The following is a 57,671-nucleotide window of genomic DNA, read 5'->3' as shown; positions in this document are numbered from 1 at the left end:
CAAAATTCTTAAATAATCAAGGAATATCGGCGTTGGACAATAAAACGTATAGTGGTTCACAAACATCGTTTGATAAGGTTGGTGTCTATGACATTACTTTATCTGCTAAGGATGATCCGAATCCCGCATTCCTTTATCCAAGTATGTTGTTTGACTTGTATCGTAAATTGTCAAACGTATTCCATTCTTCTATAGTGGTGCATCGTAGACCAGTTATACCGAATTTTACAAACACTATACAAGGTGATGGGACGGTTACTTTTACAGACGATGCTTATGATCCTGATCGCTATAATCCTTCGCCACTAGCTTGTTCAGCGCCTGATGTTACAGGGATCGATTATTGCAGTAATCATGGAATTATCGATAGGGACTACTATTTTATAGATCCTAACGGGAACTATACTTTAGGAAAACCAACTCGTCCATCTATACCGGGTTCGTACACGGTCTATCTGCAAGTGACGGATGAATACGGAGCATTAAGTGTTCCTGCGTCAACAACATTTACCACAGCGGTTGCCATAGCTGCTAGACCACCTATTGCTACATTAGCGGTGCCAAGCGGATCTTTTGCTAGTCCGACCATGGTAGGTGTTAACCCGACTATTACTTGGAATCAAGTAGATCCTGATGGGTATGCGTTACTTAATTATCAAGTGCAGATCTTTGATAGCGCGGGAACACTAGTTATTGATAGTGGTGTAGTGAATCAAAACCAAATAGACGGATCGCAGTCTTGGAATGTTCCTATCAACCTGACTTTAGGAGCCAAATATCAAGTAATTGTAAGAGTCAAAGATGTCTACAATTGGTCGGCTTGGTCTAACTTGCAATGGATGCAGGTCAATAGCGAACCAGTTGCAACGATGACGGTTCCGAATGGGACACAGGCTGCTCCTACCTTATTTAATACGTTAAGACCTACTTTGAGTTGGAGTCAAACGGATATTGACCCTGGAACGACATTTCAGTATTTCCAAATCCAAATCACAAATGAAGCTAACAACACCATGATTTTGGATTCTGGCCAATATTACCAAGGGACAACATCAAATACAGGGACATGGACAGTAAACGGTGATCTTCCTACTGGTCAGAAGCTTCGTGTAAGAGTTAGAGTATTTGATGGCTATACATGGTCTAATTACTCCGCCCAGACGTGGCTATTTATCAACAGAGCACCAACTGGGAATATTACTTATGTAACTCCGATCTACCAAAATGATACACCTACATTTACGGTCAGCGTCACTGATGCAGATGGAGATCCATTACTTGTAAATGTAGCATCCAGTTTTAATGGCGGAGCATATACCGATATCATGTCTTGGAGTAATGTGGCGTCCGGTTCAACAAGGTCGTTCACTTATGGACCACTAAATGCGGGAACGTATTCGCTACGATTATCACTAGATGACAGCCGTGGTGGTACCTACACACAGACGTACACGTTTACCGTGCTGCCGCTCAGCATAACAGGACAAGTTCTGCATACGCCTGAATGGGAGAGTTATCGTCAAAAGTGGAATGTGATGTTCCCTTCAAAACTTCGTGCTGCAAATGTCTTCTGGGCAGGTGAAGAACTTGTATTATCCGCGGTCGTAACAAATACAGGAACTTCCACAACAAAGCCAACAAGTGTGAGCGCAACTTTAGTGCAAACAGGGGACGTAGCAAACCTAAGTTCAGGAGATTTCGTGAATTATAGTGGAGCTATGTTGAATACAAATTTCGTTCATTCACTTTCTAACGGGACGTATACAATGCGTTTTACTGTGCAATGGAATAACGGGTTGATTCAGACAAATGATGTCCCGTTTATTATTGATAGCAATATATTCGCTGTACTCGTAAATCAGCTTAGGAATTAGAGGAGCCTGTAGAAAAACATCTCACCTATCTCATCCATCCATTTCTCGGGTGACAATTAAGTTTTGAAGTGACAATATAAAGTTCTGAAGTACAAACCAACAACAATGAGGCGTTCACTCTTTTGGGTGAGCGCCTTTTTTTAGCAGCCTGGAGGTGTTGAATATGTTAAGTTTACAATCTCCCATAATGCCTCGACGTGAAGAACTCTCTTTTATCCGCTTCTTTTATCTTAGTACGTACCACTCGTTCGTCGAGGTTGGGCTTGTCCAAGAAATAAAAAATATTAGATATACCATTGATATATACAACAAACATACTTCAAACACATAGGATCACACATTCTTGATTTACTATAGGGGCAGTATGATAAGATACAATTAAATGCTTTGGGAGGGTCAAAGATGATATCATTCGATGAGATTTGGGGACGGATCGTGGAATTAGAAGATGCTGAATTCCGGTTGGTAGAATATTTTTACATACAAAGTATCAGGAAATACGGTTATTCCATGTACTACCAATTTTCCCGTGCAGAAAAACCAATTCGAAAAAGCTTGGGGCGCGATGCCAGTAAAAGGACCTGGAGCTATTAATAATCTAATGGCACCTTCTTATCTTTTCGCTATCTTGTCGGATGACAGGATTAAGCTGTAGGTACTCAAAAAGTACTGACGCGCATTCATTAAATAACTACATCTATAATCCTCTGATCTATCCTGAATTGTCATGATTTCTCAGGATATCAGTTTTCGCTTTACGAATTAGAAAGAGACCTACATGTTATATAATGTGGGTCTTTTATGCATACCTTTGAATAAATTTAATATTACAGGCAAGAATTCTAATAATAATTAATATAATATAAAGAGGTGACTAGATTGGGTGAAAAAAAACGTGAAGACTCATGGAACGATGAGCATGATCAGTTATTAGCTGAAGTAGTATTGTCTCATATTAGGTCTGGCAGCACACAATTGGCTGCTTTTGAGGAAGCCGCATCTAAAATAAATCGTACAGCAGCAGCGTGTGGATTTAGGTTCAATAAAGATCTAAGAAAAAAGTATGAAAATGACATACAAGTTGCAAAACAAAATCGTTTGCGTAAACAGAAGCCTGCACAAAAAGAAGTAAAACAAGTAGCTTCTATATCTAGTATGAGCGTATCCGCGGATATTCCAATTGAACACTCAATTTCTTATAATGAAGCTTTGCATAAGATCATTAAATTAGCCAATGAACAAATGCAAAAGTATGATGTTTTGCTTAAAGAAAACATTTTGCTTAGGGAAGAAAACAATGAATTGAAATCACGAAAAAAACAAACGTCCCCGGAGGTATTAGCCCAAGAGGATCTTGATGCTTTCCTTCAAATAATGAAAAGAGCAAAAAGCTTAACGCATGTATAATCTTCCTTAAACTCCACAATATAATAATACACCAAGAAAAGGAGTGAATTACAATGGCTAACAACACATTGGCAGTWCCACAAGCMAAAGCAGCAATGGATCAACTTAAGTTYGAGGTYGCRYMAGARTTAGGKATTCARCTTCAAGCRTACAATGGAAACCTCGCTTCACGCGATGCTGGYTCYATTGGTGGCAACATMACWAAGCGGYTAGTGCAAATCGCWGAACAACAACTTTCAGGCTCTACAGGAAGCTTCAGACGCTAATYTGAWGWKATTTGCAAGCAGGCCAAAAAGACTACAAGCACCYATTCCTCCTTGGGTGAATGCAGTCTTTTTTATTTTTTATCAAGCATCCAGTAATTGAAAAATATAGTTTTAGACTGGCAATTAGTAACTCAACTTTCAGGCAGGATAATGGAAATGATTGGAGAAGTAGTAAAAAACAAATAAGGCTGGTTGACTTGTGGGGGTATTTGAAATGTTTAATAGAAGTGAATCACAATCGAGAATTAACGAGCGAATATTCGATATAGAACACACTATCAAAAGCGAACTTTTTTCAATGTCGGTTAACATCGATAAGAAAGAGGTGTGCGCTAAAATAATAAATGCTTGTGAAGGTATAGAAGATCCAATGGGGTACTATTATCAAGCAGTCGCCTATAAGTGGTTGGGTGCCAAATTCAGACCGGAAGTCATACTAAATAATAATAAATTCTTAGAAAATCCTAAATTTACATTTAACCCAAAGAACAAAACTTTTAATAGTAGTGGCGCGGTTGTCACTCAAGTAGATATATTATTTGAGATATATAAAGATTTAGGAGAAGCATATGAAGGTGAATATCTCTTTGAGGAGTCTTTAACTGCTTACAAAAAGGCTATTGAATTAAAAGATAGCATACMATCAATTTATTGCAATTTGGCACAAGTCTACTCAAAGATGAATAAACTCGAAGAGTCGATTAATGTTTTAGAACAAGGAAAAAGAAGCAAGCACTACGGAATTAAGCACATCAAAACTGCTTTTGGTGATGATATTAAAGATGATACTTTTGTTATTGTAATTGACAATCACTTAAGAGAATACAGGGATAAACTTGCAAAAGGGTATATTTATAAGCCTCGAAGAAGAAAAGTATAATATGGCAGATAGATACTGGTTGCGGCAGTCTAGGACTTTTCTCGGTCCATGGTTGCCGCTTTTGTTTTTTAGGGGTAAGTCTATTTTTTTCGAGTCTGTCGGTTTGTTTATTCGAATACATCATAATCAACTGTTGGTTGACAAATTAGGTTTGAAGTAAGACGAGGCGTTCACTCTACTGGGTGAGCGCCTTTTTAGCAGCGTGGAGGATGTGAATATGCAAGACAGAACTTTACGGGGGATTATTTTTGTATTTGTACTTGCATAGCGAATATGTGTTTGGTATATAATAAACAATACGAACACACGTTTGATTATAATGGTGGTGGTGAGAATTATGAGTACTATTTCAAGAATTGAGAACGAAGAGGATGTTCTAATTATTAAAGAATATACGTTATTACCCATATTGCTGGATATGTTAACCAGGGACATGGAGGAGTTGAAGATATATAAAGATAAAATCGTTTATAACCATGTTCTCTTTTATTTGAAAGAGGTGGAGGCAGGAATATACCCCCAAATACAAAGTATTAAGAATAGTATGAAGAAGAAAGATATCAAAGTTCTCAATACAACCACGAATGCTCTAGGTATTAATGTTGAATATAAAGTACGAGGGTATATTTATTATTTCACTATGCTTCGAAGTTTGATCAAAGCAGAACTCATGACGACATTGATGAACATGCGGAGGCGCGTGTAGATGAGTAAGAAAAGTGAGAGGACTATTTATTTAGCGGATTGCCAAAGTTTTTATGCCAGCGTAGAAAAGGCCACTCACCCTGGTCTCGAAAACCTCCCTGTTGTTGTGGCTGGAGATCCAGCTAGAAGGTCTGGAATTATTTTGGCGGCATGTCCAATCGCTAAAAGATTTGGCATTACCACAGCCCAGCGCCTTGGCGAGGCGTTGCAACTGTGTCCAAATGCTATAGTAATGCGCCCACACATGCAGCGCTATATAGATGTCTCGCTTGCAATAACAGATATATATGGAAAATATACTGATTTAGTGGAGGTTTTTTCCATAGACGAACAGTTTTTGGACGTGACAGGTTCGCTTAACCATTTCGGTTGTACACCAGATGAACTGGCAGTTATGATTCAACAAAAAGTTGCAGCGTCGCTGAACATTCGAATTCGAATTGGCATAGGACCGACTAAAATACTTGCAAAGCACGCAACAGATAATTTTGCGAAAAAGAATGATAGTGGGATATTTACACTTGGTAAAGATGATGTAGAACGATTCTTGTGGCCGTTATCCATCGATAAAATGTTCGGAGTTGGATCGCGAATGACTCGTCACTTTGTCGCACTTGGAATGACTACAATAGGTCACGTTGCTAAAACCCCGCTAGCTGCACTTAAGCAGAAATTTCGTGCCCGTTTCGGGAAGCAATCCGATATTCAAGCTGAAATTATGTGGAGAACAGCAAACGGGCTAGATGATAGTTTGGTTACGCCAGGAACATTTAATGTCGCACCTAAATCCATCGGCCATGCTATGACGCTTCCTCGTGATTATATGACGATTGAGGAGGTTGAAGTTGTACTCTTGGAGTTAACAGAAGAAGTGTGCCGCGATGCTAGGTCGAAGGGATTCACAAGCGGGACAGTCCACGTATTTTGCATGTGTTCGCCTTACGACGCTCCAACTGGTTTCAGTCAACAGCGTAAGATGCCAATGAGTACGAATCATACTTTGAAAGTTTTTGAATCAGTCCGAGAAATATTTCGTCGCAATTGGAACGGAATGCCCGTTCGAAAGGTAGGCGTTACATTAGGAACGCTTGCAGAGGAAGAAGTTACGCAACTGGATTTGTTCGAAGACGTGACAAAGTTACGTGAACTTGACCGTGTGGTTGATGGTATTAAAGATCGTTTTGGAAATACAGCAATCATTCGAGCCTCGAGTCTTATGAAAGCAGGAATGGCAGCGGACAGGGCAGGGAGAATTGGGGGGCATTTTAAATGAGCAAAAAACTAGAAATGAATGGTCTATGGGAATCAAGCAGGATGATGCTTCCTGTGCATAAAGAGTCCGCAATCAGGGGTCAGAAGGAAAAGCAATATATTCAGCGACAAGCACTTGATGAGCAAGAAATACTTTTCATTTCTGCTACACTTAGTCAATCCCAAATATACAAAAGAGATGTACAACTCACGATATATGATAAATACCAGTTACGGGTGATTTCGGGTGTAGTGACACGCAGTAAGCATGGAGAATTCCGCTTAGACACCGTTGATCCGTTCAGCGGGGTAGCGGATTGGGATTGGATTAGATTTCAAGATGTACTGAAGGCGGATTTAAGTAAAGAATGGACAGAAGATGAGATGATTGATCCGTAGAATATCTGATCAATAATACTGAACTCAAACCATTGGRAGGGGATCACTTATACGTTGACGGTAAATATTTCCTGACGTATAATAATAGAAAGATATTTCGGCACAAAGCCAGTTACCGCAAGCACGAGCTCCCTATGGGTCGCTATTACCCCTTTTTATCGGGAAAAGTGCGTGCGTAACTGGCTTTTTTTGCATTTACGCTGAAATATTATGTTTGGAAGAAGCGCTTGTTAAGCAGAAATACTGCTTACAGGCGTTTTTTTATACAATACGCCTCCCACCAGGGCGAATAAATGAAGGTGGCACGAGACAACAAACAATCGTGCCATCGGCGCTTGTTTGCTCGTGAAAAAAAGGAGGTTCATATGGACTTGAATGTACTTAATGAGAAAGTGGGAAATTGGTACGACACCATTCCAGGAGGTAGGTTGACTTTATTTTTGGTATCGGTTGTCCTTTTGGTATGCTTGATGGTTGCTATTAAATTTGTTGAGAGACGCATTGAGAAGGTCAAGGCAGTGCGCGCTAAACGATTCCAGGAGCAAAAGAAACTACAACCCGCTCCATATGAGATGGTGATGCACAAATGGCGCGACTAGCATCGGAGTCCAAAGCTGGTTACTATGCCACTCCGCCAGAAGAGATGGAACTACTTCTACGAGCGTTGCACGTTCCTGAAGAAGACGCAGCAGTTCAGAAGCCGTTCTATATTTATGATCCGTGTTGCGGTGAAGGAGAGGCTCTCTCGATGCTTACACAAGCATTCCATGAGAAGGGTGCTATCCATACCCGCTCCTATGGAAGCGAAATCGAAGAGGGTCGTTATGAAGTGGCTGCAGAAGTTCTCGACCATGTATTGCATGAAGGCTATCAATTCGTTCGAACGGAACCAAAGTTTAGCTTATTATGGCTAAACCCGCCGTATCAAGACGGTTTTTCCGAACGGGCGGAATTGACGTTCCTTCGTGCCCTCACTGGTTCGAAGCAAGGTGTCCTTCAAAAAGGTGGCATCCTGCTATTTTGCATACCTCAGTATGTAGTCAAGGATACTGCTGGCGTGTTGAGTGGTCGCTTCATTGATCTGAAGGTCTTCAGGTTCACAGATGCCAACTATGACGTCTTTAAGCAAGTAGTCGTCGTAGGGAAGCTCGGAAAGGCGCCTGCAGCGGATCAAAAGAAGGCTTACAAAGCGCTCGTCGCTATTGGCGAAGGGGAGCGGGATATGTTACCCACCCTAGAGGATATGGAGCCTTTTGAAATTCAGCCGTGTGATACGGAGGGGGATCCTGTGTTTCGCGCAGGCCCGCTCCATCCAGAGGAGATGGCAAAAGATTTCATAAGCTCTGGCGTTTTGGGGGATATACGTAGTCGATTAGCGCAAGTAAGCAGCGCTGCAACTATGAAACGACCCATGCTACCACTTAAGCCGGGGCATCTTGGGATTTCGATTGCGAGTGGTGCTGTAGGCGGGAATATGGGCAACCATAGTGCGCGTTGTTCTTAGCACAACCTACTCAGAAATGAGTAACAAAAGCTAAGGGATTCAAGATGAATCTAACTATGTATCCAAGAAGGCAGGGGAAGCACCTGCTTAGAATCGTAGATCGGCGATTCTACTCTGAGACTCCGGCATGCCACGTGTACTATCAACATTCGGTATGGAGCCCGGTAAAGACGTCCAATCACTCCTGAGATGGAGGTTAGATGGGCGGGAGGCTATAAAATCACTATGCCTAATGACCATGTGAACTCACGTTTGTACGGCTCGTAATCCCAAGTACGTCGAATTGAAGATGTACGCCCTCCATGAGGGTCTAGCCGCAGTATCGACCATTGTGGTTGTCGCTGCTGTGCTGAATCATTTTGTTTCAGCGTCTCGCGTCCACCGATCACGGACAAAGAGATGACTAGCGGGTCAAAGTGAGGGGCTAAGGTGATATGTAAAGCTAGGATACATGGAACAGCGGAACCTTGGATGAGGGTGTTAATGACGATAGAGTCAAATACCTCAAGGTGGTAGGAAATGACCACGCGAATCCAAGGGGCATCAGCCCGTAGTAGTCCGAACTAGGGAAAGCCTAGTACATGGCGAAGGGGCATAGTCATGTTCAACCGTCACAGTTCCCTTTATGTGTTGAGGAAGCCGTTGTGCATACCTGACTGAAGCCATAGGCAATCTCCGAAAGGGGGTGATGCCAATGGAACAAAAATTCAACTATCCGAAAAACGAATCAGAACTTCGTGAAACTCTAGACCAGCTGTTCGCACATTCCAACAAGGAATGCACCGAAGGAAGACGTCCCAAAATCAAAGGCCTTCTCGAAATCATCTCCGCTGACGTCACTATCTTAACTGCCATTCACAAGATCAAAGCGAATGCAGGTAGTGAAACACCTGGCTCTGATGCTCAAACGATGAGTAAGGACATACTGCAAATGGACGCAGATCACGTGCTAGAGAGAGTTAAGTCACTCCTTAGCAACTATCGACCGATGCCTATACGTAGAGTCTATATTGACAAGCCGGGTAAATCGGAGAAGCGACCATTGGGTATCCCTGCTATCATCGACAGAATAGCGCAAGAGTGTATACGAATGATTATTGAGCCAATAGTTGAAGCTCAATTCTTCGATCACTCTTATGGCTTTCGACCAATGCGCGACGCGCACATGGCTTTGGGCAGAACTGCAGACGTCATCCATAAAACAGGATATCACTGGGTTATAGAAGGTGATATTAGCAAATTCTTCGATAATGTTAACCACTCTAAGCTTATAAGAAAGCTTTGGAGCATGGGGATACGGGATCAAAGAGTGCTGATGATCATAAAATCAATGCTAAAAGCAGGTATTCTAGGGGAGATGCAAACAAACCCTGTCGGGACACCGCAGGGCGGTATCCTCTCGCCGCTACTAGCTAACGCATACCTTCATATCTTAGATGAGTGGATAATACGTGAATGGGATCGTAAGAAGACCCGTTCAACGTATAAGCGTGGATTTTCTCGAGGTAAGGAAATGATGCTACGGGATATAGCTAAGGGAAAGTGCAGGTTAAAGCCGGCATTTCTCGTACGCTATGCAGATGATTGGTTACTGATAACGCAATCTAAAGCTAACGCTGAAAAGTGGAAACGGCGGATTGCCAAATATCTTGAAATGAACCTTAAATTGAAACTCTCCAATGAAAAAACCCTAATCACAAATGTTAAAACAAGACCAATACATTTTCTAGGGTTCTCACTTAAAGTGGTAAAAGGAGCAGCTAAAAGAGGTTTCGTTACAAGAATCAGACCCAACATACTTCGGTTGAAGAACAAGGTCGCCGACATTCACTTTGAGACCAGAAAACTCAGATTTATCCCAGATCCGCAAAAACTGGTTCATCATATCAATGTTCTCAATAGCAAAATTCGTGGGTTGATTCAGTATTATGAGCCTGCAACTTGGGTTCATGTCGATCTTAGGAAGTATAGTCGCACACTGACGCGCAGCGCATATGCTGCCATTCAGCGCAATCATGTCGTTAGATGGGTTCCAGCGAAAGAAACAAACAATCTTCTTTCCGTCCACGCTGACTACAAGACTGCGATTCCGAGTATACAAACGCTTGATCTTAAGATTGGAGTCACCTCTATAAAATTTTGCCGTTGGAAACCACCGAGATTAAAGAATCCTACGGAAACTCCCTTCTCTAAAGAAGGTAGGGACCATTACCGGACACGTACGGGATCAAAACCGACAATAGCCAGAGCAGACGAACTCATGAGTTTACACTACTCAAGGATAATCAGCATTGGTAGAAAATCTGGGAAAAACGGAATATATAATTTCGAGTACTATATGAACCGTGCTTATGCTTTCAACCGCGATAAGGGTAAATGTAGAGTCTGTAGAGAATCGGTAGATACATGGGATGTAGATATCCATCATATCGACCCGTCACTCCCTATAAACAAGGTCAATAAAGTAATGAATTTAGCGACCGTTCACTCCACATGTCATGGCTATATTCACAACCATGAATGTTATGAACACTTGGGTTCTAAGACATGGAACAAGATTCGACTATTTCGTGAAAAGTTAAAGGGTACTTATGATGGGGATGTGGCAATCCGAACATGATGGAGCGCCGTATGCGGTGAAAGCCGCACGTACGGTGCGAAACGGGGGAAAATGACTCCTAATCTCAATGAGGAAGGATGATCATTACCTATCGTTATTTATTGCCGGCGTCACAAAAAAGCGAACGGATGACGAAGCCATGCATGATGATGATGGAAACTATGTTGGAACTCGCAGAATTCATCATTTCGCAAGCATCATTCGGGTTTTTACCACGGATGGTGTGATCGATCTGAATTAATGCAAGTTCGAGGTGAGCAGGTTGGAGCGATATGCTTCAGCCTGCTTTTATTATGTTAAGGGAGGGAGCCTGATCGGCAGGAAATACCTGCAGGGCGAACATTATGTCTATTAGGTATAAATGGAGAAACATTGATCTTGAGATGGTAAAAAAGGTGAACTTGGATGAACTTCGGAATTATATTCGTTGGGAGTTCGAAGGGCGCATCGAGCTTTTAGCCATTGGAGGTCGATCCCATGAGAAGAAGTGAACAAGTTTTACGCGTTCAAGCTGCAGACCGAGCGTTTAGTGTGGTGCCTCATATTTTAATATGGGATCATGGACAAGGCGGTCGTAAACGGGAATTATTGTTTGCTTCTTATGTAGGCGTTCCAGAAGAAGTCAAAGCGGTATCTGCGAGCATCTTAGAAGGTAGAGAAGTCTCCTATAACTCTMGCCCTTACTCACGCAACACTATGGATACCTACCGACGAGTTGAGAAGGAAATCGGCACAGATGGTAGGTTAGCGCATGGTGTGGTGTACAATTCGCTATTTGAAATCGCAGAGACTCAGCAGGACAGCAAAGAGGAGAAGAACAATCGGGCATTCATCTTTGCTCCAGATGGAGATCTTCATGGAGCTATCGTAGAGCATGCGATATCCCGATTTGGTTTACCGCAGGAGTGGAGACATGAATACATCCGTATTTTGGATGATTTCTTTGCTTCGTTACCTGTTGAAATAAACCTTGAACTCCCTGAGTGGAAAAACGCCAAGGCTGCCTATTTTTATGGAACAGAGGAACGAATTCTAAACGCGATATCCGATGCTCTTCAGGAAGGAAGGCTAAGGATTCCTATAAGCTCCGTAGAAGGTAAATTCGACCCTTCATGGAGCATGTCCGAGTATCTTCGAAATAATGGTTCGCAGTTAGCGAAGCAGCTCGAAGAAAAGCAGCCACGACATACCTTTGATGAAATGGTTGATCCGGCTATAGCTGACTTGAAGCGTATACCTTTTCCTGTTCAAGCCCACATGGCCCAGGCGATCGTTAATACGCTAGAGGGTGGGGAACAAGTGTTCTGTGGCGGTGACATGGGCAGTGGAAAATCAATTATTGCCTGTGCCGTGTCGCACATTTTACACTCTCGAAAGCGGAGAAAAAATACCAAAAATCAAGGTATGCCAGTGTTATTATCCGCACCGGGAATTACGTTGCCGAAATGGAAAGCTAAAGAAATTGAGGGCACCATTGCAGGAGCAAAAGTAAATATCATTCGGAGCGGAATTGAAGCACTGCAGCTGCTTAGGAAAGTTCGGAGCGGGTATAAGCCGACTGGTTTAGAGTTTACTCTCGTGGGTATTGACCGAGCAAAGCTTGGTTCGGAGACGTACTTCGGGGGAATATGGAAGCCGATCTTTGGCGAGAAAGTTCACGGTGAGCCCGTTTATGCATGGCATTGCGGTGATTGCGGCAAGCCGATCATGGTATTCCCTGATGGAAAGAGTAAGGGAGACAAAGTGCCTGCGACTTGGGATGTATTCGCGGAAGGGGTACCTCCAGCAGAGGATTCCATCCAAGTAGCCAAATCAAAGCGGGAACTGCTCTCCAATGGAATTCCGAAGGGATATCCTCTCAAGTGGGTACGTAAAGCGGGACTTGTCACGAAATGTGACAATGTTGTATCTCTTGTTGGACGGCGTACCGATGATGGTATGGACGAGAAACAGCAAAAGGCTATATGGAAGGATCGGCAGCACAACTTTCCTGATCGGGAGTGCGGAAATTGCTTTTATCGACCTGCATTAAAGTCACGCGGGGAGACGAAGAATAAGCCGCGAGTCAATATCTCTCAGGTGCTGAAGCGTACAAAGAGGTACTTTGACCTCTATATATGTGATGAAGCTCATCAGTGCAAAGCTGGCGATTCAGGGCGTGGAGATGCTTTTGCTCAAATGGTTAAGTCGGCTCGTAAAACTTTAATGTTGACCGGGACCCCAACCAACGGGAAGAGTACCTCGATAAAGGAACTTCTCTGGCGTACCGATCCGAAGTCACTATTAGAAGCAGGTATAAGTTTCGATACAGGTGATGTGGATTGGGCAAAGCGCTATGGAAAGATCGAGGAAATTATCCGCGATGAAGGTGGAGATGAGGGCGTTGTTACGAGGCGTAAGAAAAAGTCTGTAACGACTAAGGAAGCACCGGGTATAGCCCCACAGCTGACTGCTCAATTTTTGCTACATAAAGCAGCTTTTATTGAGTTACCGGATATGGGTCTTCCCCTTGTGGAACTACAAGAAATCCCAGTCTTCCTAAATATGGATGAAGAGCACAGATCTAATTATTCACAATTCCATGACAATCTATACGATGTATGCGCGAAGGCGTCAGCGGCTAATGGTAGTGCTGGTGTGTGGAGTAAGTTTAATCCTGCAACACTCGTCTATGGTGACCGGCCTGATCTTGGAATGTCGGTAACAATCGGGGATGAGACCGTATTTGCTGAGCCGATTGGCGATGGCGACGAACTTCATGCGAAGGAACGTTGGCTCGTCGAAACGGTACAGCAGGAGGTCGCTGAAGGTAGGCGTGTAACGATCTACAACTCGTATACGGGCCGTTACGGGATGAATGAGAGAGTACGTGATATTCTATCTCGAAAAGGGATAAGGTGTCAGATTCTCGATGAGCCTAATACGGAACTAAGGTCTGAACGCTTGGCTGAATATGAAGAAGCTGAGATTCCAGTAATTATTTGTAACCAAAAATTAGTGGAGTGTGGGTTGGATCTCCTATACTGGCCAACAATCATTTTTTATCAAATGTCTTATGAGGTGAGCACGGTTCGCCAGAGTTCTCGTCGAGCATGGCGCGTTGGGCAAGATAAACTTTGCAAGATATTTTACCCAGTGTACCAAGGCAGCCAGGCTATGAAACAGTTCATTCACATTATGAATGGACGGGGTCACGCCCTTCAAACGGAAGGCAGAATCGACAAGAGCGAGCTTGCACAGTACTCACGAGACACGCAATCGTCCCTGGCACGCGATTTGGCTTCCTGCTTTGCATCTGCGGATGTTGCTCAGGCATGGCAAAAGCTTGCGGCGAAGGAACTTGAGGGCGTAGAAATGATTGCCGAGGATAACTTCAAGGAGATTCTGATGCAGCGTATGAAGGAACTTGCGGATGCCACCATTCGCCTTTGCAGATTAGACCCTGTAGTATGGCGTGCGGACCGCGAGAACCAACAGATCGATGAGGAGCAAATTCTTACTCCGGCTGCGGCATATCTAAGCGAGGATGAGGTTATGGATGTCGATGTAGCGGTGCTGGATCTCTTCGATATTTTTGGCACCAAGGCTGCTGAGACAGTTATTACCGAAGTGGCTACAGCTAAGCAGAAGCAGGAGATCGAAACAATCCAGCTTCAAACTTTTGCGGAGCTCGCGTCTGCTTCTGGAAAGAAAAAAGTCAAACGGCCGGCTAAGATTATGGAAAATCAATTGCTGCTCTCGTTTGGATAAACAAAACCTATGTACAAAGAAGAGGCTTGCACATCCGTGCGGCCTTTTTATTTTTCTATAAATCATGAAGGAGTGTTAAAAAATATGAATATCGTACTTCAGCAGTCACCGGTTAAGATTGATCGATTTCTACCTTATCCTGAAGGATTACCACCGTTAGATTCATTCAGTGAAATCCATTGCAATTTAAGTGGAGGTAACGATTCTACGGCTGCACTGCTCTATATGCTTTATGGCTATAATATCCCGAAGGAAAAGATCGTTCTCTTTCATGCTCGAGTAGACGGACCACCCGAGTGATCAAGGAAAATAAAGTTCGTTAGTGGAAAATAAAGTCCGTTAATGGAAAATATAGTTCGTTAGTGAAAGTTTACTTTTGTAAATTTTCACATTTTTGACGATGAAAACCCTGTATACAGTATTGTTCTGCGGACAGGGTTCCTATTATGTTATTTCATTATTTTGCTGGCTTCCAAGCATTAATTTGCTTTTGCATTCCTATCGGGCCCAGCTTTAACAGGCTCAGGTTAATCTTATTTATTATGTTTCTAATCCATTCTACCGTGTACCGAAATGGATCGACATTATTTGGAAACTTATTTGAAGTGGAAGACGTCTTGGCGGTTCTAATAAACAAGTCTCAAGGCTTCCATAAGGTTGCTGCAATATAGCAGGAACCGTACATCTGATCGTTGTAATAATAAACTGTCACCAGCGTACCGTCGGTACGTTGTACTGTTCGTGTATAGCCGATGTCGTGACTCCCAGCATCTGCACGCAGAATGATTTCATTTCCCCAGGTCTGGCCGTTGTCGTCACTTAGCTTGGCTTTAATGCCGTACGGCTCGTTTCGATAACCGTAGGTTATACACAAACGGCCGTCGATAAGCTTCGTCAGCGTTGGCGGATTGCCGCCGTTCCCTGTGTCAGCCACCGGGCGATTCATATAGCTCCATGTAGCGCCGTTATCAGTCGATCCGTACAAATCGATCCAGTTCTCGCTTGTATCGCCAGAGACACGTCGATCACGGGTGGATGCGAGTAGGAGGGTTTCCGAAATGCGGACGCCGGCAGGCATAATGTTGAAGCCATTATCCAGCTCCGGACCAATCCAAGAGATGAATTCGAACGTTTTACCGCCATCCTGGGTCCGCGCACAAAACACGCGACTCCCCGTTTCCGTTCCAGCGATCGTAGGAGCGGTAAGAAACAACAGGCACTCTTCAGGACCCGAGACCAAATAATCCGTTCGGGCCGAAATTCCTACCAAATCCATCATAGGCAGGCTATACGGTCCTTGCCATGAATGGCAGCGATCGATGGATGTATAGAAACAAGATGTAGAGCCGCCAGTTAGGTCCTTCCGGGCAAAAAGCATAGCAAAATCCGGATGGGTAAAGTCCGTTCCCCCAGGAAAAGGGGTAGGCTCATTCAGATTTTGGGAGCCGTCCGGAGTACTCGACTCGGTATGCTCACCGGTCGATAGTCCTTTATTGCCTGGCGTAAGAATCGGCATTTCCTCCGTCGTCCAAGTCTCGCCGCCATCGAGGCTGCGGGACTGCATCGTAGTGAAAGGCCTTGTTTTGTCGCGGGCGTGGAATCCACCGTCGGGCAGATGATATCCGGATGCAAAGCCCACTACAATTTCATCGCCCCAGGACCAGATACCGTAATTGGCCGGCCAAGCGGCATATCTTCCTTCTTCCTTATATAGCACCACATGTTTCATCTGCTCGTCTCCATTCCGATAAACCTCGCCTAATCATGATTTAACAGGCGAGGCATGTATAAGTTTATTTCCACTCAATCAAGCGCTTCCTATTTCTTGATCCGATTCCAAGCTGCATTATAGATCGTTTCGATCTCCGTGCCACCGTTTGTCGCTACTTCTTTGACGAAGGCGTCCAATTCGCTCAACGGACGCGTGCCGAGAATGAACTTGTCAATATTTTGCGTAAGCAGCGTATTGACTTTCGTATTCAATTGTTTCAATTGTTCTGTTTCGGTCGAATTGAACGGCGGGTCAAGCGGTTTCTCGATGACTTCTTTCTTATCCTTCTGAGTCTTCACGATGTCTGACCAGTTCTTTAGCGCAGGATTGGAGATCGTCAGCATCGGCGTGTCATCGGTAAAGACGCTGAATGCCAGCAATCCAGTACCCAATGCAGATTGCATTGCACGGTAAGGATCCTGCTTATCCTTGTACTGATTCAGTAGTGAATCCGGGATCGTCACTTTGTCTCCCGTACGGGTAAAATCTGTTCCTAGTCTGCCGAAATTGGTAACGTCAGCGCCTTCATCGGAGTACATCCAGTCGAACATTTTTACGATTTCTTCAGGATTTTTCAATTTGTTATTGAGGACAAAAAGGTTGAAGTTGGAAGGGTTATCCATATAATTACGTTTTTCGCCTTTGCTGTTCTTAAGAAGAGGAAGCATCTCAAACTTGGCTTTCGGATTCTTCTGCTGCAGCGAGGCGTTGAAGTTAACGGCGAACGTGTAGTTGTCGTAGAAGAATAACGATTTGCCCGAGCTTAAATTCTCCGTCCATTGCTGCTGGGTTACATTGGTGAAGTTCGGATCGAGCAGCTTATCTTTATACAGTTTATTGAAGTACGTGATAACTTCTTTGAACGCGTCAGTAGACGTACCATAAATGTACTTATCTTGTTTCGGTTCGTAATAGATGTTGAATCCACCGCCGAACGCATAGACCAGGAATCGAAGCGTATATTGGGAACCGTTACGAATCGTCCATGGATACGAATCCGGATAAGCTTTCTTGAATGCAGCGAGCACGTCATACAATTCGTTAAAATCTGTCGGTGCCTTAAGGCCCAATTCGGTCAGAACGTCCGTGCGGATCATCGGGAAGTTACCGACATTAGCGGCACTGGATTTCCTCGCCATAATTGGGAATCCGTAGAACTTTCCATCTACCATCAGTTTTTTCGCTTCTGGCTCGGCTTCTACCCTTTTCATAAAATTGGGGGCGTACTTGTCGAGATAGGGCATCAAATCCAGAAATACGCCAGTACCGGCGAAATTGGTAATGTCCGCCTTGGACACCCTCAGCACATCGGGTAGATTGTTGGTTGTAATCAGGGTGCTCTTTTTGGTGTCGAAATCGCTGCCGGGTACGCCTTCAAGATTAATCTTGACATTCGTCTTTTTCAATATTTCCTGCAAGGAGGGGGCGTCCTTGACAAGCGGCTGTACAGACGTGTCGCTCATCATGACTGTGACTTTTCTTGCTTCCTTCGGCTCCGGTGTTGTGGCAGCGGTTGCAGCAGAAGTAGCGGTAGCACCGGATGTCGATTGTGCGGAGTTGTCATTGCTCGAACAGGCTGGCAATACTGCCGCAGCAAGCAACAGTGAACTTAACAGAATAGKACTTTTCTTTATCTCATTGAACATATAAACCCTCCAATTGTTATTATCCTTTTAAAGAGCCAACCATTGCGCCTTTAACAAAGTACTTTTGCAGGAATGGATACAGTACGAGGATAGGCAGAATGGCGGTTATGACAACCGCATACTTGATATTTTGATTGACGATTAGGGATCCTGAAACGCCGCTTATCTCAGTCGCTTGATTGTTGGTGTCTCCTTCTACGACAATACTGCGCAGAATAATCTGGATTGGATACTTAGACTTCTCGTTCAAATAAACGAGTGCGGAGAAGAAGCTGTTCCAATGTCCGACTGCGTAGAACAAGGTCATGGTAGCCATCAAAGGAAGAGACAAAGGAAGTACAACCTTCCGGAATACCGTCCAGTCATTGGCACCGTCCATATAGGCCGATTCATGTAAAGCTTCGGGAATGTCCTGAAAAAAAGTTCGCATCATGACCATATATACCACGCTGATTGCTGGCGGAAGCACGATGGCCCAAATACTGTTCATCATCCCCAAGGAGTCAATCAGTAAATATTTGGGGATCAAGCCGCCGTCGAAGAACATCGTAAACACGATGAGCATCGCAATAACTTCCTTGCCATAAAACGATTTCCTTGATAAGGGATATGCGCACAAGCAAGTCATGGTTAGATTGATGAGCACACCTACGGATGTATACAGAAGCGTGTTCCAATAAGCACGGACAATCGGCGCATCGGAGAATACGAATTCATACGCCTTCCAGTTGATATTGATCGGTAGAAATCCAACTTCGCCCCGAGATACGGCGCCGCCGTTGCTGATCGAAACAATTGCCATGTAATAAAGCGGATACAGCATGACAAATATGATTCCAAGCATAAAAAGTGTATTGAGAATGTCAAATAATGAAAATTTGATTCTTTTGGAAACTTTCATAGCAAGTAGACACCACCGTTCGTTACCATAAGCTCGTTCCACCTAACCGTCTTGTCATCCGATTCGCACCGATAACGAGAATGTAAGCTACGACAGATTGGAACATCCCCACCGCCGCTGAGTAGCTGAGGTCTCCACCAAGTAAGCCTCTTCGGTAAACGTAGGTTTGAATGACGTCCGCCGTTTCATAGGTGGACCCGTTATACAACAATAATATTTTTTCGTAGCCGACAGACAAGAAGTGCCCAATATTGAGCAAAAATAAAATGGTGATCACCGGGAAAATCGTTGGGATGGTAATGTGCACAGCCTGCTTCCAGCGGTTGGCTCCATCCATTCGGGCTGCCTCATATAGATGAGGATCGACTCCCGTCAATGCAGCTAGGTAAATAATTGTTCCCCATCCTATTTGCTGCCACACGTCCGAACTGATAAAGATGGTTCGAAATAAACCGGGATCGTTCAGAAATTGGAGCTGTTCCCCCCCGAACCACTGGATCACCTGATTGATGAGGCCGTCATAGGAAAGAAAGTTCACGAGCATCCCAGCGATGACGACCGTCGATAAAAAATGAGGCAGATAGGCAACGGACTGTACGAAGCTCTTGAAAAGCCGGCTTCTGATTTCATTCAGGAGAAGCGCCAATATAATAGGTGCTGGAAAATTGAATATGAGCCCGTACAAGCTGAGCATAAGCGAATTTCGCAGCAACTTCCAGAAGTAGGGATCATTCATAAACAACTTGAAGTTGTCGAATCCGACCCAATCGCTTTTGAACATCCCGGCAACAATATTGTACTTCTGAAATGCGATCACATTCCCGATCATCGGAATGTAATGGAAGACAATGAAGTAGATCGCGGGCAGTAGGAACATCAAATACAAGTGCTTGTTACGAAGTATCATCGTTCTCTTGCCGCCGGTGCGCCGATCGGTATGCACGGGGCGAGCCGTCGGATGGTAGTGGTCGTTCACCTTGTCACCCCTTTCTTTTTGTGGATAGCGGATATCACGCATACTCATCATAACTCCATCCGTAAGGCTATGAATATTAGCATTCCTGCCTATCCAGTCTCGATTGTCCGCATCGCGTCCGTAGTCTCAACATTCCGTTACAGTCTTAAACACGCACCATTGTCATAAGTTACTGATGTTATTCGGAAGGGTCGTTATGTTGATCTTGTTGCAGCATTTTTCGATAATCCTGCGGGGTGACGCCTTCATACTTCTTGAACAGCCGGAAAAAGGTAGCACGGCTTAAAATTCCGATCCTCGCCGCGATTTCATCATTTTTCAAGGAGGTTGACGAAAGCATGATCTTCGCTTCATGAATCCGTTTAATGCTAATAAAATCGGTCAGATTCGTGCCGGTAATCTCTTTGAACAGCTTGGAAATGTATTTGGAAGATAAATTCATTTCCGATGCAATACGTTCAAGGTAGAGATCATCACTGAAATTCGCGTCGATGTATTGGATGATGCGGGCTACAAGCTGTCCGGATCTAGAATCCTCCGGGCTTATGGATTTGTTCAATATGGCTGAGTAAAATTGCCGCAAGAGCGAGATGTGTTCTTGCAAATCCAAGATCTGCGGACTTTTGCCAGTCAGGATATGGTGATCCCTATCCGGCATAATATGGAGTGGTGAAATCCCTTTTTCCGTCGCAAACTTGATTCCGATCGTATAAAGCTCAATCAACAGCAAGTTCATGTATCGATTCGAGGTGCCGTTCTCCAGATTACTGCTGACAATCCGATCCATCTCCATTTCTATTAAGCTCAAATCGCCGGCCCGAAGTCCGTTCACCATTTTTTGCTCGTCCACGAAAGTGAACCGAAAGCTTTCTTCTAGCGGCAGCTGGGAAGAGTCAATCACCTGAAAATCCTCAGTTGCATCCATTTTGGCCAGTGCCATCTTCGCTTCCCCATACGATTTATCGAGGTCGGCTAACTGCGGATGTGCTCTGCCTATACCAATGGCCAGACGGCAGTATCTGGAATCGTAACTGAAGGTTTGAATAATCGATTCGAGGGCCGCATCGAATATAGCACGGTCTTCCTGACGCTTTAAATTGACCATGATAACGTATGAGCTGCTCTGAATTTCTAGGACATATGCCGTTACGTGCTGCTGAAGAATCCCTACGATTACTTTTTTCAGTTTCTCCTGAACGAGCAGCCGGTCGGTATCCTGAATATCCGTGAAAAATGATTCTTTGAAATAAAATTTCATGAAGCAGCACAAATACTCTCCCGCCGTAAAACCAAGTTCGTGCAGAATCGCGTCATGCTTTTCTAGTCGGTTGCCGCTCAGGATATAGGTAAAGGTGCTCTCAATGAATTCACTGGAGAATCGTTCGTGTTTATCTTGAGCATCCAGCAGATTACGAATCGGATTGTATAGCTTCGTACTGAATAGAAATGACAGGACAATTCCGACGAGAAGTAATATAAAAGCCAGCCAAGTTGTCACCAGCAAGATACCCTCGGCCTGTTTTCTATATTCGGCGACTGGCGTGACAGAGTAATAATTCCAACCATATTCCGAGACATACGAGGTTATCAACGCTTGCTCGTTGCCCAAATTGATTTTTGCAAAGTCATTACTTGTTGTCAGTAATTGTACCGTTTCGGGCTGCCAAAGCGAGGGGTCAGCCACAATGACGTTGCCGTTCCCGTCTGTGACAACAAACGTGGTCTCATCGTTCACCCGGTTGCGGATCAACATGTCCATAATTTTTGTAGCGGATATGTTCACGACCATCACGACCCGATTGCCCCTGATGAACTGTGAAATGACGAGTGGGATAACGGTTTCCTTCTTTTCCGTATATGTTTTTTGTACGATAGTCGGTTTTAGAACACGAAAGGAAAAGTCTGTTTTCAACAAATTTGCCCAGTAAGCTTCATCGTATTCGGCAAAACGGCTGAAAACGTTGAAGAACGAGTGGAAGCTCTCTATTCCTTCTCCTTTGTAAATCAACTGTGTGTCCGCGTATACGAACATATCATCGGTATATGGATTGATAATGTTACGGCTAAAGGAAAGCATTTTCGTAATACTTGACGATTTTTCTATCTCTATATTGGTCAATAAATCGGCCGGCAGCAGATATTGCTGCACCGTATCATTCATCAAAAAATTCATCCCGGTCTGTTCGGCCGTCCGTAAATAAATGTCGATCACTTTGGAAGAGGACTGTACGTTCGAGGAAAGGTTGTCGCTCATTTGTTTTTTAAAGATATGGATATTGGCGAAGTAGACGATGAAGCCGACAATGAGCGTCGGAATCAACAACAACATAAAATAGGTAAGTATGCGAAAATAAAGTGCATTCAGCTGAAGTAGCTTCCATTTTCCGATTCTCATGATTAAAATCCCCATCCTTCATCGCTAGTTAAGCTGAAGCCATCGTGATTAACTCATGATAAGGCATTGTTAGATGCCTGACAACCATATCATGATGAGACAGAGAGGGAGAAGTGAGAATGAGATTGCAATACGGATATTCGAGACTCCATAAGCCATATTGCTAATCGTCATTGTCCGATAGAACGAGTATGATACCCAGTGTGGAGGGATAACTGATGAATCTTAAAGAGCAAATTCGATTTCTGCATGCGGATGAAATGGCAGATGCTGTCGCGCTGGCTGATTCCGTATTTCGTTCCGACGGCCGAGTATCCATGGGGGAGTCATTACCGAAAGTATTCTCGCAGAGCCTGCTTCAAGCCATAGGCTGCTTCTCGGACGGCGAGCTGGTCTCGTTCGCGGGATTCGTTCCGTCTATTGTACAAGTTGGCAAATCCCGGATCTCCATTTATTCATACGGAGCTGTATGTACGCATGCTGCTTATCGAGGCAGAGGGCATGCCCGGTCTATTCTACAATTTGCCAAGCAGCAGGCGGAATTGGCTGGAGCCTCCTTGCTGCTCGTTTCGGGAGAGCTTCCTTTATATACGGAAGTGGAGTGTTACCCGTTCGGAACGACGGAAAGGTTTAAACTGCTTCAGGAACAGTTGACGAACATGACACCTTCCTGTTCTCACGGTATTGTCTGCAGAGAAGCTACGAATTCTGACTGGTTTCACCTGCATAAGCTGGCAGCGACAAGGTCAACTCATTACGAGATAAGCTTATGGGATATGGCCGATTTAATGCGCGCCCAGGCGTTAGCGGCCATTCGCCGTATGCGTCATCGTACGTTTCTCGCTGAGAAGAACGGCGTTCCCGTCGCATTCTGCATCGTTGCCTTGAAGCCGAATGGGGAAGAAGACGGCTCGAATGGCGGACTCGTGATCGAATGGGCAGGGGAAGCGGAAGCGGTAGTGTCTCTGTTGCTGCATGTTCTGGAAAATGAACAGGTACAGTATATAGAAGCGGTAATACCTTCGCAGGAGAAGTCTTTGGCTCAGCTGCTTAAACCTGCGTTCCTCGGCTTGGGGAGAAATCAAGGAACGGTTCATATCGTGAACGCGGAGCGTTTGTTCGAGCAACTTGCCCCATACTGGACTGAGCAAGAAGCATCTGACATTCTGCCGGTTGTTCGCACCGTGGATAGCAAGACGTTCGAGCTGTCGATTGGAGGACATCCGTGGCATGAATTGAATGGGCAAGAACTTGTGTCGCTGCTGTTCGATTGCGAAGCGGGGGATAGCGGGCGTAAGGATGATTGGAAGAAGGTAGCGAGCGCTTACTTTCCGCTACCATTCCCGTATACGAAAGGCTTGAATTTTGTTTGAACGAGGGAGTGAATCAATCAATGGCAGCAAAGTTTGGCATTCTGGGATGTGAGCATGCCCACATTGGCATTTTTATTAGCGAGATGCTTCAGCTGGGGCACGAATGTGTCGGCATTTATGAACCGAATGGATCTAAAGTCGCCAAGATGATGGCGGAGAAATATAACATTCCGCTACTTACTGATAAACGATCGTTGTTTGCTTCTCAGGTTTCAATTATTGGAAGTTCAGCGATTAATAATGAAAAAATCGATCTTATCGAGGAATGCGAAGCGAATGGCAAACATGTGATGGTCGACAAGCCTGCCGTGACCGACCGCCGCGGCTGCGAGCGGCTGCAAGCCGTCATTGAACGGGGAAGCATTCAGGTAGGGATGCTGTTGACCGAGCGGTTTCATCCGGCCGTATTCACGCTAAAGACGCTGATTGACAGCGGCAATCTGGGGAAATTAGTTACGATTGAGATGCGCAAGCCTCATATGTTGAAGGCTGAGGGCCGTCCAGAGTGGTTCTTCTCCAAACAGAAGAGCGGGGGCATATTGATTGACCTCCTTATCCATGACTTTGACCTTCTCCACTGGTTGACAGGGGAGACGATCGCGCAAACGGCAGGCTATATGAGTAAGCATGTGTTGCCGGACCAACTTGATTTTTACGATACAGCCTTGCTGCAGGTTCTTATGCGCAATCAAGTGGCTGCACATCTATACGCGGACTGGCATACGCCAGAAAAAAGCTGGACCTGGGGGGATGGCAGGATCTTCGTAACGGGCACGAAGGGGACAGTTGAGCTTCGGTTAAACGGCGATCCTTTCGTGGATAAGGAGCAGCTTGTGTTGATGACAACGCATTCGGAGGGAGCCACCCAGGTGCCTTTACGTCAACCAGCATGCACGATCACGCAAGACTTTCTGAACCGCATCGACGGATTGAAATCAAGCATCGATCATAAGGACATTCTAGCGGCATCGCTGGCTGCTATCGAGGCCGATGAAACCGTACAAATCGTTCGGTCCTAATAGCTCCATGGTCCACGATCTCAAAAAGTAAGGAATGAAAGAGGAGGAAACAAGATGGAGCATGCCAAATTAGGTTTTGCCATTATCGGAGCTGGAGTTATATCCAAATCCCATATAAAAGCGATTCAGTCCAACCCACGAGCAGAGTTGGTTGCAATAGCTGATTCCGTAGACGGTAAAGCGCAGGAGAGAGCCTCGGAATACGGTATCAGTCAAGTGTATCAGGATTACCAGGAAATGCTGAAGCGGGATGACATTCATGCGGTCAGTATTTGCTTGCCAAGCGGGATGCATGCTGAAGCTGCAATCGCATGCGCTCAGGCAGGAAAACATGTATTGTGCGAGAAGCCGCTTGATATTACATCGGATAAGATGGATCTGATGATCCGTGAATGCCGAGAGCGTGGCGTCAAGCTGGGTGTCATCTATCAGCGGAGAACGTTGCCATCCATCATCCGGGCCCGCCAAGCCATTCAAGAAGGATTGCTTGGCCGATTGGTTCTAGGTGACGTTTATATGAAATATTATCGCAGTCCGAGCTATTACCGAAGCGCAGGTTGGCGCGGGACATGGGCGCTCGATGGAGGCGGCGCACTCATGAATCAAGGTGTGCACGGCGTTGACTTGATTCAGTGGCTGATGGGGGATGTGGCATCCGTATTTGCCTATTCCGCTGCTTTAGCCCGGGAGATTGAAGTGGAAGATACGGCGGTAGCGGTCGTGAAATATAAGAACGGTGCATTTGGCATCATTCAAGGAGCAACAACGGTGTACCCCGAGCTAGAGACTCGCTTCGAAATTCACGGGGAGAAGGGCAGCATTACAATCGGGGACAGCGGGGTCAAAAAGTGGACCCTACTGCAAGACCAACCGGAAGCAACGAGCAACTCCGATGCTAACGAATTCCCTGCCAATGAGAGTATTCATGACGGTCATTCCCTGCTTGTCGAAGATTTCATCCAAGCGATACACGACGATCGGGATCCGATGATATCCGGTGAGGAAGCGCGCAAAGCGGTGGATCTCATCCTCGCGATTTACGAGTCGGGTCGATCAGGCAAAGAAATCTATCTATAGGGTGCAACTTACAAACAAGATGGAGGAGTGTCAAATGAAAGTCAACAATCCGAACGGTGTATGGCCCACTATGGTAACCCCTTATACGGAATCAGGCGAGATCGATTATATTTCGCTTGAACGCATGATTGAATGGTTTATTAAGAACGGGGTGGACGGATTATTTGCCGTTTGCCAGTCGAGCGAAATGTTTTACCTAAGTTTAGACGAACGTGTCAAGCTTGCCGCTTTCGTAAAAGCCATAACAGCTGGCCGGATTCCAGTGATTGCATCGGGTCATATTTCAGAGTCGCTTGAAGATCAGGTGCAAGAATTAACCGCAATTGCCGAGACGGGTGTGGATGCCGTCATTCTTCTTACTAACCGGTTAGCGGCAGAGGAAGAGTCTGAGGAAGTCTGTAAGGCTAATCTGGAGCAGCTGCTTGACAGGTTGCCGGCTCATATACCACTCGGGTTCTATGAATGTCCGTTTCCCTATAAACGAATTCTTTCACCTGCTTTACTGAAATGGTGTGCGAACACGGGAAGGTTTTTCTTCCTGAAGGACACCAGCTGTGACATTGAAAATATAAAGGAGAAAATAAAAGCGATTGAGGGAACACCTCTCAAACTGTATAACGCTAATACCGCTACTCTGCTGGAAACCCTGAAACTAGGGATTGCCGGATTCAGTGGTGTAATGGCTAATTTCCACCCCAACTTGTATGTATGGCTCCTTCGAAATTGGCGGGAACATCCAGATGAAGCGGAACGTTTGAGCGATTTCTTAAGTATAGCTTCGTTTATTGAGAAGCAGCTGTACCCTGTGAATGCCAAGTATCATCAGATGCTGGAGGGAATTACTTCCCACTACTACAGCCGCTCCAAGAACTACGAGGAATTCACCCTGACGAATCGGCTCGAAGTGGAGCAACTCCGCCGCTTATCCGAACAATACTCTCATCTCTATTCGACGTCTGTTTCAGAGTAACAAAAGAGTGCTGATTTCCTAGCATGCGTGAATTTCGGACTATTATATCGTTAGGAGGCACCTATGTCCACTGTGAACAGCCTGTATACAATTGGAATTGATTATGGTACGCAATCAGGACGTGCCGTGCTTGTAAATGTAAGCAATGGACAGGAGGAGGCAGTTCACGTCACACCATATCGTCATGGCGTAATCGATGAGTTCCTTCCCTCGAATGGCATGAAGCTGAAGTCAGAATGGGCATTGCAGCATCCGGAAGACTATTTGGAAGTGCTCTACACGTCCGTGCCTGCGTTAATTACAGCTTCCAGGATTGCCCCGAACCAAGTAATTGGAATCGGAATCGATTTTACAGCTTGCACCATGCTGCCTGTCGATGCAGCGTTTCAGCCGCTTTGCCTGAATAACGCATGGAAAGAGCGACCGCACGCATGGCTCAAGCTATGGAAGCACCATGCTGCGCAGGAAGAAGCAACATCAATTAATAAGTTGGCACAAATGGGAAATGAGCCATGGCTGTCGCGATATGGAGGCAAGCTTTCGTCGGAATGGATGCTTGCCAAGAGCTTGCAGATTCTGAAAGAGGACCCGGATTTATATCGTCAGGCCGATCTCTTTATTGAAGCAACAGACTGGATCGTCGCTCAATTGACAGGTCAACTGAAACGGAACAGCTGTACTGCGGGCTATAAGTCCAATTGGCATAAAGAAGAAGGCTATCCCTCCCATGAATTTTTGGAACAGTTAGCACCGGGCTTTGGGGATATATATGAAACAAAGCTTCGTGGGGATGTCTTCCCGCTTGGAAGCCTCGCCGGCGGTCTGCTGCCAGGTGTAGCAGAACGAATGAATCTTCGCCCCGGCATTGCCGTCGCCGTAGGCAATATTGATGCGGATGCCGCAGTGCCAGCCGTCGGTGTTGTAACCCCTGGGAAGATGGTGATGGTCATGGGCACCTCTACCTGCCACATGCTGCTTTCCGACAAGGAGTGTACAATAGAGGGAATTTGCGGTGTTGTTGAAGATGGCATTATTCCGGGATTGTTCGGGTACGAGGCTGGTCAGTCTGCGGTTGGAGATATTTTTGCATGGTTTGTAGACGAGTCCGTACCTTCATATGTACGTAATGAAGCGCAAGAGAAAGAGCTTTCCGTCCACGAATGGCTTGAGCAAAAGGCGTCGCAACTACAGCCCGGTGAAAGCGGACTGTTAGCACTCGATTGGCATAACGGTAATCGCTCCACGTTAATAGATGCGGATTTGTCCGGATTGATATTGGGGATGACACTCAGCACGAAGCCTGAAGACATCTATCGTACTCTTATTGAGGCGACGGCATTCGGTACCCGTACGATTGTGGATGCTTTCCGCAAGGGTGGGTTGGAAGTAAACGAGTTATATGCTTGTGGAGGTTTGCCGAATCGTAATAAGCTGCTCATACAAATTTATGCAGACGTGAACAACATGGAGATCAAGCTGTCCGATACGGAACTAAGCCCAGCTATCGGTGCTGCAATGTTCGCTGCTGTGGCTGCCGGTTCCGAGGCAGGCGGTTACGGCTCCATCCAAGAGGCAGCTTCCTATATGGCAAGAGTGAAAGAACAGACGGTGCGGCCGATTCCTGAAAACGTCGAAATTTATGATTACTTATATGTACAGTATAAAAGACTTCATGATCTTTTTGGTAAAGATACTAACAGTGTGATGAAAAGTATAAGACAATTTAGAAAGTAAAATGAAATATGCTTTGCATAGCCGGCCTATGACCTTTTCGTACCCAGTTCCTTTAGCAGGTTTTACCCATCGGAAAGACTGCTTTGAAGATGTCATGGACCGGCTGTATGCGAAGTGACTGGCACGTTCGTCAATCTCACTTCTCGTGGACACGAAGCATTCAGACACTGCCGATTAGGAGAAGGGGAAACGGATCATTTTCCACTGTTCCATGCACTACAGGAAGCAGGGTACACTGGGTGGGTGACGCTGGAATCCAATGCTCCGTATTCTCCTGTTCAGCGCATGGCTCACGATTTGCTTACCATAAAGTCTTATTTGGCATAATTCAAGAGGAGGAACGGTCATGTCTGAGCTTTGTTATGAAATCAAACAGTTTGCTGTCGACCAGCTGCAGATAAAGGTTTACGAGAACCGGAGAAGACTGGGGGAAGCGGCAGCGAAGGAAGCAGCGAACAAAATCAGGGAGCTGCTGTTAACCCAACACTGCGTTCGAATCATTTTTGCCGCTGCCCCTTCACAAAATGAATTTCTGCAGGTATTGATAGAAGAGCAAGGCATCGACTGGTCGAAAATCACCGCTTTCCATATGGATGAATATATCGGATTGGAGGAGGAGTCCTCGCAGAGGTTCAGCGCTTTTTTATGTACGCGCATTTTTGACCGACTTCCCTTCGGAGCTGTTCACCTCATCGACAGCAACCGCTCGGCTGCTGTGGAATGTGAGCGCTATTCCAAACTGCTGCAAGAAGCTCCAATCGATATTGTGTGTATGGGCATTGGTGAAAATGGACATATCGCGTTTAACGATCCTCCTGTTGCCGATTTCCAAGACGACAAGATGGTTAAAGTCGTTGAACTGGAAGAAGCATGCCGCATTCAACAAGTAAACGAAGGCTGCTTCCCAATCATATCTGATGTGCCAACGCACGCGCTCACGTTAACAATTCCAGCATTAATATCCGGCAATCATTTATTTTGTATGGTTCCAGGGGCTACAAAGCATGCCGCTGTTCAGCAAACGCTGAACGGACCCATCGATACGAAGTGCCCCGCTTCTATTCTACGAACGCATAAGGACTGCACGCTGTACGTGGATTTGAATTCTTATGGAAGTGAGCACGTATGAGTGAAAGGCAAGGATCAAAGTTCATTGAAGGCATCCATTTTGAGAATGGAGAAGCTATCCGGATAAAGGTTGAAGAGGGGCATATCTCCTGTATAGAACCTATCCAACCTACGAAGATGTCAACGCTTCCATTTATTGGACCTGGGCTCGTCGACTTACAGATCAACGGCTTTAGGGGGTATGACTTTAATACACTGCCGTTAAGCCAGGAATGTATCGTTCAAGCTACAAAATGTTTGTGGGCTGAAGGCATAACGTCCTATTATCCTACGGTTATCACGAACAGCGGCGATGCGATTCAGGAAGCCGTTGCTGTCATTGCCAAAGCTTGTTCACAGAATCCCCAGATGGCGGAGAGTATCGCCGGCATTCATTTGGAAGGGCCTTTCATCTCTCCTGACGATGGTGCGAGGGGTGCTCACAATAAAGCTTATGTCCAAGCACCGGACTGGTCTTTGTTAGAGCTTTGGCAAGAGGCAGCCGAGGGCCGGATCAAGCTCATTACAATGTCTCCGGAATGGCCTGGTTCGGCMCAATTTATCGAAACCTGCGTACAAAATGGCATTACGGTATCCATTGGGCACACATCAGCCTCTCCTGAACAAATCCGTAAAGCGGCAGCGGCTGGAGCGAGGATGTCGACGCATTTGGGCAATGGGGCGCATCTCCAATTGCCCCGTCACCCTAACTATATTTGGGAGCAGCTGGCCGCAGACGAACTATCGGCTTGTCTCATCGCAGACAGCTTTCACCTACCTGAGTCGGTCTTGAAGGTTGCACTTAAGGTCAAAGGGACGAAGGCTTTACTGGTGAGTGATGCGGTTTCATTAAGCGGAATGCCCCCTGGCATTTATGATACACATATCGGCAGTAAAGTCGTACTCACGCCGGAAGGCAAACTGCACTTAGCCTCCAATCCGAACCTGCTGGCAGGTTCTGCACAAATGCTTACCCGTGGGATTGAGTATCTAGTTCGGAAGGGCTTATGTACGCTGCAAGATGCATGGAAGCGAGCTTCGATTTATCCTGCRCACTTTATGCATCTTCCAGCTGGCAGTGGATTGTCTATAGGTGCGCCAGCGGATCTAGTATTATTTGGATGGAATGATGATACGATTGTCATTTCCAGGTCGTATAAGGCAGGCTGTGTAGTTTATGAGAAGGTAATCGTTTAAATGTGAAGGATCAGTCCGGTTTTTCACTCAAGCAATACGATACCGTAAGAATTAACTTTTTTGGAGATCAACTGCTGACTGACGTTCCTGCGTATCTAGACGTCGAAGGACGCGTTTGGGTGCCGCTGCGTGCAATGACTGAAGCGATGGTATACAAGGTTGGTTACATCGAGGAGCAATGGCAAATCACGCTCGAGCTGCCAGACCGAATGCTTAAGATAGATCAAGACCATCCGCAGATTGAAATGAGGACGATCCAGGAATATGGGCGAACATATGTCAGCATTCGCCAGCTATCCGAGTTGATTGGAAAGCCGGTAGAGTGGAAGCTATACGGTCTTTGTTGCCAAAGGGGAAATGTTACGACCGAAAGTCCCTGCGCAACTCTTGGAGGATTGGGATGCCTTCGGGAAGTGCTCCAGAACGTAGATGATCTAGTAGCCATTTCGTACACACAGGCTCAGTTAAAGGAGATTTGGGCCAAAAGAACGCAAGAGGATCACAGAGAGGTTTTACAATATTTCGTCAAGCAGACGTTGCAGAAAGAAGTAGAGTCCATATTGACGTTAAGTGATCAAGACGGTCACCAATGGGATCCATTGAGTGAATTTACAAAAGTAAATATTACTAACGAACTTTATTTTCCACTTTTACTGAACAATTCTTGAGAAAATCATTTAACTAACGAACTTAAATAAATTTCTTGCCATTGAGAAAACCGCGTAATTACTGGACTTTCACTTACGAATTCTATTTTCCTGCATCACCGAGAACGAAGTTTTCTTTGATTGGCCTGAAACAGAGTCGCACCTTGATTATTTAAAATCTCACTTCGATTTACCGCTAGAAATAGGGTGGGACGAAAAGGGATTTTTGAGACGAATTGAGGATCGTGGGATGTTTCCGGACAGTTCAGCGAGGTACTGTACTTCGTACCTCAAGCGCGATGTATACTTAAAATATGCCAGAACCAGAAGCGGGCCCGATCTTGCACCTTAAGAAATTTGAAGTTGGGGCATTGTTAAAAGAGGCTGGAGTAAAGGAACATATGGCTTATAACCACGTTTCGAGAGTAAGTTGCAGGTGGTGCATTTTCCAGTCCCCCCATGAAATGAAAGCCGTCGCAGAGTTATTCCCAGATGCGTGGAAGAAACTCAAAGCCCTTGAAGATTCGCTTCCTGGTGGACACACCATGAAGTATCAGAAAGGAAAGAGAATACCCCTATGTGATTTCATTCATGAGGATTCTGAATTTGAACAACTATTATTGAGATAAAACTAGGCAGTGGAGTGGGTTATTCCCTCTTCTCTGCCTTTTTATTTTTCCGCAAACTGCTTAGTTTTAATCTAAATTATAATTATATATAACTTATAGAATCAATCTTTTATTATTAAAGTTCTTTTACATGCGTTTGGATGAATATGGTAACATTGATTTAAATATAACTAACTATGGTTTGCATTGTTGACTATCCCACTGTTATTTGTAAAAAACTATTTTTTTAAAAGAGGAGCATTTAATATGGGTTTTCGATTCAAGAAGAGTGTAAATCTCGGTAGCGGAGTTCGTCTGAACATGAGTAAGAAAGGGATTGGAGTAAGTGCAGGAGTAAAAGGCTTAAGAGTAAGTCACGGAGCGGATGGCAAGACAAGGCTTACTGCTTCTTTACCTAACACAGGGATATCTTATCAAAAAACGTATAGTAGCACAGATCCAGATAAAGGGATAAATCATCAATATACTGAAAGCATCGGGGATTGGGAAAACGCAATTGTAGATCCTGGTAATGTTTTTGAAGTATGCATAACTGCAATTGTACTATCACATTACGATGATGAAAATGAACTAAACCAAGCTCTTACAAACTTGGAATGTACGATATCAATAACAAATAAGCAGTTCGGTGTGTCGCATAATGATGAGTGGTACTCAAGGGTATATATTGAGAACGCGAACAATATTGAGGTAGAAAAAAAGATAATAAACAGAAGATTCCTTTTTTCTAAATGGCAAGAAGTACAGCTCCATATTGTTGTGAATAATGGATATTTCATTAATAAATATGTATTGAAAGTAGAAGACGAGTCGTTTGCTGATCTTGTAACCTCTGGTTTGATTCAAGAAAAGCAAAGGCTACAACAGCAAGTCATAGCAGCTGAAAACGCTCGAATGTTTGAAGATGAAGATGAAGATGAAGATGAAGATGAAGATGAAGATGAAGATGAAGCGCCGATAGACGAGATAACCTCAATTCTTTCTCAGCATGACTTTGATGCTAGTGATGAACTACAGTTAATAGATCAAGTACAAAAAAGACTTGAAAATAAGCCGAATGGAAAGCCTTCATATTCTCGTGTCACTTTTCTTGGTTTGTTAGGCGTGATTGATTATGATGATGAATTATTACAAGGGGTATTATTTCTTGCTGATTACCAATTGTTCTTGTTGACTGAAGATAACTCACAACTTTTCTGTCCTTCTGGCTTACGAAGAAAAGGATCTGTTGAAATAATGGGAAACTATGTACTATTAACTGATAGCAATGGAAATCAAATTCATAAGCTATTTGTTCCCGATGATCATTCTTTAGATGAAATAGTTCAAAAGATTGAACAGCATGTTGATACAATACACTTTAAGAGAGCAAGAATATAGCAAATCTTTTGACCGGTGTAGATTTGTTTCGGATGATATAGTAATAAAGTCGTGAACCAGTAAAAAGAGTTGTGAATTAGTAGTAAAGAAAGTCGTGAACCAGTAAAAAGAGTTGTGAACTAGTAAAGAAAGTCATGAACCGCTTGTATGTTTGTAATACAAAATGAAAATATTTACAGCACTTCTTTTGTTGTGATACTATAAAGGTAATCTTTAATCTTCAACTTGTTCAAGTCTACCGCCCTATGGGTTGGATCTATGCTGCTAGAATACGTCTATCCTTTTTTGGATATTTGTTAATTCTACAGAATGAGACCATCCTATGGGCGGTTTTTTGTTTTTCTACAATATGTCAGGAGGAATTAATATGATGTTTAAGATGAAGAAAGCCCAAAAAGTTGAAATTATCCAGGAAGGAACCCTTTTGTATAAAGCTCACTGCTTATATACAAAGATTCTTCGCATGGAGGCAATTTCGGGCAAAAAGATTATTCCAACTCTGCACAAGAACTTCATCGCAGCGCACTTGAATTATTATTATGACGTGCAATACGCTGATTCTGTTCTTAAAGTACTAAGATGGAATAAGAAGAAAATCACTAATGCGGGATTCCAGTTGCCTTCGTGATACGTATGTACAAAGTTTCGTATTAATTTATGCAATAAAAAGGTGTTACCTCACACAACGGGGTAACACCTTTTTATTTGAAAGGAGGTGGTGCTATTGAGATAGCGATCTATTTACCGGGACACGGCAAGCAGTCGATACATCAAACTATGTGCAATTTAGTAGGAGGGAATTATCTATGATCAAAGCCGGTGCTATCGAGCCCAAAGGCAATTTGCCAATCGAGGTTCAAGAGTTGTGTCGCAAATTAAATATGAACCCCGAAGAAACGATCTCTCATGCGTTGTCGCTGCTTAACTTAAGCCTTCAACTGCAGGAGCAGGGATACCAAATTCAGGCACGCCGTAAACTCGGATTCTGGATGGGGGAGGTTAGGAACATTTTATTAAGGAGGTGAGCTTATGGCTGATATCAAATGGGATGAAGTAAAAATAGAACAGTTGGGCTCCGACCAGAAGGCGAAAATGAAAGTGGGTGACCAAGAAAAAATAGTCATCGATCCAGTAAAGACGGAACGGTCGTTTCTACTTAAAGCGATGATTACGTTTTTTGGTATTACGGTCACTTTTATCCTCATGGTCGTTATGTATCAACTACTTGTCAAAGGTGACGTGGATAAATCTATCGAAGTGCTGAAGTTGGTCTTTTCTGCTATTAGTCCACTTCTTTGCACGTTACTCGGCTTTTATTTTGGCAAGCAAAGTAAATAGTATGATTGATGTTCCGAGAGTTAATGGATATCGTTTCCAATTTGGTGATGATACCCTTCAATTATTGGTAAAAAAAGCGTGCATTGTAGACCAGCTTTTGAGGTCTATATGCATGCTTTTTTGATTTATCTATAATATCCGATCAACAACTTTTGTTCTTACTTCGTAGAATCGAACGGTGTAAATACCATCCATTTTCACGAGATGGAAATGCAACTAATATTACATTTACAATTATTGATACATAATGTATCATAATTTTGAAAGCAAATTCTCTATAGGGAGTGTCAATCTTGATGGAATCTGCTGTAAACGAGCATTCAGTTCATCGTAAGATTTTTTGGGCTAAGGAAAGAATTTGGGTTGTTTTTGGACTCGTGTTAGTTTTTGGTATTGCTATATACGCATTAGTAATGTCAATAAGCGTAACTAACGAAAATAATAAACTAAGAACAAAAATTGTTACTTTAGAGAATTCTGTTACCGAAATGACATCTATTAATGAAAGGAACAATGTATTATTCAGTAAGGTGAATGATGTTTTTAATGCTCAAAAAGCAGTCAACGATTCCAGCGGTGAGCTATTGAAAGTTTTTAAGGGAGACCAGGCCAAAAGGGACAAGACTCAAGATGATTCAATTTATGCGTTAAATGATAGTCTTCAATCATTAAACAAAATGATGCAAGCAACAGTAGATTATTTAAAAAGTATCCATTAAACTCGGTATGAACTATAGTTCAATAATACGGCGGCAGTCTAGGACTTTATTTTCTCGTCCATGGCTACCGCTGTTTCTATTATTGGAGTCAGTCTGCTGCCATTTATTTACTTGAGAGTATTCAGCAGATGGAGGAGGCAAATCGATCCTCAGTACTCATTACAGTAGTGAAAAATCATGACAATTCGAAGTGATTCTCTCCCAAGATCCTCAGTATTCATAATGTTTCCTTATGTAGTTCAACTTAACTGCCAGTTAGTCTAACGAATCAAATTCAAGGAGATCATACGATATTCCCGTTCCCCAAAGATCCCTTTTTCCTTATATCCTCCAATTTCATATCCTTTTTCCTGCAGCTCTATGCACATATGGAGCAAGGATAGTGAGACGGATACCAAGTCAGTATCCGTACTAATGCTAAGTTTTTCTTTCATCCATTCCATTTTTTGTAAGGTCTCTTGATTTTTAATCGTAGCACGTTTTGGGGGGATAGTTTCAGGAACAGCTTTTTCTTGGTCAGACATAGGTATTACCCCTTCCATTTTTTTCTTAATTATAACACGAAGGTCAAATTATGGTCAATTTATGGATATATTACGGATGTAGGAGTAAGTCCTGAGAAAGGTATTATCGAAATGAGTTTTTTTTGGATACATGAAAAGGATATAGACAGGCTATTAACGGGATGGTAAAATATGAATATGAATTTTTTGCCTTTATTGGCGTTACGCAAGTTTTCAAGCCCTATGCTGGCTGTTGTCTATCACAAGAATTTTTTTGTTTTCTTGTGTAAAGAACAGGTAGTATAGGTTTTTTTCTGTGTAAAGAAAGCGGTGTTTAAGCGATATATTTCGCTTGGGCAGCGCTTTTTTTCATATAAAACAAAGGAGGGAAAGAAATGGGTACTATGGTGATCAATGATAGGTTTTGGGCAGGTATTGAGTCAGATGCTTTAAAATCGGAATCTGTTATGCGTTTCGAGAATGAACAGACCCTGCTTCATGCCATTGCTTATCGACCAGGTGCAATCGTAAAGGATGTTCTCGATGTTTTGAAGTCGATGGATGTTCAAACACTGAGGACCTTGTATGAGGAGCTCTACCACTATGTTGCAAGTGACTATGGTTCAGAAGACTTCGATCAGGAGAATTCACATCAAACTATTATGGAAATCAATCGAACTGTAGGGATCAGCCAAATGATTAGGACACTGCCAATTGATCGAACAAGGAGGCTGCTTTAATGAGCCACTTTCTTGGTCTTTCATCAGATCTCCAATCGGATTATTTGCATGATCTCAACATGCTAATTACAGTTCGTATGATGATGGAGAAAGGGTTGCCGATTTGTGAGGACTGGAAAATCGGCGAGAGTATCCTGGAGCAAGTGCTTACGACACTGTTTGGATGGGGAAGAATTGAGGAAATAGAGAATGAAGGCTATTTCATCAAAGTGGAACTATCCGAGGATAACATTTATCGAGTGAACAGCTGCCTTGGCGAGCTTGGGGATGAGTATTCAGGTGAGGCCTTTCCTTTCGAAGTTCACGAGGAAGGCATATCTCTTGAATTCTTTAACTGCAGCATTCCGTTGTTTTCAATATTTGACGAGTTATTTAGTCTCTCTGAGCTAATCGGCAATATAGCGAACAGCACAATGTCAGCAGAAGATCTCAGTGATCGTGTTGCGGAATTGCCGTCTCTTTCTAAAAGAAGGATTAGGCGCGGTTTCATAGGTCGTAACGCACGTATGAGTAAAAAGGTTATGCGGAATTTGAACCGCACTATGTGAAATGGAGGATGAAATATGGAAGCGTTGGTAAAGCCTAAAGGGATGCAAACTCGAATTACCATCGATGAGGAAGGAATCCAAAAGCCGATCGTTGAGCGCGTACTCAATGGAGTTGTCGTTCAGGAAGTCAAAGTGAATGCTGCGGATCTGCAAAAGCAGATGATATATAGCGCAGATACTTGGATGCTTTATTCCTCCATACTTGACGATCCTAAAGCATTTATTAGCGAACTTTTCCGCTACGAAGCTGAAGTAGGGACGAACGGTAATCGCGACGATATTATAGATGCGATTATTGAAGAGCTCTCAGAAGGCTATAGGAAATCGGATGATCAACTCATGCGACGTCTCCTTGGCGTATTGCTGGAGAATGCAAATATCCCACACGTGGATAATGCATCCTACAATAATCTCGTAAAAGCGTTGACGGAAAAGTTAACTAATATCGATGACCCCCATGATCTCCGAAGAATGTTTGAACTGCTGATTGATAAAGTTCATGTATTCGACACTCCAGATCGTGAAACGATCAAAAGCATTTTGGATGCAGCTGTGAAGCATGTGAAGGAATTTGAGTCGGAAGAAGCAGTAAACGACCTATGGACTCACCTTGCAGGTAGGGTCAAGAAAGACATTGTTCTCGAATTTGCCAAGGAACATCTCGAAGACTTGGAGCTAACGACCCCTATTCTACCTCGTAATTGCTTATTTTTTAAGCAATCGAAGAAACGGACGGTTATTGCTTTAGAGGTGGAGCGGGCACGTTGGGACGTTAACTTGAGAGGACAGACAATCGAGCAAGTTGGGCATCCGAAGCTTATTTTCATATTTGAACTAAGCAATCATCGAATCAAAGCGAAGCTTGCGGCGGTCAAGGATGAAGTAGTTACGGAAAAATCTAAATTGTATCGATATCCCTTCTCCAATGTTCATGGAAGTATGGCTTGTTGCTGGGATCATTTCCCGCAACTAAAGGAATTCAGAAATATCGAGTCATATCCGTATATCTTCCTTCAAGGAGAACGGAATTTCGATTTATATGTAGGGGAAAAGAACTATCGTGAGCTCCTGGCAGAATTATCCGGCCAAGACTTTAACGATGAGAAACTCGTTGAAACCGAGATGGTTTTAGCCGACTTGCTATGATTTCGCCGGGTGTGACGACCCGTTTCGAATAAAAGGTCCATCACTTATACTGTGATGAAAATTTATGCACAAAAGGGAGGAAGTTCCGCGGACGAATGAACTGCGGGGCAATTAAACATGGACTTACTAACGATGCTTGGTATTGACGCAGGGGTAGCAGCACCAGTAGTAGAAGCGGGCAAGAATGCTTCTAAGAAACAACAGAAGGCGAATGAAAAGGGTGCTGAGAAAGGTAACGCTAAGAGTGCTAAACCTAAGGTATTATCAAAGCCAGCCATTAGGCGGTACGAAACACAAGCCGATATTCGTAAAATGCTTGTTGGGCTTGATTGGAACGTACATTACGCTATGCATTCGTTCTCTGTGGCCGATCTAGGTAGGCGCCTTGTGGAAATGAATGATCAAGATATCGAGGAAGTAAAGGTAGCTCTGTGGGGTATCGTTCCTCAAGAGGTAAAGGATGACCTGGATAAAGCTCGTCTTGCTAAAGCTGAAGCTGAAGCAGCCATTGCTGCTGGCGGAATTGCGGAAGGGGCAAGCGAAGGGACTTCTGAAGCAGAAGAAGAGGAAGATGAGGAACTTGAAGTTGATGAGGAAAATGATGAAGTTGTACAAAAGAAATCAAATCCTCCATCAACAAAAGAACCGAAAATTCCGGAAGTCCAAGAAGGTGAACTATCCGTTGATATGCTACGACTTGCGCTCGCTCTCGACTATTTCGAGTTTGCCAATGAAGAAGCCGTTGCGTGGCGCATCGATAAAGAGAACAAACGACTAACTCCTTCGATCAGTGCTGGCAAGATGGGCAATAGCTTTCCCGCTTATCAAGCATTTCACTGGAAGCTAAGCGATTATGAAAAGGCTCCACTAAAGCCTATCAATTATGTCGCAGGAAAAGACGGTCGTATCTATGAAGTTCGGGAGAACAAGCATCTTAGGGTTACGGTGGCTGCGGGAGTTGTACCAGCGCTTGAGAATGTCACAGAAGGGGTTTCGTTTAAAATGAACAAGATCCCTGGAGTTTTTCTGAAACAGACGCTTGATTTTTTCAAGCACTTTGTTGCAGAAAGACGTGAGGCACTCGTATATGTGGCTTGGAACCGAACAGCCGAAGCTTATGAGCTGCATTGTCCCGAGCAATGGGCAAATGTTGTTAATGTTGAAGCTGAATATCCAGATGATCCGGAGCGGGATATTGTTCTGATCATGCACTCGCATCATGTGATGCCGGCTGTATTTTCCCGAGTAGATGATCGTAACGATAAGGCGCTTTGCGTCTACGGTGTCTTTGGGTCCTTAGATAAGCCGACAATTGATCACAAATTTCGTGCGGGTTTTAATGGGCAGCATCATTATGTGAACATAGCAGATGTATTTGACGTGGAAATTACCAATTCGGCATGCACGTATCCGCCAGGATGGATAGATCGCGTTCATCAGTATGTATGAAAGAAGGGGGCGTCCGCAATTGCGGAGGTCTCTATTTTCTAATTATGAAGAGGAGGAGATTCCATGCCAGGAATCATTCAATTTAATAAACGTATTAATCTGCAGTTTGTCATTATCGGTTTAGGAGCAAACGGTTCCCATTTTTACAGAGGACTTTGTCAAGATCTTCGAACACACTTGATCGCATACCAAGAAAAAAAGCATAAACGACCGTTTTTCTTGGAACATATTATGTTGGTAGATGGAGACAAGGTTGAAAAAGGGAATCTAGGAAATCAAATTTTTGAACCAGAAGAGGTTGGCCAATATAAGGTACAGGCGCTTGCAGAGCGTTACGGTGAATTTTACAGTATTGAAACATTCCGACGTACGGACTATATTGCCGATGTTTCTGATCTTAGCAGTCTCTTAACGGATCCAAGTAGTGGCGATAGCAATACGATTTTTCTTCCTGTGCTTATAGGCATGGTGGACAATCATGCGACAAGGCAGATTATGGATGCCTATTTCCGTTCTGAGGAAACACAGACACTCTTGTATATCGATGCTGGTGTTCATGGCGTTACACTTGATAGGTGGAACGATGCTAAGCCAGAGACAGGCAATGGCGGTCAAATCGTGGTTGGACTAAAGTACAACGGAAAGATCATTTTAGAGCCAGCTGGCAGCCTATATCCTGAAATTTTAACGGATACGGAGTCTAGGATTCCAGGTTGCGGTGAAGCAATCAAATCTGCACCCCAACGCTGCGCAACCAATAAAATGGCTGCACAACTCGCAAACAATATTATAAACACCTTGCTTACAGAGAAGGCGATCCTTGTTCATCAGTCCCTTTTCGACGCTCGTTTATCTGGGGTCAGACCTGAATTTGTAGGCATGGGTCAGCAAGAATTGTTTGAGGAAGCCATGAAAGATAGCGCATCTTGTAAACAAACTGCCGACAAGCCAAGCTTGCCAAAGCGACTTGTAAGTCAGGGTGAAGGATCTAATCCCGATCCTGTTGAGGACGAGCTTGATGAGGATGAAGATGAGTATGATGAAGACGATCTAGAGGATGACGACTTGGACGATGACGATGAGGAGGAAAACCTATGACGGCGATTCCTGCAAGCTGGTTGTCACGCCAGGAACGAGTAGAGGTTGTAAAATGTCCTGTAACAACCAAGCCAAAGATATGGCACTCTTCGTCCTATCGAGCTAAATGTCAAGATGGTAGTCTCGTACTTATCGAACGCAAGGATATTCTCTTGGAAGAGGAGGAAGTGCTAATTGATGAATTAGCACGAATTTTAAAGACCTATAACAATCCGCAACGCTCCGATCGGTACAGTCTCATTCTGAGACAGCTAATGAAGAATGAAGTACCATTCTATCGGCCGTTAGAGCAGAGACTGTCCGAGTCAAAATCCAACCAATTGTTACTTAGTATGATGTAGTTGGAACTAGGAGGAGAAATATAACATGTATTCAGTGATACATTGTTTTTGCTGTGGTGACAAATTGATCATTAAAGGAAAATTCCGTGATCAATTGTGCAAAGATTGTGAAGTCTGGGTTAATAAAAATAATAAGTAGACTCTAGATGATGACGATTAATGTCTATAATTAAAGGGTTAAAGTTTCAGTCGATATGTCCAATCAGGATGTATCGACTTTTTTTTGTTTTGACAAAAATCTATGTACCCATTCTATGGAACCGTACTAGGGATATCCCGGGCATGCTATCTTTCACCTCAATCACACTCTATCATCACAAATCCCTATTACTTACATGATTTAGGGAAATAAGTTATGATGATTCGGAATACGTATTATATCATCAAAGCGAGGTGTGGAGCATGGAAAATCAGGTTTCGAAATCATCAGAAATTCGTAGGCTTTACGACTTGGGAGTGCCGGTTGCTGAGATTGCAAGAGAATTGGGGATTCGGTATCAATTCGCTTATAACATTACAAACAAATACAAAAGTGGGGGAGTTCTAAAAGTAAAAAAAAGCACAGATGGGAAGAGTGTCGTGAACGCATCCCGCAAAGAAAAGAAGATTGGCACGCGAATGTTTTCCAGAATGAACTACCAGGTTGTGCGTGGCATGATGGAATTAATTACAACCCAAGACTTATCCTATGCAGACTGGTCAAGCATTAAAGAGTTTTTCGGTCATCGCTGCGCCTATTGTGGGGTATTGGATACCGGTGACACTCGCAATGGATTGGTCGCGGATCATCTGATCCCAGCCTCAAACAACGGTGATTATATGATTGGAAACGTGGTTCCAGCTTGCCACGATTGCAATGATCGTAGAGGGAAGAAGCCTTGGGAACCGTGGTTGCGTCAATTTTATCCAGTTGATGCGGAGACAAGGGTTAAAAGTATATTACGTTATTTGCAGAAATATCCATACACTCGTAATGAAAGGCCTGAGGAACGATTATCCAAAGCGGACCTGCAAGAGTACGAATCCATTATGAGTGAATGGGGACTCTTATGGCAACGGGCAAGAGTTCTGCGTGACCGAATAACCAGCTCTCAGGTCTAATCTTCCTCTGTCCTTTTTTATTTCCAAAATATTCATCATATGCTATGATCAATACAAGAAACGATCTTTATTTTACGCAAGTCTGAAGCCCTAGTGGCAGAATCTATCAAGGCCGAGGTATGCCCTCACCTAAAAGGATTCTCCACTCAGGGCTTCTTTTGCGTGGAATTGAGTCGTTTACTTTTATGTTTATGGAGGTTTTTGCGATGCAGGAACAACATATCGTGCTGGATATGACTTTAGAGAAGGAGAAAATGCTTTTAGCGGAGTCGGAAAGATTCAGGAGGCAGTTGATTGCTGAGGGCATTGTGAATAAGTCGATAGAATATGAGTTATCACTTTGCCGAGATATTCAAAAGGGTGTCCTCGAATCTGTATTCATGGTCGATCGGTTATGGAAACTTGAATTTTGCTCTGACCAGAAGTTGCAGAGTATAAGCGGTTTTGAAGATGAGCATGCCTATAAACAAATATTTACCAATGGGCTCATCGATGCCGTTTTTCATGTCAGGGATGATGGTTCAACAAAGTTTTTGTTCATCAAAGAATCGAATATGAATGAGATGACGATTGATCAATTGAACAGAGAAGGATTTCGGCTTCGGCAGGATATTGCTGATAGTTACGCCGAATTACATGAGGGATGGGAAACTATTTTTCAGAGCGGAGATGTATTCTCGCGTTTTTATCGACGTACCGAACATCTGTTCATGTATATTGGTCCGTACATCCCTAGTGATGTAGAACGACTAAAGTATGAACGATTTATGCTATCTGCTAACCTTTTGGAAAGCGATTGTCCTCGTGAGGATATGTGTTTCGGTTCTTTGGCAAAGTATGTTTGGACAATTAGTCAAGATTTCCTTGAGTTGGCCAGGCAAAAAGAAGCCACAATCTATACTGTCTTTGAAGGTCACCGAACATTTAGAATAAGAAAGGGATTTTGGATTAATCAATCAAGGGGCTATTTAATGGCAAAAGAGCAAGTAGACATTGGGGAAGGCTTCTTGGTTCATGAACCAGAAGTTTAAATTCCATAACTATTACTTTTATTGCGGTGTGGTTCATTGAAATTATGTGATTGAAAAGTGAGGTTGAACTATGTCAGAAGGAAGTATTCAAGCGGATATAAAAGCAAATTATCATGCGTACTTATCAGAGATAAAAGATGACCTAGATCCAATTCTGAAACAGTTACGCAAGAAGGATGAATTATCTGAAAAGTGGAGAGGGAAGGCATTCTTTGGTCCGATTACACAGTTCTTCTCTGCTGCCGGTAAATTAAAGTTTCTTGCGAAAGCGGGTTCTTGGCCATTCGTGAGCTCAGCAATAACATCAATTGGATTATATGTTGCTAATGTACCAAAGTGGCTCCTTTATTCTGGTGCTGGTGGGGCTTTGCTTATTGCAATCGTTATTACGTATATGGTTTTTGTCTCGAAATACGTATCGAAAATGACACGGCTGGGAAGTCCAGAATTTCATTTAGGGGCTTTTAAAGAGAAAAAGCCGGCAGATTTCAAACTCTGGAGTACATTGTTAAACCGTGATGACTTTACCTTTAATGGACTTTACGACTACATAGGGAGCGTATTTTCCCAGGATCGAGAGCATGCTGAAAGCGTCGAAGCAGTAACGAATTACTTCAGGGGGATTACCGAACAGCAGCGTAATGATTACCGCGAAACTGCTGAGAGATATGAGCTGAAAATCGCAGAGTATCATAACGTCGTAGGTATCTTGGATGAGGATATTGAACGTCTTGAGACAGCGATAGAATATCTTGTCTCGCTTATAAAAAACGTCAATGTTTGTCTATACCGGCAGTCCAATGAAGTTCTTACGCTTGGAGATCTCGATTTTTTTGCAGGTTTTACTCTTTACGAGCAGAGAGAGAGACTGCTTGTAAAAATTGCGGACAAAGGAACAACTGGTTCCTCGCCTCAAACTCTTAATTTAGATGATGAAGATTTGAACGATTATGCTGCGGTAGTTGTGGCAAAGAATAATTTAGACGCGCCTTATTACAATAATCCGTATCCTGGTCGGAGCGTAGTCGCGTATCGGATGCGCATAGGTACAAAGGTTTGGGTGTGGAACTTCCACTTCGATGATTCAGATGAAAAAGCCTTGTCTATGACTTTATCTAGTGATATTATTGAGATAAATGAGATATATAGACTTTTTCATGCCCTATGTCTTATGATTGATAGGGATCGTGAATTCAGAACGGAGGCCCCGCATGTTAACAGAAGCGAAAATATTCAAGGTTGATACTCACCTTACACAACGTGAGATTAATGCGAACCGACGCAAACATCGGGAGCATATCCTCAAGCAGCTTGAGCAACGAATTGAAAAGATTGATTCAGATGATCATAAATTAAAAGAGAAAGCACTGGGATAATCCAGTGCTTTTTTTATGTATAAATTCATATGCTCCTTGGTAAGGATAGGAATAGTTCTGGCCAGGAGGGCAAATATGAAGAAGAATGTACTTTCGTTTATAAAGAAGCCGCAAAAGGTAGAATTGAAATCAATAGAGCAGTTGATGAAGGAACGCAAGGCGAAGCGAGCTGAATTGCTTCGGAAACTGGATGAAAGACCGAATCGTCTTAAGTAATCTCGATGTACAATATCTTCCAAATGGAGGGTTGTAGTGGTATAATCATCTTTAAGATGCTCTGATCGGCTGCGTATGGTTGTGCCTATTGTAGATGCTCTACTGTTATGAAGAGCAGCAAGAAGGGAATCTGTCGACCTAGAAAGATTATTTCAATATTGATACGTATCTGCCGTCGTTCTGCGACGGCTTTTATATTTTCTTTAGATCATTGTAAGGGGGGGATTTATATATCACGAACGAATCCATTCATGTTGCAAGCACAAGAGCGTGAGAACCGGGTAACTGAGATAATGGTTCATATCCTTGAAGAAACCGCTCTCGCTTCTCGATTTGCTGATTTTATTTGGAAAGATCAATTACTTTCTAATGAACCGGTTATAATGGGGCTGGAGTGTGAAAAGCTCCCTTTCGATGTGGATCATGCGATAGTTATTGGATTAAGTAGAGACGCAATACCATATCCCTCCACATCGAAGAAAACAGGTGGAAGACCCGATGCCTATTTCTGTTTCAGAGAAATCAAAAAAGTTATACTTCTGGAAGTGAAAATAGCTGCAAATCCTCTGGAGGAGGACCAACTTGAGCGTCACTATGGGATATGTAATGCATCAAATAGAGAAAACTACGAAACCATAACTTGGGATGAAGTTTTATCCTTTTTCCGGGAGCAAATGAGTATGACGGAAGAAGGGAGCAAGAACCAATATCTCCTGAAAAATTTCCTGGAATTCGCTAGATTGGAATCGCTCGGTATAGAAGCTGATCATGAATCTTTTTTTGCTAGATTTGGTAGGAAAGAAGAGATCGTTAAATGCATACATAATCATTTTATTTCCAAAGGGTTCATTCCTGGATTTTACAAAATAGCGGATCCACGAACTATGGAATATCGAAAAATGGGAACAAACTCAAGTTATGCTGCAATCGACCTTATACATAATAGAATCATCTATAAATTTAGGAAACCTAAATACAAAGAAGAAATGGAAAGACGCATTAAGACTTATTTTGGTAGTAATTACATAGGTACACATTTTGATAACCCGACACAGGCAAATGTTCCAATAGATATGATAACTGTAGACAATGTACAGGATGCTATCGATCTATTTAATATAAGTAATTCTTATCGTACCTCGAGGGAGAAGAGAGGGGGGGGATAGTAGTCCAGCGACTGTGAAAAGATATGAAATGAATTATTTCAACGAAATCTAATTGTACAATATCTTCCAAATGGGTGTGTATTATGATATAATCCTCATATAAATGTGTATGACCTTGTTGCAAGCCGAAAGCCCTATGTGGCGGAATTTTGTGTGTTAGCCTTATTTTTCATGGCTATCATCCAAGTCCAGCTATATAGGGTTTTTTTGTGTTTGCTGGCTTGCACATCTATGAAAACGAAGGAGGGATCCCAAATAGGGACGCATATGAGACAATTACAGGATTTGCTTGATGTAGTGAAAGAACAAGGTATTTCAGAGGATACGGTATGTATCCAGGCTTCAGAAGACCATACCCGCTTCTCTGTTATAGGACATCTGTTAGTTCTATTAGGTATGGGAACAAGCGAATTAATGCAGCTAACTGGTAGTGTAAGTGAGATGCTTACTAATCCTCGAAACAAGTATGAAGTCAAGGCAATGTGGCTGTTACTTGAAGCCGGCTATTCCATGTTGGACCTACGGCAATTTGAACGATCGGGGAAGAATGGAATCGATAGGGTTATGGCAGATATCTACGCACTCATTGATGAATCCATGAACATTAATGCTGTGAGAACGAGTGAGTATGGATTGCTCATCCGAAAGATGGTTCAGTCTCGTAGAAAGGGCGTACCAGATGAACAGATGACCAGACTTAATGCAGGTAATTTTCCAGTGAATATTTTCCTCGAGTCAATGGGTAGGTCGGAAGAGAATCTGAATAGCGATGTCGACTTTGTACTTACGTGCGGTATTATCGAGGATCCTGAGGACCAGCTAGTATGTGAAGGCAGTTTCAGATAATAAGTGCATATATGAAAAAGGGGGTTGTCGCGAATGAAGTTTTGCCTTTATGAAGCCAAAAATGAACGGATCGTACACGTAGAAGATGATATCATGGCTGTTATTTCGGCGAGAAATACCCTAGGGTACTCTAAGGATATATCGGTTCTTCCTTTGATAGTGAAGAATGAATACGATGCGTTTCCCGCTTCATATCGCGGTGAGGTTGGCGGTCGATTTTATTTATTGTACGAGGTGCCAGGTGCATTAGAGAAGAGATATGATACGGTTATTGTCGTAGAGCGTTATGAGGATGCTGTTAAGGAAAAGCAATATCATATAGGGATAAAAGGTGCCTAAATTTAGGCGCTTTTTTCTTTTAGGGAGGGTTTCTAACATACATGGAATTCAAGGATGAACTCCGTTTAACTGGTCAGCAAAAGCAAAGGATTTACAAGAAATTTTTGAAAGTCGTCAAAGCACGTGATTCCCATTTGATTGATAAGGCACTATATGATTTTCTGCATATACGTAGCGGTTTTATTGCACATTACAATATCCATGGATTCCGTGAGTATTATGAGAATCTCTCAGGAATGATCGATCTGCTTGAAGAGTTACTCCGGCATCATTACGAGTGGGGCGTCGGTTCTTACACTGACATCGGTAATGCGTTAAAGGCAATCGCACGTGAGATGTTGCCAGTCGTTCGAGCCGAAGCAGAAGAAGAGAAGAGACAACAGGAACTCGCAACACTGCAGAAACTTGCAACTAAACATGGCTATCATGTGGGGACAGCAGCGGAACAGTTGTCTTCTTCTGACCGAGAATTTCAACTTATTATGAGTTCTTCAGAGCAGAGTAAGAAACGAAAGAGAGATGTGCATTGCGAAGGGCAACTACTCTTGTTGGTTTGATTCAATTTAAGTTTATATATATGAATATTGACAAGGGAATGTTTACTCATTCCCTTCTTTGTATTTAGGAGGAATAGGTACAAATATGATAGAATAGGGAAATATAGGAAGCTGGATTAATTATCTTTTATTTTTTATTTTAGTTTTAAGTAGTCTTAATATAAACAAGTAGAGGTGGTTTCTATTGATGCGCGATCAAGATAAAAAGGGATCTACAGGTTCTACAGGCGTATTACATGGCGACATGGGAGAACTTTTACAGAGATCGCATCAGACAAACTACATATCGAAATTGCAGTCAACATACGGTAATCGTTTTGTGACTCAATTGATGAGAACAAGTTCGAACATACCTGGAGCAGGAGATCAAAAGATTCAGCGAGGATTTAAGACCGATGCATCGAAGAGTAAGACTAAAAAGTTGAAAGATGAAGCCAGAAAGAACGGGAATGAAAAAATGGTACATTCACAACACCATATCATTCCGCGAGAAAAGATGGCGAAGATCGCTAAATATGCCAAAGATGACAATTATGACATAGTTAAAAATGATAACAAAGATAACAAAGATAACAAAGATAACAAAGATAACAAAGGCAAGAAAGGTAAAAAAGGTAACACAAAAAAAAAATCAGAAGATTCAGAACCAAAAAAATTTGAAAAAATAGTGAAAGAGCTTTACAAAGATTTATTGAATTTAGAGAAATCTGAAGCCGACACTTCGAGTGCAATGGAGAATTTGCCTTTTAATTTGACACCGGGACCGGATCCAGCGAATTATCTAAATAATCCCGGTGCTGCATATGACCCTCAGACCAAGAAAATCGAAAAAGCAGATAATGAGATCGAGGCAGATTTTGGATTTTCATCGAAGCAACTTGCTGATCTGGAATACGATTACCGCGAGGATACAGGGATAAGTGAAGCTCTCCTTGGTATATTAAATCTAGTTAACACAACAGGGCAAAGGGACGACGCGTTTTGGGTTGAGATGAGTGAGAAATTTAGTGAACTAGGAAAAGCCGCTTCAATTGAATTCGATGCTGATGAATGGACGAAAAACGGAGATGAGGAAAAATACACACGTAAACGCTCAGGGTTGAATATAACAAAAGATAATAATAATGTACTTAGAGGGTTGCTGCAGAGAGAAGAAGCACCTGATGAAGTGATTGATATTGAGATCCCAAACATAAATGGGATCAAATTTGATATTGAGCCGATTGAATTCAAACATATCCTGGAGCGTCACTGCCTTCAATATTTCCAAGGTGAAGTAAAAGGGGAGAATTCTTTTTTCCCAATTCATATGAAGGCGGATCAAATTAAAGATTTAGTCACAAGGCAAGTACAAGAGAAGATTGGTCCGTATATAGCATCATTTAAAAAAGAACTTGATAGCGAACTCGACTCCTACGGTTATAAGGAACATAGTATAGTTGGTAAAGACATTAGACTTACGTTCTCAGATGGTGAAAGCTATATTTACTTCTATGAGATTAAATTGAGTGTAGATCCAGAGAATGATGATATTGAAGGTTATGCAAAGATTATGACCTATGCTCCTGAAGGTCCGAATTCGATTCATATACCTACACAGGTACTGGAAGAGGCTTGGAGTACAGAAAATGAATCTCAGTCCGAAATCACTAACTGATAACGGCAATTTTGTGAATTGGATAAAAGAGGAGTGAAGCAGTTTCTTTGACAGAGGTATAAGTGTAAATCTACCATTTCGAATTATTGTATTGGATACTAAATAAAAACGACTGATTGTATGTTTCATATCCTACGTAAATGTGGTATATTTAACTTATAAATTTGTATTACCTTACGTGAAGTCTAATGCCCTAGCGGCGGAATTTATGAGAACAGGTGTAGTCTGCTTGTTTCCAATGATTCCTGCTGCCGGGGCTTTTTGCTTTTTGCGTAGGAAAACTTATATGAGGAGGAGATTATTTTGAATCTAAAGTGTACTTGTCGTCGCAGAAGTAGGTAAACGTAATGTTATCTATATACTACAGTGAACCTAAGTCCATATTGTATGAACAAGGAGCGGGTATTATATCGGCTCTATTTTTTTATGTCCAGGAGGAATGCTAGATGGCAGAACGCTTGATTGAGACTAAATGTGAGAAGTGCGGAAACACTGTTACCATCGACTTGGAGAACGCTACATTCGATGAAGCCATGAAATGGGCTGCTGAGATTGACAAGAAAGCAATGTCTTGTCCTAGTGGATATCATGTTGAAGTTAGCGGATGGCGAAAATGGTGGAATCTAGACAAGATTATTGCCAAATCGTTCACCGCAGACGAGAAAAAAACTGCCAATCTGGTCGTAAGTAAGCTTAGGATCACGGTTGGAAAAAGCACCTTTCATTTTTTTAATTCTGAAGGTGCCTGTAAGTTTTTATCTGGGTATGCAGATGGATTGAAGCAGCAGAATCGTCCCCTTAATGTCATTGTAAAGTTGGAGAAGCTTAACCATAGCGGAAACATACTACAATCCATTGAGGAAACGATTAGCGATCTTCTTACGCCAGGACTTATCATCGGTTAATCAATATATCTTTGCTTTAACTCCTAGGTGGGAGTATTTTATGCCCCCCACCTATTGGAGGAGGGGCAAGGAGGATGTTATTTATGTGGGAAAAGTTAACCCAAATGTTTCGGTTTCTATTTATTGAGTTGGAAGAAGAGGAAACTGAGCTTTTAAATTATCGTCGCAGTAGGTTTATCATCATGGACGATGAATTAGAATTTAACGTATAAGGGTTCGTGAGCCGTGGCGTTTGTCGTCCATGGCTCTTTATGTTTAATAGGGGGTAGATTGTCTTGATCGACTATAAAGCTGAGGCGAGCAGGCGAGTCCGTAGTTTTTTAAAGAAGGCGCGGCGCCGGCAATATATTCAAACGGTAACTGGATCGCGGAGTCAGGTCATACGTCTGCACGATGATAACTTGTGGCTGAATCCGAAAAGAGCGAGTTCACCAAACCAAATTTCGTGGAAGCGATTGGTGAAGGCAGCGGCGTATGTCTACTATACGCGAACTTGTGTAATCAAAGATGTGGAACGCTTCTGTAGAATGAGCTCCGCACTTTTTGGTTGCTTAGTCGAAATGTTCTCGGACATTTCACGGGTTACTGAAACCAGAACAGGCTTACATAGACTGACTATTTTAGGGATTCGTGTTTGGCTCTCCGGAACGGAATCGCATCCAAGGGACCTTGCTTTAGCTGCTTCACGCGGCGCGCGGTGGGCTATGTTCAACTATTTATACCTGCGAAAACAAAGTAATAGTAATTGGCGAAGGTATAAGGCGGAAAACGGAATCGAAAAGCTCTTCATAGATAGCGGAGGCTTTCAGTTGATGAATCAGTTTAGTTTTGCCAAGGTGAGGGCATGGGAGTTGCGGGACTGCCCGATCGATATCGAGGAGTATGCTGCTTTCTTAAAACTTTATCAAAAAGAATTCTTTACATGGTCGAATCTCGATGTCCGTGGAAATGATGCGTTATCTACAGCACATTTTGAATTTCTTTGTGATGAAGGTGTATGCCCGATGCCAATTTGGCACATTGACTCATCACCGTTCTCTTATCTGGAGGAAATTCTGACAAAGGTGGATCCTCCTTGTGTTGGTATAGGTGGAATCTTAACCATTAGTTCGTGGAAAAAAAGGTACGAGTTGTTAAGTGAAGTTTTCGATCGATATCCGGATATATCTTTTCATGGATTCGGTGTGTGTGATCAAAACTTGCTTAGGTTTCCATGGCATAGCGTGGACCTAACTGCGGCAATCGTTGCACCACGGAGGTTTGGTAAGATGATGACCTATCAAGGCCAAGTTTCAAAGGACCCGAACTGGGATTCCTCTCGTGCGATACGCGAAAGTTTAGATTTCGTCGTGAGGCTGGAAACCAATTATTATGGCGAGTTTCAAGGTCAATTATTTGATTAAATATGAGCGCAAGCGCGCAGTAGAGGGATACGATTATGTGGCATCTAGAAATACCTGCTGCCTATTTAATGTTAGGTGGTGTGGCTTTTATCATCTTGCTTCCTTTAGTAGTCGCAGGACTAATTAGTCGGCACTTTCGTAGGGTTGGCATACACTCAGATATGGAGTCTACCATTGCTGATCTTGAATTGCGATTGTCTTGGTATAGGGATAAGAGTAATACTTCTCAAGTTTCGACTATCCTAAAACCTGATAAACACAGATCGACCGAAGAAGTTAGAAAGACTGATGTTTCTAAGCCTTTGGTAGGTGAAGAAGAAGTTGCCGAACAACAGGTATTTCGAATTACAACTACTCTTAAACCTGAAATACAAAAAACGACTGAAGACGTTGAAAAGATTGAATTACCGGAGTCTTTGATTAGTCAGGTTGAGGTTAATGAACCAATATTAACCGTACAAGCCGAAGCAATCACTGTAAGCGTAGATTCCAACGAATTTGCAAGTAACATAACAAGTGAAATTCAAGGCCAGAACGAGCAATCCTATCTTGATGCACTTTCCGAAAACCAAGTGAAAGAACATGAGAATATGGAGCAGAATCAACTTGAATTCGATATTGATGAGCAAAACACGAGTACAGGATCTATACATTTCACGCCTCCCAAAATTACCGAGATGCAGTTTGCAGCTGGAGCAAACCCAGAATTTTTGAAGAAGCTTGGCATTTTTACACATTCGAATGAAGTGCAGCTTCCGGATAATGTAATACGTTTTCCAATGGTTGCGTCAACACCAGAAGAAACACTGGAGCAAGCGGAGTTTGATTTACATTTGGAAGATGTCAGCAGCGATCAAAAAAAGGGTATGCATTGGGGTCATTACCGAATCGCTGAACGATACGATGAAGGACTCGCAAGTTGCATAAATATTGAATCCGGTGATCGAGGTGTGTTCGATCATAGTACACTAGCAAAAATCGATTCGAATGAGATCTTTACTGCGATAGTGCACTATAAGAACAATTCTCGTTATGTCTTGGGTCTATGGCCGGGACAGCATGATATTTCACGTAGATACGAAGAATACCAAGAAGCTATGGGAGGGTGAGCGACCGCTTGCCTTTCCTCTTTTCAAATGATAGCTTTGAAGGAATCATCCTCTAGGACTAAAGTCTACCCTTAATAGGTATGAAGTCTTGACAGGTGTCATTTGGAAATATATAGTGATCTCATAGTCGTATGTGTGTATTGTGAATACATAGAGAAAATTTTTCTTGTAGAAAAATGACATATATAAGGATGTGTATTTTGATGTTTAATCATTTTTTCTTTCTGTCGAGTAGCGATGCTGCAATTAATGAAACCGTAGAGCATTATGTATTGCTCTCGTTATCCATCGCCCAAAAGTGGGGGGTAATCGCCACTGTAATGGCTGCCATTATGCTATGGGGTATGGGAAATATTTTTAAAGTACGAAAAAACGTGAAAATGAAGCAAACATTCAATTTCTGGTCAATCGGTATGTCTTTCTTAGCCGTTGTGTTCACAATCGCACCCTATTTCTTAATGCATTTTATGGAGTCGAAATAATAGAAGGGGAGAGGTGTTGAGGTATGGGTGTTGTCATAGATTTGATAGAGAGACGGAAACGACAACAAGAATCTGAATCAGTAACTGTAGCGGAGCCAGCATGGAGCAAGAACAATGATAGATCGGAAGTTGATACATTTCATGAATATGTTTTGAACTCTGAAGTTTGGTTAAATGACGGGCACTGGGAGACGATCTATGAGGGATATCCATACCTTCCTCCTGCAGCTCCGCCACGGAAAGATGCCATATGGTATGTAGGGGGCGAACATAAGCATTTTGGCGTATGGTTGCTGAACCAGAGCGACAATCCCGTTGAAAAAGTGGACGGTCATTTTGGTTGGAACCCGCTCGTTAGAAAATCGGTAGCACCTCCAATTGAACCCGTTAATATCAGTGATGTTTCAAAACGCAAGAATATAGCATGGATAGTTAATGAGAACGGGTATGGCCAGTATGGAATAATCATGGATAATGGTTATTTATGGGTACCTGCTCCTAAACCGGAAGCATGGATTACCCCAGTATAATAGGAGTGTGTTACCTTTTACACTAAGTTATCAAAGGAGGAATATCTGATGTTAACTGCGCTGCTTCCAAACGGAAAAATTATTCATGCTTCGGAATATTTGGATGAGAAGCATGGTTATTCGCTCTATTGTATAGATCCTCAATGCAAGGCGCCGGTCATATTTGTCGGCGCTTCTCCTTCGTCTGAAACGAAAAGAGCAGCCTATTTTAAAACGGTTGGCAAAGATGTTGATAGCAAACACACGGAGAGATGCGGATTTTATGAACCTCTTGACATAGTTGAGGCAATTCAGAAGACTGCTCTTTATCAGAAACAGATTCTGGAATCTGAAGGCGTTCCGAAACAAATCATTAATCTGAATTTGAAAAGGCTTGATCCGGACTACGTTCCGAAAGAGCCGATTGATCGAAAAGAAAAGAAAGAAGAAAAAGAAGATAAGGTGAAAGTGAAGGACGATAAAGAGGCGCTAGGTAGCATAGGTTCACTTAAAAGCATAGTGAAGTTGATGATATCGTATGAACCGGACATCTTAGCTACTATTTATTTTAATGTTGGGGGAGGAAGGAAGTTTCCACTGTCTGATGTGGTTATGAGTCCCGATCGAGCCTACGATCTACTATGGCAAGACATGGCGATCCCACGTATGCAGTATTTCGTATATGGCAGGGTTAGTGAAGTTACAGCTTTAGAAAAGGTAACCATGATTGATATGGATATTGAGGATGAAGAGAAGCCATTTACAATCGTCATATTCGCGGATTACTATAAGCATTTTTCATATAACAAGAATGATCTCATTGGTAAGGAGTTCCTAGTATTTGGAGATCTGAGAAAGAATACGTTCAAAGACATAAATAAGGCACAAATTGTTATCAAGTCTTCAGATTATCTTGAGCCGATCAGAACGAAGAAACGCAATCTGTGAGTTGTAACATGAAATGTCGGTGATTGGAACATTAAATGTCGTTGAATTTGATGTGACGTAGCTCGTACCTTGTTGGTATGTGAGTAAAGCACTATGTATATTAGGGGGAACGAAATATTGTTAAATATCTTTGATTCAAGTTTTCTCTCATCGCCAATATTGGTTGGGGTTATTGTTGTCTTAGCTTTGGGGTTCCTTGCCTGGAAAGTTATTTCAAGAACATTCCGCAAGGTCCTAAGTGTTATTTTTGCAGTTGCAACTATTATTAAGTTCATTAATGTATTTGCAATCTTTCAAAATTAACTAACAATTGTTAGCTTAGTGAAATGTATATTACCTTAAATAATAAAAGTTCTTTAGAAACGGAAGAATCTCGTGTTACGACTACTTGAATTTAATGACAGTAATTCTTGTAATCACTTTGTGTTATTTAATACGCTTTAGAAGGAATGGTAGTAGGTTTAACGAATATTACAGTATCAACCCTGTTATGAAAGGTGTTTTAGCATGAACTTTTGTCATGAATGTGGTGTGAAATTAGAAAATGAACCTAATTACTGTCCTGCTTGTGGAAAAGCACTTAAACAGCAAACAGCACAGATGCATCAAACATCCACTTTTGGTGAAGAGGGAGATTCCACTGTAAAGACTAATAACTCACCACATTGGAAAGGGTTAGGTTTGTTCCTTTTAAGTTGGATAGTTGGAGGTTTAGTGCTTAGCTTTATAATTGCTCTGCTCGGTCTTGGTGGTGCAACCGAAAGCATCGGGCCTGTTGTATGTTTCATATTAGGTATCTACTTGTGGTGGACTTATGTTTCAGACTATCGAGCAAAAGAGAAAAAGATGATAGATAGCTAATGTTCGAGCAATAATGTGAGGACGACCATACGAGAGTAGGATAGGGCAGATTGAGATGAAGAATTATTTAGGTGTCCTTGTAGTGGGAGCAGTTCTAATTGCGCTATTCAGCCTTCTTGTGTATCCAACATTGTATTGATATGAACATACTTCAGGTTTTTCAGGTACTGGGTCATATATTGTAAAAATCAAATGGCTGAATGGCATACCGAAATATTAGTCTTACAGAACGGAGACCGACCTGTGCCTTTCGTTGGTAAAAATTCCTCATTGTATTGGTAGAGACGGCTGACCATTCGTGGTTGGTCTTTTTTTAGAATATTTGGGAACAAAAATTCTAATTATGAATTAAATTGGTAGTCCTGATTTCTAAAACAGAAATCGAGGGCTTTTTGTGGTGTATCACTTGAAAATGGTAGAGAAGTACGTTAGAATAAAGTTAGTTTTTCAGGTGATTAAGTTACACCATTTCCACTTTTTGTGGCAAGTTTACCTCCCTATGGGCTGGCATTTATGGCGACGGATCTTTTTCTTATTGAAAATCATCTATCGGAAAGTAAAGAAGTTGTACCTATGCGCAAGGAAATACCATTTTTAACATTATGTACAAAGAATCATTTTCTACTTATTTACAAAGTATTTTTACCCAACCCTATCATCAATGTATTTTTACAAATTCCTATCTTCAAAGTACTTTGCCTAACCTATTTTTCAAAGTAGCTACGCATATCTGTACAATTGTGGTTAATTTTCTTTGAATTAATCTCATATCTCGCAAGCGACCATCTATCCGTGTTAATTCACCGATAAATGGTCTTTTTTTATTTTCAGTGGACTTTATTGATCGAATAGGTAAATGTTACAGTTCCTGTCATGCCACCGCAGGACCTAAAGATCCAGTCTAGTACATTATTTTCTTCATTCTGCTATTCTTCCCCAATAATAGGTACAAGAACCTCTCTAAGAATTCGCTCATAAGTTAAAAATCTGTCTTTCTGAGATTCATCAATAACTATTGCTTTGCATGATAAATTTGATAGACTCAATCCTCGTAGAAGCAGCGTATCTTTTTTAATAAAACTTTGAGTAAGTTTGTTACCATTTTTAGGATTAGATGTGCAAAACAGTTTTAATGCAGAAGTTTGGATGGAAGCTTCGCAATGTTCTATCAAACGTTTCCTTAAGGTAACATTCGTACCTTGAGCTTTACCAATATAGAGTACGATTTCTACTTCATTATCTAAATAAGCAGGATTGAAATCCCTTTCCCATTGTGGATTCACCCTTGGAAGAAGAAAATTTATTAGTTTACCTGAAGAAGTCTTAATTGGATTGGGAGATTCGGCATTATTAGTTTCGAACTGCATATGAAGAGAGATTCTCTCGTTCCATTTTGCAATCAACAAGTTTGGATCACATGTCGCTGACCAAATATAAAGACCTCTTGAATCTGGATAATCTACTAATACTGATTCGATATCGCTTTTGGAAGTTACGGCAAACTTTATTGATGATGTAATCAAATCGTCTACAATCGGTTGAAGACGACGTTTATAACTATCTAATGTTTCTTGATTAATTTCCACTGTCATGGTTATCCCCCCATAGATAATACTTGTATAGATTAAGAAAGTTTCAAGTTTCATAGCAACGGTGGTAATTACAAGAAGTCATTTTATCAGCAGTTAAAAGCGGCCTCAAATAGAATAAAAAAAGGTTGTAATTTAAGATTTCTAATGCAAGGTCTAGGGAATGACCGCAAAAAAGGGGAAGATCGGTACGAAACCTTCCCTTATACCTTATAC

General features: G+C 42.7%; 60 protein-coding genes (1 of these 60 running past the window's edge). 52 read left to right on the top strand and 8 right to left on the bottom strand.

Annotated features, from left to right (window positions below; all coding sequences use genetic code 11):
• The 10 genes from AC1DVJ_RS17765 to AC1DVJ_RS17720 form a co-directional block, all read left to right on the top strand.
• On the top strand, positions 1-1,874 hold the end of the coding sequence (locus tag AC1DVJ_RS17765) for a hypothetical protein (protein WP_477592568.1). Its footprint begins 4,543 nt before the window's first position; only the last 1,874 of its 6,417 coding nucleotides appear in the window; the start codon falls outside the window, past its left edge; the stop codon is at positions 1,872-1,874.
• A 402-nt stretch (positions 1,875-2,276) separates the two neighbouring features.
• The gene (locus tag AC1DVJ_RS17760) at positions 2,277-2,468 is read left to right on the top strand and encodes a hypothetical protein (RefSeq protein ID WP_477592567.1); all 192 of its coding nucleotides are present in this window, start codon (positions 2,277-2,279) and stop codon (positions 2,466-2,468) included.
• A gap of 285 nt (positions 2,469-2,753) precedes the next feature.
• On the top strand, positions 2,754-3,281 hold the full coding sequence (locus AC1DVJ_RS17755; RefSeq protein ID WP_477592566.1) for an RsfA family transcriptional regulator: 528 nt from the start codon (positions 2,754-2,756) through the stop codon (positions 3,279-3,281).
• Between the two features lie 53 nt (positions 3,282-3,334).
• Positions 3,335-3,547, top strand: coding sequence for a small, acid-soluble spore protein, alpha/beta type (locus AC1DVJ_RS17750; protein WP_477592565.1), 213 nt, complete (start codon positions 3,335-3,337; stop codon positions 3,545-3,547).
• Between the two features lie 214 nt (positions 3,548-3,761).
• Positions 3,762-4,427 carry a hypothetical protein gene (locus AC1DVJ_RS17745; protein ID WP_477592564.1) on the top strand — a complete coding sequence of 222 codons (666 nt, stop codon included), beginning with the start codon at positions 3,762-3,764 and terminating at the stop codon, positions 4,425-4,427.
• 337 nt (positions 4,428-4,764) lie between these two features.
• Complete coding sequence (locus AC1DVJ_RS17740; protein ID WP_477592563.1) at positions 4,765-5,133, top strand: YhjD family protein; 369 nt, start codon at positions 4,765-4,767, stop codon at positions 5,131-5,133.
• The gene (locus tag AC1DVJ_RS17735; RefSeq protein WP_477592562.1) at positions 5,134-6,405 is read left to right on the top strand and encodes a DNA polymerase IV; all 1,272 of its coding nucleotides are present in this window, start codon (positions 5,134-5,136) and stop codon (positions 6,403-6,405) included. It abuts the gene before it with no gap.
• The gene (locus tag AC1DVJ_RS17730) at positions 6,402-6,782 is read left to right on the top strand and encodes a YolD-like family protein (RefSeq protein ID WP_477592561.1); all 381 of its coding nucleotides are present in this window, start codon (positions 6,402-6,404) and stop codon (positions 6,780-6,782) included. The genes AC1DVJ_RS17735 and AC1DVJ_RS17730 overlap by 4 nt, the downstream gene beginning before the upstream one ends.
• A 365-nt stretch (positions 6,783-7,147) precedes the next feature.
• The gene (locus AC1DVJ_RS17725) at positions 7,148-7,381 is read left to right on the top strand and encodes a hypothetical protein (RefSeq protein ID WP_477592560.1); all 234 of its coding nucleotides are present in this window, start codon (positions 7,148-7,150) and stop codon (positions 7,379-7,381) included.
• On the top strand, positions 7,369-8,286 hold the full coding sequence (locus AC1DVJ_RS17720; RefSeq protein WP_477592559.1) for a DUF6094 domain-containing protein: 918 nt from the start codon (positions 7,369-7,371) through the stop codon (positions 8,284-8,286). Before AC1DVJ_RS17725 ends, AC1DVJ_RS17720 begins: the two co-directional genes overlap by 13 nt.
• Positions 8,287-8,498: 212 nt before the next feature.
• Here AC1DVJ_RS17720 and AC1DVJ_RS17715 read toward each other — a convergent pair whose 3' ends face one another.
• Entirely contained in the window at positions 8,499-8,813 is a 315-nt protein-coding gene (locus AC1DVJ_RS17715) for a hypothetical protein (protein WP_477592558.1), read from the bottom strand.
• Between the two features lie 167 nt (positions 8,814-8,980).
• Between AC1DVJ_RS17715 and ltrA the strand changes: the two genes are divergently transcribed.
• From ltrA to AC1DVJ_RS17695, 4 genes are all read left to right on the top strand, one after another.
• A complete protein-coding gene (gene ltrA / locus AC1DVJ_RS17710) occupies positions 8,981-10,906 on the top strand; it encodes a group II intron reverse transcriptase/maturase (RefSeq protein ID WP_477592557.1) in 1,926 nt (641 codons plus the stop codon).
• 67 nt (positions 10,907-10,973) lie between these two features.
• On the top strand, positions 10,974-11,147 hold the full coding sequence (locus tag AC1DVJ_RS17705) for a hypothetical protein (RefSeq protein ID WP_477592556.1): 174 nt from the start codon (positions 10,974-10,976) through the stop codon (positions 11,145-11,147).
• 236 nt (positions 11,148-11,383) lie between these two features.
• Positions 11,384-14,656, top strand: coding sequence for a helicase-related protein (locus AC1DVJ_RS17700; RefSeq protein ID WP_477592555.1), 3,273 nt, complete (start codon positions 11,384-11,386; stop codon positions 14,654-14,656).
• Positions 14,657-14,740: 84 nt separating this feature from the next.
• Positions 14,741-14,956: a hypothetical protein gene (locus AC1DVJ_RS17695; protein WP_477592554.1), complete on the top strand. Its 216-nt coding sequence runs from the start codon at positions 14,741-14,743 to the stop codon at positions 14,954-14,956.
• A gap of 340 nt (positions 14,957-15,296) precedes the next feature.
• On the opposite strand, the gene AC1DVJ_RS17690 is transcribed toward AC1DVJ_RS17695, so the two are convergent.
• The 5 genes from AC1DVJ_RS17690 to AC1DVJ_RS17670 all read right to left on the bottom strand — a co-directional run bounded on the left by AC1DVJ_RS17690 (position 15,297) and on the right by AC1DVJ_RS17670 (position 22,345).
• On the bottom strand, positions 15,297-16,385 hold the full coding sequence (locus AC1DVJ_RS17690; RefSeq protein WP_477592553.1) for a sialidase family protein: 1,089 nt from the start codon (positions 16,383-16,385) through the stop codon (positions 15,297-15,299).
• A gap of 89 nt (positions 16,386-16,474) precedes the next feature.
• The gene (locus tag AC1DVJ_RS17685) at positions 16,475-18,073 is read right to left on the bottom strand and encodes an extracellular solute-binding protein (RefSeq protein ID WP_477592552.1); all 1,599 of its coding nucleotides are present in this window, start codon (positions 18,071-18,073) and stop codon (positions 16,475-16,477) included.
• Between the two features lie 19 nt (positions 18,074-18,092).
• The gene (locus AC1DVJ_RS17680; protein ID WP_477592551.1) at positions 18,093-18,974 is read right to left on the bottom strand and encodes a carbohydrate ABC transporter permease; all 882 of its coding nucleotides are present in this window, start codon (positions 18,972-18,974) and stop codon (positions 18,093-18,095) included.
• Positions 18,975-18,996: 22 nt separating this feature from the next.
• Positions 18,997-19,998, bottom strand: a complete 1,002-nt coding sequence (locus tag AC1DVJ_RS17675) for an ABC transporter permease (RefSeq protein WP_477592550.1) — start codon at positions 19,996-19,998, stop codon at positions 18,997-18,999.
• Between the two features lie 130 nt (positions 19,999-20,128).
• Positions 20,129-22,345 carry a helix-turn-helix domain-containing protein gene (locus AC1DVJ_RS17670; RefSeq protein ID WP_477592549.1) on the bottom strand — a complete coding sequence of 739 codons (2,217 nt, stop codon included), beginning with the start codon at positions 22,343-22,345 and terminating at the stop codon, positions 20,129-20,131.
• A gap of 218 nt (positions 22,346-22,563) precedes the next feature.
• Here AC1DVJ_RS17670 and AC1DVJ_RS17665 point away from each other — a divergent pair, with 218 nt between their 5' ends.
• The 14 genes from AC1DVJ_RS17665 to AC1DVJ_RS17600 all read left to right on the top strand — a co-directional run bounded on the left by AC1DVJ_RS17665 (position 22,564) and on the right by AC1DVJ_RS17600 (position 35,535).
• Positions 22,564-23,718 carry a GNAT family N-acetyltransferase gene (locus AC1DVJ_RS17665; RefSeq protein ID WP_477592548.1) on the top strand — a complete coding sequence of 385 codons (1,155 nt, stop codon included), beginning with the start codon at positions 22,564-22,566 and terminating at the stop codon, positions 23,716-23,718.
• A 20-nt stretch (positions 23,719-23,738) separates the two neighbouring features.
• Complete coding sequence (locus AC1DVJ_RS17660) at positions 23,739-24,737, top strand: Gfo/Idh/MocA family protein (RefSeq protein ID WP_477592547.1); 999 nt, start codon at positions 23,739-23,741, stop codon at positions 24,735-24,737.
• Between the two features lie 54 nt (positions 24,738-24,791).
• Positions 24,792-25,814, top strand: a complete 1,023-nt coding sequence (locus AC1DVJ_RS17655) for a Gfo/Idh/MocA family protein (RefSeq protein ID WP_477592546.1) — start codon at positions 24,792-24,794, stop codon at positions 25,812-25,814.
• Between the two features lie 34 nt (positions 25,815-25,848).
• Positions 25,849-26,784, top strand: a complete 936-nt coding sequence (locus tag AC1DVJ_RS17650; protein WP_477592545.1) for a dihydrodipicolinate synthase family protein — start codon at positions 25,849-25,851, stop codon at positions 26,782-26,784.
• Positions 26,785-26,856: 72 nt separating this feature from the next.
• Positions 26,857-28,518 carry a ribulokinase gene (locus tag AC1DVJ_RS17645; protein ID WP_477592584.1) on the top strand — a complete coding sequence of 554 codons (1,662 nt, stop codon included), beginning with the start codon at positions 26,857-26,859 and terminating at the stop codon, positions 28,516-28,518.
• A gap of 346 nt (positions 28,519-28,864) precedes the next feature.
• Positions 28,865-29,647, top strand: coding sequence for a glucosamine-6-phosphate deaminase (locus tag AC1DVJ_RS17640; RefSeq protein WP_477592544.1), 783 nt, complete (start codon positions 28,865-28,867; stop codon positions 29,645-29,647).
• Positions 29,644-30,822: an N-acetylglucosamine-6-phosphate deacetylase gene (locus tag AC1DVJ_RS17635; protein ID WP_477592543.1), complete on the top strand. Its 1,179-nt coding sequence runs from the start codon at positions 29,644-29,646 to the stop codon at positions 30,820-30,822. The genes AC1DVJ_RS17640 and AC1DVJ_RS17635 overlap by 4 nt, the downstream gene beginning before the upstream one ends.
• Before the next feature lie 2 nt (positions 30,823-30,824).
• Positions 30,825-31,490 (top strand): stalk domain-containing protein, encoded by a 666-nt coding sequence (locus AC1DVJ_RS17630; protein WP_477592542.1) that lies wholly within the window; start codon positions 30,825-30,827, stop codon positions 31,488-31,490.
• A 293-nt stretch (positions 31,491-31,783) separates the two neighbouring features.
• Positions 31,784-32,098, top strand: coding sequence for a hypothetical protein (locus tag AC1DVJ_RS17625; RefSeq protein ID WP_477592541.1), 315 nt, complete (start codon positions 31,784-31,786; stop codon positions 32,096-32,098).
• A 300-nt stretch (positions 32,099-32,398) separates the two neighbouring features.
• Complete coding sequence (locus AC1DVJ_RS17620; RefSeq protein ID WP_477592540.1) at positions 32,399-33,478, top strand: DUF4236 domain-containing protein; 1,080 nt, start codon at positions 32,399-32,401, stop codon at positions 33,476-33,478.
• A 370-nt stretch (positions 33,479-33,848) separates the two neighbouring features.
• The gene (locus AC1DVJ_RS17615) at positions 33,849-34,106 is read left to right on the top strand and encodes a hypothetical protein (protein WP_477592539.1); all 258 of its coding nucleotides are present in this window, start codon (positions 33,849-33,851) and stop codon (positions 34,104-34,106) included.
• A gap of 178 nt (positions 34,107-34,284) precedes the next feature.
• The gene (locus AC1DVJ_RS17610; protein ID WP_477592538.1) at positions 34,285-34,503 is read left to right on the top strand and encodes a hypothetical protein; all 219 of its coding nucleotides are present in this window, start codon (positions 34,285-34,287) and stop codon (positions 34,501-34,503) included.
• Between the two features lie 4 nt (positions 34,504-34,507).
• Positions 34,508-34,816, top strand: coding sequence for a hypothetical protein (locus AC1DVJ_RS17605; RefSeq protein WP_477592537.1), 309 nt, complete (start codon positions 34,508-34,510; stop codon positions 34,814-34,816).
• A gap of 296 nt (positions 34,817-35,112) precedes the next feature.
• Positions 35,113-35,535: a hypothetical protein gene (locus AC1DVJ_RS17600; RefSeq protein WP_477592536.1), complete on the top strand. Its 423-nt coding sequence runs from the start codon at positions 35,113-35,115 to the stop codon at positions 35,533-35,535.
• A gap of 260 nt (positions 35,536-35,795) precedes the next feature.
• On the opposite strand, the gene AC1DVJ_RS17595 is transcribed toward AC1DVJ_RS17600, so the two are convergent.
• Complete coding sequence (locus AC1DVJ_RS17595; RefSeq protein ID WP_477592535.1) at positions 35,796-36,059, bottom strand: hypothetical protein; 264 nt, start codon at positions 36,057-36,059, stop codon at positions 35,796-35,798.
• Between the two features lie 374 nt (positions 36,060-36,433).
• On the opposite strand from AC1DVJ_RS17595, the gene AC1DVJ_RS17590 reads away from it, so the two are divergent.
• From AC1DVJ_RS17590 to AC1DVJ_RS17475, 24 genes are all read left to right on the top strand, one after another.
• Positions 36,434-36,778: a hypothetical protein gene (locus tag AC1DVJ_RS17590; RefSeq protein ID WP_477592534.1), complete on the top strand. Its 345-nt coding sequence runs from the start codon at positions 36,434-36,436 to the stop codon at positions 36,776-36,778.
• Positions 36,778-37,326 carry a hypothetical protein gene (locus AC1DVJ_RS17585; RefSeq protein WP_477592533.1) on the top strand — a complete coding sequence of 183 codons (549 nt, stop codon included), beginning with the start codon at positions 36,778-36,780 and terminating at the stop codon, positions 37,324-37,326. The genes AC1DVJ_RS17590 and AC1DVJ_RS17585 overlap by 1 nt, the downstream gene beginning before the upstream one ends.
• A gap of 15 nt (positions 37,327-37,341) precedes the next feature.
• Positions 37,342-38,472, top strand: a complete 1,131-nt coding sequence (locus AC1DVJ_RS17580) for a hypothetical protein (RefSeq protein WP_477592532.1) — start codon at positions 37,342-37,344, stop codon at positions 38,470-38,472.
• 117 nt (positions 38,473-38,589) lie between these two features.
• Positions 38,590-39,921 carry a Mov34/MPN/PAD-1 family protein gene (locus AC1DVJ_RS17575; RefSeq protein WP_477592531.1) on the top strand — a complete coding sequence of 444 codons (1,332 nt, stop codon included), beginning with the start codon at positions 38,590-38,592 and terminating at the stop codon, positions 39,919-39,921.
• A gap of 63 nt (positions 39,922-39,984) precedes the next feature.
• Entirely contained in the window at positions 39,985-41,019 is a 1,035-nt protein-coding gene (locus tag AC1DVJ_RS17570) for a ThiF family adenylyltransferase (protein WP_477592530.1), read from the top strand.
• Positions 41,016-41,360 carry a hypothetical protein gene (locus AC1DVJ_RS17565; RefSeq protein ID WP_477592529.1) on the top strand — a complete coding sequence of 115 codons (345 nt, stop codon included), beginning with the start codon at positions 41,016-41,018 and terminating at the stop codon, positions 41,358-41,360. The genes AC1DVJ_RS17570 and AC1DVJ_RS17565 overlap by 4 nt, the downstream gene beginning before the upstream one ends.
• A 402-nt stretch (positions 41,361-41,762) precedes the next feature.
• A complete protein-coding gene (locus AC1DVJ_RS17560) occupies positions 41,763-42,461 on the top strand; it encodes an HNH endonuclease (protein WP_477592528.1) in 699 nt (232 codons plus the stop codon).
• A 206-nt stretch (positions 42,462-42,667) separates the two neighbouring features.
• Positions 42,668-43,492, top strand: coding sequence for a hypothetical protein (locus AC1DVJ_RS17555; RefSeq protein WP_477592527.1), 825 nt, complete (start codon positions 42,668-42,670; stop codon positions 43,490-43,492).
• A 70-nt stretch (positions 43,493-43,562) separates the two neighbouring features.
• Positions 43,563-44,735, top strand: coding sequence for a hypothetical protein (locus tag AC1DVJ_RS17550; protein WP_477592526.1), 1,173 nt, complete (start codon positions 43,563-43,565; stop codon positions 44,733-44,735).
• Positions 44,704-44,868 (top strand): hypothetical protein, encoded by a 165-nt coding sequence (locus AC1DVJ_RS17545; protein WP_477592525.1) that lies wholly within the window; start codon positions 44,704-44,706, stop codon positions 44,866-44,868. The genes AC1DVJ_RS17550 and AC1DVJ_RS17545 overlap by 32 nt, the downstream gene beginning before the upstream one ends.
• A 75-nt stretch (positions 44,869-44,943) precedes the next feature.
• Complete coding sequence (locus AC1DVJ_RS17540; RefSeq protein ID WP_477592524.1) at positions 44,944-45,084, top strand: hypothetical protein; 141 nt, start codon at positions 44,944-44,946, stop codon at positions 45,082-45,084.
• A 251-nt stretch (positions 45,085-45,335) separates the two neighbouring features.
• On the top strand, positions 45,336-46,250 hold the full coding sequence (locus tag AC1DVJ_RS17535; RefSeq protein WP_477592523.1) for a hypothetical protein: 915 nt from the start codon (positions 45,336-45,338) through the stop codon (positions 46,248-46,250).
• A gap of 267 nt (positions 46,251-46,517) precedes the next feature.
• The gene (locus AC1DVJ_RS17530; protein ID WP_477592522.1) at positions 46,518-47,096 is read left to right on the top strand and encodes a hypothetical protein; all 579 of its coding nucleotides are present in this window, start codon (positions 46,518-46,520) and stop codon (positions 47,094-47,096) included.
• 33 nt (positions 47,097-47,129) lie between these two features.
• Positions 47,130-47,435, top strand: a complete 306-nt coding sequence (locus AC1DVJ_RS17525; RefSeq protein ID WP_477592521.1) for a hypothetical protein — start codon at positions 47,130-47,132, stop codon at positions 47,433-47,435.
• Between the two features lie 41 nt (positions 47,436-47,476).
• On the top strand, positions 47,477-47,992 hold the full coding sequence (locus tag AC1DVJ_RS17520) for a hypothetical protein (protein ID WP_477592520.1): 516 nt from the start codon (positions 47,477-47,479) through the stop codon (positions 47,990-47,992).
• 187 nt (positions 47,993-48,179) lie between these two features.
• Positions 48,180-49,649, top strand: coding sequence for a hypothetical protein (locus tag AC1DVJ_RS17515; protein WP_477592519.1), 1,470 nt, complete (start codon positions 48,180-48,182; stop codon positions 49,647-49,649).
• 446 nt (positions 49,650-50,095) lie between these two features.
• On the top strand, positions 50,096-50,554 hold the full coding sequence (locus AC1DVJ_RS17510; protein WP_477592518.1) for a hypothetical protein: 459 nt from the start codon (positions 50,096-50,098) through the stop codon (positions 50,552-50,554).
• Between the two features lie 83 nt (positions 50,555-50,637).
• Entirely contained in the window at positions 50,638-50,766 is a 129-nt protein-coding gene (locus AC1DVJ_RS17505; RefSeq protein ID WP_477592517.1) for a hypothetical protein, read from the top strand.
• 63 nt (positions 50,767-50,829) lie between these two features.
• A complete protein-coding gene (locus tag AC1DVJ_RS17500; protein ID WP_477592516.1) occupies positions 50,830-51,957 on the top strand; it encodes a hypothetical protein in 1,128 nt (375 codons plus the stop codon).
• A gap of 35 nt (positions 51,958-51,992) precedes the next feature.
• Positions 51,993-53,066, top strand: a complete 1,074-nt coding sequence (locus tag AC1DVJ_RS17495; RefSeq protein ID WP_477592515.1) for a hypothetical protein — start codon at positions 51,993-51,995, stop codon at positions 53,064-53,066.
• Between the two features lie 203 nt (positions 53,067-53,269).
• Entirely contained in the window at positions 53,270-53,548 is a 279-nt protein-coding gene (locus AC1DVJ_RS17490) for a hypothetical protein (protein ID WP_477592514.1), read from the top strand.
• Positions 53,549-53,571: 23 nt separating this feature from the next.
• Positions 53,572-54,078: a hypothetical protein gene (locus AC1DVJ_RS17485; RefSeq protein ID WP_477592513.1), complete on the top strand. Its 507-nt coding sequence runs from the start codon at positions 53,572-53,574 to the stop codon at positions 54,076-54,078.
• Between the two features lie 48 nt (positions 54,079-54,126).
• Positions 54,127-55,005 carry a hypothetical protein gene (locus AC1DVJ_RS17480; RefSeq protein ID WP_477592512.1) on the top strand — a complete coding sequence of 293 codons (879 nt, stop codon included), beginning with the start codon at positions 54,127-54,129 and terminating at the stop codon, positions 55,003-55,005.
• Positions 55,006-55,512: 507 nt separating this feature from the next.
• Positions 55,513-55,866 (top strand): hypothetical protein, encoded by a 354-nt coding sequence (locus AC1DVJ_RS17475; RefSeq protein WP_477592511.1) that lies wholly within the window; start codon positions 55,513-55,515, stop codon positions 55,864-55,866.
• A gap of 926 nt (positions 55,867-56,792) precedes the next feature.
• Here AC1DVJ_RS17475 and AC1DVJ_RS17470 read toward each other — a convergent pair.
• Positions 56,793-57,458: a hypothetical protein gene (locus AC1DVJ_RS17470; RefSeq protein WP_477592510.1), complete on the bottom strand. Its 666-nt coding sequence runs from the start codon at positions 57,456-57,458 to the stop codon at positions 56,793-56,795.
• Positions 57,459-57,671: the final 213 nt, after the last annotated feature.

It is taken from the genome of Paenibacillus sp. P4_A9 (assembly GCF_056402415.1).
This window is presented reverse-complemented; position numbering and strand designations above follow the sequence as displayed.

Coding starts and splice junctions, on each gene's coding strand:
- AC1DVJ_RS17565 (WP_477592529.1), top strand. CDS start 41,016: ATGACGGCGATTCCTGCAAGCTGGTTGTCACGCCAGGAACGAGTAGAG.
- AC1DVJ_RS17540 (WP_477592524.1), top strand. CDS start 44,944: ATGAAGAAGAATGTACTTTCGTTTATAAAGAAGCCGCAAAAGGTAGAA.
- AC1DVJ_RS17695 (WP_477592554.1), top strand. CDS start 14,741: ATGAATATCGTACTTCAGCAGTCACCGGTTAAGATTGATCGATTTCTA.
- AC1DVJ_RS17550 (WP_477592526.1), top strand. CDS start 43,563: ATGTCAGAAGGAAGTATTCAAGCGGATATAAAAGCAAATTATCATGCG.
- AC1DVJ_RS17660 (WP_477592547.1), top strand. CDS start 23,739: ATGGCAGCAAAGTTTGGCATTCTGGGATGTGAGCATGCCCACATTGGC.
- AC1DVJ_RS17495 (WP_477592515.1), top strand. CDS start 51,993: ATGTGGCATCTAGAAATACCTGCTGCCTATTTAATGTTAGGTGGTGTG.
- AC1DVJ_RS17740 (WP_477592563.1), top strand. CDS start 4,765: ATGAGTACTATTTCAAGAATTGAGAACGAAGAGGATGTTCTAATTATT.
- AC1DVJ_RS17640 (WP_477592544.1), top strand. CDS start 28,865: ATGTCTGAGCTTTGTTATGAAATCAAACAGTTTGCTGTCGACCAGCTG.
- AC1DVJ_RS17735 (WP_477592562.1), top strand. CDS start 5,134: ATGAGTAAGAAAAGTGAGAGGACTATTTATTTAGCGGATTGCCAAAGT.
- ltrA (WP_477592557.1), top strand. CDS start 8,981: ATGGAACAAAAATTCAACTATCCGAAAAACGAATCAGAACTTCGTGAA.
- AC1DVJ_RS17545 (WP_477592525.1), top strand. CDS start 44,704: ATGTTAACAGAAGCGAAAATATTCAAGGTTGATACTCACCTTACACAA.
- AC1DVJ_RS17595 (WP_477592535.1), bottom strand. CDS start 36,059: ATGTCTGACCAAGAAAAAGCTGTTCCTGAAACTATCCCCCCAAAACGT.
- AC1DVJ_RS17530 (WP_477592522.1), top strand. CDS start 46,518: ATGAGACAATTACAGGATTTGCTTGATGTAGTGAAAGAACAAGGTATT.
- AC1DVJ_RS17510 (WP_477592518.1), top strand. CDS start 50,096: ATGGCAGAACGCTTGATTGAGACTAAATGTGAGAAGTGCGGAAACACT.
- AC1DVJ_RS17690 (WP_477592553.1), bottom strand. CDS start 16,385: ATGAAACATGTGGTGCTATATAAGGAAGAAGGAAGATATGCCGCTTGG.
- AC1DVJ_RS17555 (WP_477592527.1), top strand. CDS start 42,668: ATGCAGGAACAACATATCGTGCTGGATATGACTTTAGAGAAGGAGAAA.
- AC1DVJ_RS17615 (WP_477592539.1), top strand. CDS start 33,849: ATGTTTAAGATGAAGAAAGCCCAAAAAGTTGAAATTATCCAGGAAGGA.
- AC1DVJ_RS17535 (WP_477592523.1), top strand. CDS start 45,336: ATGTTGCAAGCACAAGAGCGTGAGAACCGGGTAACTGAGATAATGGTT.
- AC1DVJ_RS17480 (WP_477592512.1), top strand. CDS start 54,127: ATGTTAACTGCGCTGCTTCCAAACGGAAAAATTATTCATGCTTCGGAA.
- AC1DVJ_RS17580 (WP_477592532.1), top strand. CDS start 37,342: ATGGAAGCGTTGGTAAAGCCTAAAGGGATGCAAACTCGAATTACCATC.
- AC1DVJ_RS17600 (WP_477592536.1), top strand. CDS start 35,113: ATGGAATCTGCTGTAAACGAGCATTCAGTTCATCGTAAGATTTTTTGG.
- AC1DVJ_RS17570 (WP_477592530.1), top strand. CDS start 39,985: ATGCCAGGAATCATTCAATTTAATAAACGTATTAATCTGCAGTTTGTC.
- AC1DVJ_RS17680 (WP_477592551.1), bottom strand. CDS start 18,974: ATGAAAGTTTCCAAAAGAATCAAATTTTCATTATTTGACATTCTCAAT.
- AC1DVJ_RS17515 (WP_477592519.1), top strand. CDS start 48,180: ATGCGCGATCAAGATAAAAAGGGATCTACAGGTTCTACAGGCGTATTA.
- AC1DVJ_RS17725 (WP_477592560.1), top strand. CDS start 7,148: ATGGACTTGAATGTACTTAATGAGAAAGTGGGAAATTGGTACGACACC.
- AC1DVJ_RS17485 (WP_477592513.1), top strand. CDS start 53,572: ATGGGTGTTGTCATAGATTTGATAGAGAGACGGAAACGACAACAAGAA.
- AC1DVJ_RS17610 (WP_477592538.1), top strand. CDS start 34,285: ATGATCAAAGCCGGTGCTATCGAGCCCAAAGGCAATTTGCCAATCGAG.
- AC1DVJ_RS17705 (WP_477592556.1), top strand. CDS start 10,974: ATGAGGAAGGATGATCATTACCTATCGTTATTTATTGCCGGCGTCACA.
- AC1DVJ_RS17520 (WP_477592520.1), top strand. CDS start 47,477: ATGGAATTCAAGGATGAACTCCGTTTAACTGGTCAGCAAAAGCAAAGG.
- AC1DVJ_RS17655 (WP_477592546.1), top strand. CDS start 24,792: ATGGAGCATGCCAAATTAGGTTTTGCCATTATCGGAGCTGGAGTTATA.
- AC1DVJ_RS17720 (WP_477592559.1), top strand. CDS start 7,369: ATGGCGCGACTAGCATCGGAGTCCAAAGCTGGTTACTATGCCACTCCG.
- AC1DVJ_RS17605 (WP_477592537.1), top strand. CDS start 34,508: ATGGCTGATATCAAATGGGATGAAGTAAAAATAGAACAGTTGGGCTCC.
- AC1DVJ_RS17525 (WP_477592521.1), top strand. CDS start 47,130: ATGAAGTTTTGCCTTTATGAAGCCAAAAATGAACGGATCGTACACGTA.
- AC1DVJ_RS17625 (WP_477592541.1), top strand. CDS start 31,784: ATGCCAGAACCAGAAGCGGGCCCGATCTTGCACCTTAAGAAATTTGAA.
- AC1DVJ_RS17730 (WP_477592561.1), top strand. CDS start 6,402: ATGAGCAAAAAACTAGAAATGAATGGTCTATGGGAATCAAGCAGGATG.
- AC1DVJ_RS17585 (WP_477592533.1), top strand. CDS start 36,778: ATGAGCCACTTTCTTGGTCTTTCATCAGATCTCCAATCGGATTATTTG.
- AC1DVJ_RS17650 (WP_477592545.1), top strand. CDS start 25,849: ATGAAAGTCAACAATCCGAACGGTGTATGGCCCACTATGGTAACCCCT.
- AC1DVJ_RS17665 (WP_477592548.1), top strand. CDS start 22,564: ATGAATCTTAAAGAGCAAATTCGATTTCTGCATGCGGATGAAATGGCA.
- AC1DVJ_RS17560 (WP_477592528.1), top strand. CDS start 41,763: ATGGAAAATCAGGTTTCGAAATCATCAGAAATTCGTAGGCTTTACGAC.
- AC1DVJ_RS17505 (WP_477592517.1), top strand. CDS start 50,638: ATGTGGGAAAAGTTAACCCAAATGTTTCGGTTTCTATTTATTGAGTTG.
- AC1DVJ_RS17470 (WP_477592510.1), bottom strand. CDS start 57,458: ATGACAGTGGAAATTAATCAAGAAACATTAGATAGTTATAAACGTCGT.
- AC1DVJ_RS17620 (WP_477592540.1), top strand. CDS start 32,399: ATGAGTAAGAAAGGGATTGGAGTAAGTGCAGGAGTAAAAGGCTTAAGA.
- AC1DVJ_RS17490 (WP_477592514.1), top strand. CDS start 53,270: ATGTTTAATCATTTTTTCTTTCTGTCGAGTAGCGATGCTGCAATTAAT.
- AC1DVJ_RS17670 (WP_477592549.1), bottom strand. CDS start 22,345: ATGAGAATCGGAAAATGGAAGCTACTTCAGCTGAATGCACTTTATTTT.
- AC1DVJ_RS17575 (WP_477592531.1), top strand. CDS start 38,590: ATGGACTTACTAACGATGCTTGGTATTGACGCAGGGGTAGCAGCACCA.
- AC1DVJ_RS17475 (WP_477592511.1), top strand. CDS start 55,513: ATGAACTTTTGTCATGAATGTGGTGTGAAATTAGAAAATGAACCTAAT.
- AC1DVJ_RS17590 (WP_477592534.1), top strand. CDS start 36,434: ATGGGTACTATGGTGATCAATGATAGGTTTTGGGCAGGTATTGAGTCA.
- AC1DVJ_RS17760 (WP_477592567.1), top strand. CDS start 2,277: ATGATATCATTCGATGAGATTTGGGGACGGATCGTGGAATTAGAAGAT.
- AC1DVJ_RS17675 (WP_477592550.1), bottom strand. CDS start 19,998: ATGAGTATGCGTGATATCCGCTATCCACAAAAAGAAAGGGGTGACAAG.